Genomic DNA, 54,478 nt, shown 5'->3' on the forward strand with positions numbered 1-54,478 from the left:
GCGTTGGCACCCCGGGTTTTCCGAGACAAGGCGCGGTGCGCAGCCGGTAGTGGTTCTACCGGCAAGGGCCGCAACGCAGGATCGGGGAACCCGGGGTGCCAACCCCGAAGGGGCTCGGCCGCTTTTGCGCGCGTACGGCGTTGCGGCTCCCTTGTGCAGAATGCTGCACGGCGGTTGCCGCGCCTTGTTCGCACGCAAAAGCGACTCGAGCGCGAGCGTGTACATTGATCAGTGTTTCCCTGGGCTTGATGCGTTGGTACAACGGATGGTGTGCGGACCGGCTCCACTGGACGGGCCCGGAGGTGAGAGTTAGACTCAGTATAAAAATAGCCGGACACGGAATCGTGCCGGATTTCAGGGAATCGGGGGCACTCAGTAATGATTGAACGGATGCTGGAACAGCATGTTCGCTACGGGACGCTGACCCTGCGTCACCCGGATGGCACCGAGCAGCGTTTTGGCAGCGGCGAGCCGGAAGTGGTCATGCAGCTGCATGATGCCGGGGCCCTGAAGCGCATTGCGCGGGATCCCGGGTTCGAGCTGGGCGAGACCTACATGGAGGGGCTGTGGTCGCCCGGTCAGGAAGGGCTGCGGGCCTTTCTTGATATGACCATGCGCAATTTTGCGCCGATGTTCCAGAAGCGGGTCGGTTTCCTGACGCGTTCGCTGCGCGCCCTCGTGGAGCAGGGCAACCGGGTGGCGCGCAGCTACAAGAACATCTCTCACCATTACGACGTGGACGAATGGCTGTTCCGGCGGTTCCTGGACGAGGGGATGTTCTACAGCTGCGCCTATTTCGCCGAGCCGGGGATGACGCTGGAGGAGGCGCAGCAGGCCAAGTGCGAGGTCCTGCGCCAGAAACTGTGCCTGGAGCCGGGCATGCGCGTGCTGGACATCGGCTGCGGCTGGGGCGGGCTGGCGATGTATCTGGCCGAGCACGCGGATGTCCGGGTCGATGGCATCACCCTGTCGCGCGAGCAGCTGCGGGTAGCGCAGGACGAAGCGAAGCGCCGGGGTCTGGAGGACAAGGTGCGCTTCCTGTACCAGGACTATCGCGAGCACGACGATCAGTACGACCGGATCGTCAGTGTCGGCATGTTCGAACACGTGGGGCAGCCGAACTACGGCACCTTTTTCCAGCGGGTCAACGACCTGCTCAAGCCCGACGGGATCGCGGTGCTGCACACCATCGGTCGCCAGGAGCCACCGGGCACGGCCAACCCCTGGCTGAAGAAATACATCTTCCCCGGCGGTTACACCCCCGCCCTGTCCGAGGTGATGGAAGCGCTGGAGCCCACGCCGCTGTACACCACCGACATCGAATTCTGGCGGCTGCACTATGCCGAAACCCTGGCCGAATGGTACCGGCGCTTTCAGGCAGTCCGTGAAGAGGCGGCGGCCAGTTTCGACGAGCGCTTCTGCCGCATGTGGGAGTTCTATCTGGCCAGCTGCGAGGGCACTTTCCGCTGGTGGAAGCAGGTGGTGTTCCATATCCAGATGGCGCGTCGGCAGGATGCCGTTCCGCTCACCCGCGACTATCTCTGCGGGCGCGAAGACCCCGGGGTGCGTTCGGTGCCGCCGGCGGACGAGCTGATTTCTTCCGCGCGGTGAACCCCGGCCTCCGGCACGGGTCCAGTGTGGGTCCCCGCCGTTCTGACGGCGACGTGCGGGGCATTCGAGCTTTACACTGACCGGGGATTCCGGTGTTCGGGGAGTAGGGGTGTTCCGCCTTTTTCGTCAACGCAAGTCCGAGGCATCGGGGGCCCCCGAAACGCAGGAGTCGAATCAGGACCAGGTCCTGATCGAGGCTGCGGGACGCAGCCGCATCACCGAAGTGGCGACCAGTGCCCGCAAAGTCCCGTGGTCGCTGAACCTGCTGCAGCTTTTGTGGGCGGCCGGCCCCGTGACCTTCCTCGCGATGCAGGGCGGCTATTTCCTCGGGTTCGGCCATGCGGCTCCCACCCAGAACTTCGTCTTCTTCGCGGTCTACACCCTGCTGTTCGGGGTGATCGGCCTGATCGCGCGCTTTGTCGCCGATGCGACCCGCGGGCGGCGTCAGGAGCGCTCGCAGGTCCAGCTGCGCAATACCATCGATCTGCTGCCGGATCTGCTGTTCGCGACCCGTGACCTGGCCATGGGCGAGATGACGCCGGACATGCGGCGGCGCCAGTCGGCGGCGGTGCTGCTGCACGAGGTGGAGGTCTCCCCGGAGGCGGTGGCGGTCGCGGTGCGCGAAATGACCGGCGACCCGACGCTGGCCTCTACCGCCGAGCAGATCGAGATCTATCGGCGTCTGGGGCTGCATGCGCGGGTCGCGGACCTGGTGGAGGCCACCGCCGACGCGCGCATGGCCGCGCTGGAGCGGCTGCACGCCGAGGATTCGGATCTCGCCGAGCTGCTGCGTGACCGCCTGCGCGGGGTCGCGCCGACGCGCGAGGACGGCGTGCGCCGCATCGACCAGTTTCTCGAACGCCTGTTCTCCGCGGCGGATGCGGATGACCTTACGCGCTGCACCCTGGATGATGTCCAGGCGATCTTCGTGCTCGCCTTCGAGCTGGTCAACGGGCGCCAGATCAAGCGCCTGAGTTTCGAATGGTCGGGGCCCTGGCAGCTGGGCCGGGCGCTGGACCGGCTGGAATACCAGAGCAACCGCTTCCGCGTGGCCCAGGCCGGGGTGATCAGCCGTCTCCGCTCGCTGGGGATGCTGCTGGCGCAGAGCGAGACCAGTGGCATCACCCAGCAGCATCTGCGCGAACCCCTGCCGGTCATGGGACAGCAGGTGCTGGCCGGCCTGCGGACCATGCTGGAGGCGGAGCCGGACGTGAAGAGCCCCGACGGCCGTATCCTCGGTGCCGCGATGTCGCAGGTGGAAGAACTGCGTGAAGCCCGGGACCGCCTGATGCAGGCGCAGAGCCGTTACGCCAATGCGGTGGAACGCTGGGAAAACCTGCGCCGGCGCGAACGGGACCGCAAGGGTGCTCAGCGTTGGCAGAAGCGTTCGGCCCGGCGGATCCGGGTGTCGGAGGAGCTGATCGAACTGGACGATGATCAGAAGATCCGGCTGGCCGACGGTCTGTGCGAATATCTCGAGGAGCTGCAGATCCGGCGCGAGGGCGATTTCATCTTCTTCGGCAAGAAGCCGCTGGACGGCGATACCGCCAAGCGTATCGGCATCCAGCTGGCGCTGCTGCTCGACCCGCTGGTGGAGCTGAGCAACCCCAGTATCCAGCGGGCGATCTATTCCAGCCCCGCGGCCTATCTCGGCGGGCTGTACGTGGGCATGAGCGCCGACGCCAAGGCCGGGCTGGGCTCCGCCATGGTGCGCATGGTCCGTCAGGACCTCGGGCGCGCGGCGGAGTGGCTCGCGCTGCGCCTGACCCGGGTCTACCACCTGCCGCTGACCGACGGCATGCGCAGCTTTCTCGAGACCCACTACGGGGCCAACCCCGAGCGCCTGGCGATGCTGGCGCAGAACACCGGGGACGAGTCCCACCCGGTGGCCCTGCGTGCCGAGCGCTCGCCGGAATTCGACGCGATGGTCCAGGACAAGGAATGGGGCCGCCTGCTGCGTCGTGGCGCCCGCTATCGCCAGGCCGAGGAGGTGCGGCAGAACTGAACGCCGTGCGGTCGGCCGGAGAACGCGGGTGGAAAATCAGGGGGCCCTCATGTACCCTGCGCCCCGTTCCTCGGTGCCCTGGCGGTTTCGCCGCCGGGTTAAACGGGAAGTCCGGTGAGCGCCGCTTCGGCGCGAGTCCGGCGCTGCCCCCGCAACGGTGATCGAGCGCGGATCCATTCCGGAGTCCTTCGGCAGTGGATCCTCGAGGCTGGCGGCCGAATGCCACTGTGTCATGGACACGGGAAGGCGCCGCCCGCCGGGAATCTCCCGCTCGTCAGCCCGGAGACCGGCCGGGGAATGGTCGTGCGGCACGCGGAGGGCGTGCGAGACGGATGACCGTTCCCGCCACGGGTCCCCGTACCCGTTTCCCGCCGGGAATGCGTTCCTCGTCTTCATCCCTCGCGCCGGCGCGATCCCCGTGAACCAGCGGCGTGCGGGCGGCTCGCCGGGAGATCCGAAGACATGAAACGCAGTATCCTTTCCGCAGCCATCGTTGCAGCCGTGTCCCCGGCCGTGGCCGACGAAGCGCCGGGTACCAGCCCCGATTCCGCGACCCTGGAACCCGTTCAGGTCACCGCGACCCGTCTCAGCCAGACCGTCGACGAGGCCCTCGCCTCGGTGACCGTCATCGACCGCGAAGAGATCGAGCGCCTGCAGCCGCGCCAGTTCACCGATCTGGTGGAGGGACGCGCCGGGGTCTCGGTCTCCAGCGCCGGTCCGTTCGGCAAGCAGTCGAGCGTCCGTCTGCGCGGCACCGAATCCGATCACCACCTGATGCTGATCGACGGCGTGCGCATGGGGTCGGCCACCACCGGCGGTGCCAGCTGGCAGTTCCTGCCGCCCGAGGAGATCGACCGCGTGGAGATCGTGCGCGGGCCGCGCACCTCCATCTACGGCTCCGATGCCATCGGCGGGGTGACCCAGGTCTTCAGCCGCGCGGGCCGCGAAGGGCCGCCGCGGGTCAATGCCTTCCTCGGCGCCGGCAGCTTCAGCACCTGGGAGGCCGGGCTCGGCGTGGCCGGCGGCACCGGACGCACCGATTACAGCCTGTCCGTGAGCATGTATGACACCGAAGGCATCAATGTCCAGGATGACATGGGTGATGACGATCCCGACGGCTATGACAACACCTCGCTGGCCGGCAAGGTTGCTCACCGCCTCGACAACGGGATCGAACTCTTCGGCAATCTCCTCTATTCCGAAGGTAACACTGAAGTCGACGCTTTCAGTACGGATGAGACGGATTTTGTTCACGGGGCAGTGCAGGCCGGAGTCCGTTTCCCGGTCCTGGAGCAATGGGATACGGAGCTTGCCTATGCTCAAAGCCGTGACGAAAACGAAAATTTCGAAAACGGGGTTGCCGACTCCCGTTTCGACACCCGGCGGGATCAGCTGACCTGGCGTAACGATGTCCGCCTGGGTGAACGCACCGACCTGATCGCCGGGGTGGATGCCTACGAAGATCGGGTCGACAGTAACGAAGATTTTGATGAGGATTCGCGCTACAACGTAGGCGTCTATTCAGTCGTGCGCACCGAGCTCGGCAACCATGATCTGGAAGGCTCGCTGCGCTACGACGACAACGAGCAGTTCGGTGACAAGACCACCGGTCAGGTCGCCTGGGGCATGCAGGCTACCGACGCTCTGCGGCTGCGCGCCAGCTATGGCACCGCCTTCAAGGCGCCGACCTTCAATGACCTTTACTGGCCCGATGAGGGGTGGTTCCGAGGTAATCCGGACCTTGCCCCGGAAGAATCGGGAACATTTGAACTGGGCGGGAGGTATTCAGCCAGTCTTGCCTATGTGGATGTGGCGGTGTTCGAAACCAGGGTCGATGACCTTATTGTGAACCGCTGCGTGGCGAATTGTGATGATGGCAATCCGTTTAGTGATGTCTATGAGCCAGGCAACGTCGAAAACGCGCGGATTCAAGGAATGGAAATCGAAGGTGGGCATGACCTTGGCCCGTGGAATTCGCGGGTGTCGCTGACCCTGCTGGACGCCGAGGACCGGGACACGGGGAATGAGCTGGCGCGCCGGGCGCCGGTCTCGGCCCGCTTCGATCTGGATCGTCAAATTGGCGATTTCTCCGTGGGCGGTACGATCCTCGCCCGTAGCCGGACTTACGACGATGCCAGCAACGAAGAACGGCTTTCGGGCTACGGCACCATGAACCTGCGTGCGGCGTATGCCCTCGACCCCGAATGGACGGTCGAAGGTTCCCTGACCAACGTCTTCGACCGGGATTACGAGACCCAGGGTGGTTTCAATACCCCGGGCCGCGCTGCGTTCGTGAAACTGCGTTATCAGCAGCAGAGGTAAGGTCATGGGCAATCGACTGTCGAGGATCGCGACCCGCACGGGTGACGAGGGGCGTACCGGTCTGGGTGACGGCTCGCGCGTGGACAAGGACAGCCACCGGGTCGAGGCCTTTGGTGACGTGGACGAGCTGAACAGCGTGATCGGTCGGGTGCTGGTGCACGCGTTGCCCGAGGACGTGCGGGGTTCCCTCGCCCGGGTGCAGCATGAGCTGTTCGACCTGGGCGCGGAGCTGGCGGTGCCGGGGCATCAGGCGCTGCCGGAGGCGTCGGTGGAGCGCCTCGATGTCGAGCTCGAAGGCTTCAATGCCGAGCTGCCGCCGCTGGAGGAGTTCATCCTCCCGGGGGGCGGCCCGGCCACTGCGGATTGCCATATTGCCCGCACCGTATGCCGCCGCGCCGAGCGGCGGCTGGTCGCGGTCAATCACCACGAGGCCCTGCGGCCCAGCTCGCTGGCCTACCTCAACCGCCTGTCGGATCTGCTGTTCGTGCTGTGCCGGGTGCTGGCGCGCCACGAAAACGGTTCCGAGGTCCTGTGGCAGCCCGCCGCTCGGCGCGAGGCCTCCGGCGGCTGATTCTGCCCGCGGCGCCGTGACGGCGGATCCGCGAAGGCCCCGATCGACAACAGTGCCGCGACGCTGACGCGACCCGCGGCCGATCTCCTTTTCTTCACGCTCCGTCGGGACGCCTCGAGTGTCCCGGCGGCAGTGTGTGCACGTATCCGGGTGTTGAATGATGAGTACATGGAAAAAACGCTACCCCCTGTTGCTGGCGCTGCTGCTGCCGGGGGTTCCGGCGGCGGAGACGGAAGCGTCCCCGCATATCCTCGGCATCGTCTCGGATCGCTCCGCCGCCGAGGTCACGGCCGGGGCGCATCGTTTCCTCGAGGCCTTCCCCGAATCCGACGTGCGCCTGCGCACCCCGGAGCAGCTGGCCGACAAGGATGACTCCGAGGTCACCGCGTTGTGGGAGGACGCGGACGCCGTGCTGGTGGCGGCGGTGCTGGGCGACGAGGTCGGCCGGCTGACGCGGCTGCTGCGCGAGCGCGGTCCGGATGCCGAAGTGCCGCTGCTGGCGATCAACAGCGACCGGCAGCTGACGGCGCTGACCCGGTTGCGGGGCGAGCGCGTGCTGGCCGGCATGGAAGCGGACGAGCGGACCGAGCTGGCGGTCAATCCGGATGCCGACGAGGATCCGCGCGAACACCTGCGGGAGCAGCGGCAGGCGTTCCCCGAGCAGGCCGGCTGGCTCACCGGCCGGGCGTATTACCAGGGGCGTACGCCGGAGAGCATGGAGGGCCTGATGCGCTGGCTGGCCGCCGAGGCCGGCCACGACATCGACGTGCCGCAGCCCGATCCGCGCGAGACCATCCGCTTCTACCACGACGGCCGCGCGGTGGATGACGCCGCCGCAATGGATCTGGATGAACGCCCGGCGGTCGCCCTGCTGGACCTGGACACCGGCGACCGGCCGGGCGACCGTGCACTGCTGGATGCCGCCTGCGACGCGCTGGAATCGCGCGATCTGCAGTGCTTCGGCGTGCTGGCGCGCTGGGGCGGCGCCAGCCGGCAGGCGGTGGAGGACCTGGCGCAGTCGGCGGCACCCGCCGATCTCGCCGGCATCGTCTCCCTGCAGGACTTCGTGATCGGGGGCGGCGGTAACCGCGAGGCGGTTGCCGGGGCGCTGGGCGAGCTGGACGTGCCGGTGGTCAAGGGCCTGCGCCTGGCCTCGCGCAGTGAGGACGAATGGCGGGTCGCGCATGACGGCATCCCCTGGGACAGCATCCACTACCAGGTGGCCATGCCCGAACTGCAGGGCGTGAGCCAGCCCACGGTGCTGGCCGCCGCCGGCGAGCCCGAGATCGACGACCGCACCGGCGTGCGCCTGATGCTCTCCGAGCCGATCCGCGAACGGGTCGACGCGGTGGCCGAACGCATGGCCCGCTGGCAGCGCCTGCGCGAGCGCTCCAATGCCGACAAGCGTGTGGCCATCGTCTACTACAACCATCCGCCGGGGCGCCACAACATCGGCGCCGACAAGCTGGATGTCCCCGAGTCGCTGCTGGAGACCCTGGATCTGCTGCGCGACGCGGGCTACGACACCGGGGATCACCCGGAAGATGCCGAGGCCCTGCTGGACGACATCCAGGACCGCGGCGTCAACCTGCCCGAACATGCCGATGCGGCCGCCGACATCGCCGGCCGCGTGGCCAGCCTGGATGCGGAGACCTATCGGTCTTACTTCGAGACCCTGCCGGAGACCGTACAGGCCGAGCTGGTGCACGGTCCGGTGGGCTATCTGCACGAGCGGCTGCTCAAGGCCCGCGAGCTGGGCGCGACCGACGCCGCCGAGCGCGCGCTGGAGAACGGCATCGGCGACCTGCGCCACATGGTGCAGAACTACTCGCATGACGCGCAGCAGCGTGCGCAGTCACTGATCGACCAGCTGGAGCGCGAGTGGGAGGCGCTGCTGGACGGCGGCGGCGACCTGGCGCAGGCGGAATCCCTGCGCGACGCCCTCACGCGCACCGGCATCCCGGGCCTGAGCGGCTGGGGCGAACCCCCGGGCGAGGCCATGATCCACGACGGAGCGATGCATTTCCCCGGGATCGAGTACGGCAACGTGTTCATCGGCCCGCAGCCGCCGCGGGGCTGGGAGGTCAGCGAGCGGCTGCTGCACGCCAACACCACGTTCCCGCCCACCCATCAGTACGTGGGCTTTTACCACTGGCTGCGCGACCATTTCGAGGCGGATGCGCTGGTCTACATGGGGCGCCACTCCACCCGTGAATTCCTGCCGCGGCGCCGCGCCGGGCTGGCTCCGGACGACTATCCGGAACTCCTTGGCGGCCCGTTGCCGGTGCTGTATCCCTACATCGTCGATGGCGTGGGCGAGGGCATCCAGGCCAAGCGTCGCGCCCAGGGCGTGATCATCAGCCATCTGACGCCGGCGCTGGCGACCACCGAGCTCTACGACGACCTGCTGGAACTGCGCCAGCTGGTCGAAAGCTATGAGGCGAGCACCGATCCGAATTCGCCGACTCAGGCGCGGGCCGCGGAGACGCTGCTGGCCCGCATCGAGGAGCTTGGTCTGAGCGAGACCATCGAGGAGGCGATGGATGCCCACGACCACAGCCATGATCACGATCATGCGCATGATGGTGGTGACGACCACGGGCATGACCACGACCACGGACATGACCATGATCCGGCTCACGAGGGTGGTCTGGCGGACCTCGACGAGGAGTTGATGGTCCACGACATCGGTCACTGGGTGACCGACATGCAGGAGGAGCACATGCCCCTCGGACTGCATGTGCTGGCCCGCGACTGGGATGGCGAGGCCGTGGACACCATGCTCGATTCCATGGCCGGCGACGCGGAGCCGGACGCGGCGATGCGCGAAGACCTGGAGGGCTCGCCAGCCAATGAGGGAGCGAACCTGCTGGCCGGGCTCGAGGGCCGCTTCGTGCCGCCGAGCCGCGGCAACGATCCGGTGCGCACCCCGGATGTGCTGCCCACCGGGCGCAATTTCCACGCCCTCTCCTCCGATCTGGTGCCCACCCGCATCGCCTGGAGCCTGGGCCAGGATCTGGCCGCCGATGCCCGCGAGCAGGGCGACCCCGAAGCCGAAGGCAGCGAGGCCGTCGTGCTGTGGGCCTCCGACACCGTGCGCGACGAAGGCGTGATGGTGGCCTTCGGACTCGACATGCTGGGGGTGAAGCCCGAGTGGAACAGCCGCGGGATCGTCGAGGGCCTGAAGCTGATGGATCTCGACGAGGCCGATCGTGAGCGTCGCCGGGACGCCCTGTTCACCACCTCGGGCCTGTTCCGCGACCTCTACGAGGATCAGCTAGTCTGGCTGGACCAGGCCGCGCGCCTGGCCCTGGACGGCTCGTCGAAGGCCATCCGCGCCGAATATCCCCACCTGGACGAGGCACTGGACGAGGCCCTGAAACCCCTGGGCGAGGACCTGAGGGATCCGGGCCGGGAGCCGCTGGAGAGCAACGACGTGGCGAGCCAGTGGGTAGCTGATACCCGGGCGCTGAAATCCGATGGCGTGGAGGCGGTCGAGGCCGGCCGCCAGGCGGCGCTGCGGGTGTTCGGCACCGCGCCGGGGGCCTATGGCGCCGGGGTGAACCGTCTGGCCGACCGCTCCGGGGCCTGGGAGGATCGTGCCGAGCTGGCCGACGCCTATGCCCGGCGCATGGGGCATGCGTATGGCGCGGGGACCCGCGGCGAGCCCGCTCACGATGCCTTCGATGCGCGTCTGGAAGGCGTGGGCCGCACCTATCTGGGCCGGGCCAGTCATCTCTACGGCCTGCTGGACAACGACGACGGTTTCGACTTCCAGGGCGGTCTGTCGGCCGCGGTGGAACACGCCCGCGGCACCCCGCCGGACAATCGCATCCTGCAGCATGCCGACCCCGACAACCCGCGCGTGGAGAGCCTGCAGCGTGCGTTGATGACCGAGCTGCACGGGCAGAATCTGAACCCGCAGTGGATCGAGCCGCTGATGGATCACGGCTATGCCGGGGCGCGGACCTTCACCGCCGATTTCGTCAACAACCTGTGGGGCTGGCAGGTGACCAGTCCCCACGTGATCGGCTCCGAAGCCTGGGACCACGTGCACGACGTCTACCTGCAGGACCGGCACGACCTGGGGCTCGACGAGTTCCTGGAAGACGGCCACAAGGTGCACGTGAAGACGCACATGCAGGCCACGCTGCTGGTGGCCGCGAGCCGCGAGTTCTGGGACGCCGATCCCGAGGTCCTGCAGGCGCTGTCCGAGGACTTCGCCGAACTGGTGGCCGAGCACGGCCTGCCCGGCAGCGGTCATACGCGGCCGGATCACCCCGTGCTCGACGAAGTCGCCGAACGCCTGGACGACGCGGAACTGGCCGAGGCCTTCGACGCCGTGCGCGAGGCTGCGCAGATCGAACGCGAGCCCGCCGAGACCGACCCGGCGCGCATGGCCGAGATCCAGCCGCTGGAACAGCCGGATGCCCGCGAGATGCAGGAGGCCCCGGAGCCGGCCGAGGTCGAGCCCGCGGAGGCCGAGGATGGCCGCGAATCGGGCGAGGCACGCGCGATGCCGTGGATCCCCTGGCTGGTCTCCGGGGTGCTGTTCCTGCTGCTGCTCGGAGGCATCGTCGCCGGCCGCCGCCGTTAAGAAAGCGCTGAACAAAGATTGATGAGGTAACGCGAATGTCGTTCTCGATCACGATGGAACTGATGGACACGGTGGTGAGCTGGCTGCTGGAGCCGGTGATCATCGGCCTGCTGGTGCTGGTCGCGGTGGCCGTCTGGGAGCTGGGACAGGCCATCGGCGAGCGTACCGGCGGAGTGCGGCGCCTGGAGGCCAGCGGCAATGCCGAGCGGCTGGCGTTCCTGGCGCGGCGGCGCATCGACCGTGCCGACCTCCTGGCGCGTATCGGCCCGATGCTGGGGCTGATGGGGACGCTGATCCCGCTGGGACCGGGGCTGGCGGCCATGGGCCGGGGCGAACTCGACGTACTGGCGCAGGCGGTGACCGTGGCCTTCAACACCACGGTCCTGGGGCTGCTGATCGGTATCCTCGGCTTCCTGCTCGGCCGCCTGCGCCGGCGCTGGTATGACGGCGCGATGGAACGCATGGAGGCGGCATGAGGGTCCCGCACTACCGTGCCAGCCGGTTCGACGCCCCGGACGAGGAACCCATGGGGCCGCTGGCCAACCTTGCGGACATCATGCTGGTGTTCGCGGTCGGCCTGATCGTGGCCCTGGTGGCCGCCGACGACGGGCTGGAACAGCAGGAAGCCGGTGGCGTGGAGGTCGAGGCCGGCGAGGAGGTTCCCGAACTGCCCGACGGCGCCGGCGAGGCCGGCTCCGGCTTCGAATCCATGGGCCAGGTCTACCGCGACCCGGAGACCGGTCGCATGCTGTTGATCGAGGGTGGCGACTGAGTACACCCGAGCCGGCCGCCCGATGGCCGCAAACCCAATCGAGGAACAGGACCATGAGTGAACAGGACGAACGCGCGCGCCGCCACGCCGAGCGCATGGCGCGCAAGAAGGAAGTGGTGGACCGCAAGATCGCCGAGGCGCAGGAGGAACGCGGTGTGTTCCTGGTGCTGACCGGCAACGGCAAGGGCAAGAGCTCCTCCGGTTTCGGCATGGCAGCGCGCGCGCTGGGCCACGACATGCAGGTGGGCATCGTGCAGTTCATCAAGGGCCGTTTCGCCACCGGCGAGGAGGCCTTCTTCAAGCGCCAGGACAACGTGCAGTACCACGTGATGGGCGAGGGCTACACCTGGGAGACCCAGGACCGCGACAAGGACGGCGAGGCCGCGCGCGAGGCCTGGGCCCACGCCCGCGACATGCTGACCGATCAGGCCATCGACCTGGTGCTGCTGGACGAGCTGCACATCGCGCTGAAGTACGGCTATCTGGATGTCGACGAGGTGCTGCGGGACCTTACCGCGCGCCCCGAGATGCAGCACGTGATCACCACTGGCCGCGCGGCCCCGCAGGCCCTGATCGACGCCGCCGACACGGTGACCGAACTGCAGGTCGTCAAGCACGCCTTCCAGGCCGGCATCAAGGCGCAGAAGGGCATCGAACTGTGACACGGCGGACGCTGCGGGCAGCCATGGCGCTGCGCTACTATCAGGGGGACGACGGCCCGAACCGGAGACTCCAGCATGGGCAACCCGCAACCCGCACATATGGATGCCGACGCCTTTCTGGCGTGGGAGGCCGAACAGCCGGAGAAGCACGAGTTCGTGGCCGGCGAGGTCTTTCTGCGTGGATGCCCTGCCGTCGCGTTCGGGGACAGTCCGGATCGGCACGTGACCATCGCGGGGAATGTCTTCGCGGCGCTGCGCGAACACCTGCGCGGCGGACCCTGCCGGACCTTCATCGCGGACATGAAGCTGCGGGTGGAAGCGGCCGATGCCTTCTTCTATCCGGATGTGATGGTCACCTGCGGTCCGCAGGACCGGGGACGCGAGCAGTACAAGCAGGCCCCGCTGCTGGTGGTGGAGGTCCTGTCGCCGTCGACCGAGGCCTTCGACCGCGGGGCGAAGTTTGCCGCCTACCGCTCCCTGGCCTCGCTGCAGGAATACCTGATGATCGACCCGGCCAGTGGCGCGGTGGAGCTCTACCGGCGCGACCCGGAGGATCACTGGGTGCTGTACACGCACGATCCACGCGATTCCATGGAGGATACTGTGGAGTTGCGCAGCGTCGGCCTGACACTGGAAGGCGGCCGCATCTTCGAGGACGCGCCGCCGGAGTCCCCCGCGGGCGAGGCCTGACCGCGCGCGGTCTTTGGCCGGACGGGCGCCGGGCCCGGCAGGCGGCCGGCCTGCAGGTGGGGGTATCGGCATGAGTGCCCCGGTGAGCTGTCCGGCCGCGTTCGTCGCGGCGCCGGCCTCGGGTCAGGGCAAGACCACGGTCACCGCCGCGATCGCGCGTTACCACCGCAACCAGGGGCGCCGGGTGCGGGTGTTCAAGACCGGCCCGGATTTCCTCGATCCCATGATCCTGGAGCAGGCCTCCGGGCATCCGGTGGATCCGCTGCATCTGTGGATGGTGGGCGAGGCGGCCTGCCGGGCGAAGCTGCATGCCGCCGCGCAGGATGCGGACCTGATCCTGGTCGAGGGCTCCATGGGCCTGTTCGACGGCGACCCTTCGGGTGCCGATCTGGCGGTGGCCTTCGGCCTGCCGGTGCTGGCGCTGGTGGATGCCGGCGGCATGGCCCAGACCTTCGGCGCCATCGTGCACGGGCTGGCGACCTACCGCCCGGAGATGCCACTGGCCGGGGTGATCGCCAACCGCACCGGCAGCCCGGGGCACGGGCGCATGCTGCGCGATGCCACCCCGGACGGCGTGCATTTCTTTGGCGCGATCCAGCGCAACGAGGCCCTGAGCGTGCCCGACCGCCACCTCGGGCTGGTGCAGGCCGGCGAGGTCGCCGACCTGGACGCCCGTCTGGAGGCCGCCGCGCAGGCGATCGCCGAGGCCGGGGTGACCGAGCTGCCGGCCCCGGTGGCGTTCGCCCCCGAAGCGGACGCCGGTGCGGAGCCCGACTCGCACCCCGGGAGCGAGCGGGCCCCGCGGCTGGACGGGCTGCGCATCGGCATCGCCCGCGACGCGGCGTTCGCCTTCACCTATCCGGGCAACCTCGAGTTCCTGCGCACACAGGGCGCGCGGCTGGAGTTCTTCTCCCCGGTGGCCGGCGATCGCCTGCCCGAGGTGGATGCGGTGTGGCTGCCGGGCGGCTATCCCGAGCTGCACCTGGAGGCACTGGCGGCCAACACCGGCCTGAAGGCGGACCTGGCCGCGCATCACGGGGCCGGCCGGCCGATCCTGGCCGAGTGCGGCGGCTTCCTCTACCTGCTGGAAGAGCTGGCGGACCGCGACGGCCATGCCGCGCCCATGGCCGGTCTGCTGCCGGGGCATGCGCGTCTGGAGGACAAGCTGCAGGGCCTCGGGCTGCAGGCGGCGCCGCTGCCGGAGGGCGAGCTGCGCGGCCACACCTTCCACCACACCCGGGCCGAGGTCGGACTGGAACCCGTCGCGCACTGCACCCGTGCCCGCGGGGCGGGTTCCACCGGCGAGGCGGTCTACCGCGATGGCCGGCTGACTGCCACCTACCTGCACGCCTGGTTCCCCTCCAATCCGGAGGCGGCCGCGGCCCTGTTCGCGTCATGAGTCGGGCGTTCACGGACAGCACGCCGGCCGCCGCCGGCCGCGTGGATCTGGTGGGCGCCGGGCCGGGTGATCCCGGGCTGCTGACGCTGGACGCGGCCGCGGCGTTGCGCGACGCCGAGGTGTTGCTGCACGACCGCCTGATCCCCGAGGCGATCCTCGCGATGGCCAGTCCGCAGGCCGAACGCTGCTACGTGGGCAAGGCGCGCTCCAACCACAGCCTGCGCCAGGAGGAGCTGAACGCGCTGATGATCGAGCGCGCCCGCGAGGGGCGTTACGTGGTGCGGCTGAAGGGTGGGGACCCGTATGTCTTCGGCCGTGGTGGCGAGGAGGCGGCGGCGCTGGCGGCGGCCGGTATCCCGGTGCGGGTCATCCCCGGCATCAGCGCGGCTGGTGGCTGCGCGGCGTTCGCCGGCATCCCGCTGACCCACCGCGATCATGCCCATCGCTGCCAGTTCGTGACCGCGCACCGGCGCAACGGCAGTACCGAGCTGGACTGGGAGGCGCTGGCCGCCCCGCGACAGACAGTGGTGATCTACATGGGGCTGAACCCGCTGGCGGAGATCTGTGCCGGGCTGGTCGCCGCCGGCGCCCCGGCCACGCGGCCCGCCGCCATCATCGAGCACGGGACCCGGCCGGGGCAGCGCGTGGTCGCCGGCACCCTGGGGGATCTGCCCGGGCGCACCGCGGCGCTGGCGCTGGAGTCGCCCAGTCTGCTGATCGTGGGCGACGTGGTGGGCGAACGCGCCCGGCTGACCGGCGATGCTTCCGGGGCGCCCGCGATGGACCTCGGCGCGGTTGACGGGATCCATGGTTGAGCCCGTACCCGAGCCGGGCGCGCAACCCGGAGCGATGCGCGCGGAGAGCCGCGACGGCACCGCGCCGCTGCGCACCGGCCTGACCACCGGCACCAGCGCGACCGCGGCGGCCCTGGGGGCGGCGCGGCTGGCGCTGGGCGGCGGCGCCACCACGAGCCAGGAGGTGGTGCTGCCGCGTGGCCAGGTGGTCAGCCTGGCGCTGGCGTCGCTGGAGCGGGTTCCGGGCGGTGCCGAGGCGGCCGTCATCAAGGACGCCGGCGATGATCCCGATGCCACCCACGGCGCCTGGATCCGCGCGCGGGTGGAGCCGCGGCCGGACGCGGGGGTGACCTTCGTCGCCGGACCCGGGGTGGGCACGGTGACCCGCAGCGGCCTGGTGCTGCCGCCGGGAGAGCCGGCGATCAACCCGGTGCCGCGCCGGATGATCACCGACCACCTCGAACGCCTGGCCCGCGAGCTGGGCCATGCGGGCGGGTTCCGGGTCACGCTCGGCGTGGATGGCGGCGAGCGCATCGCCCGGCGCACCATGAATCCGCGCCTCGGCATCCTCGGCGGCATCTCCATCCTCGGCACCACCGGCATCGTGCGGCCCTTCTCCTGTTCCGCCTACATCGCCTCTATCCACCAGGCCATCGACGTGGCGCGGGCCAACGGCCTGCCGCAGGTCGCCTGCTGCACCGGCGGCACCAGCGAACGCACCGCGAGCGAGCGCTACGGGCTGGACGAGATGGGGCTGGTGGAGATGGGCGACTTCTTCGGCGCGGCGCTCAAATACCTGCGGCGCCAGCCGCTGCCGCGCGTCGCGCTGGTGGCGGGCTTCGCCAAGCTGGGCAAGTTCGCCGCCGGGCACCCGGATACCCACAGCCGCAGCAGCGCGATCGACCTGGATTTCATCGCCGCCACCGCCGAGGCCGCCGGGGCGGATGCCGCGCTGGCGCGGCGGATCCGCGGCTGCAACACCAGCATCGAGGCCCTCGCCGTCTGTCAGGAGGCCGGCGTGGCGCTGGGGGACCGCATCGCGGCGCTGGCCCTGGAACAGGCGCGCAGCTATCAGCTGCCCGACACCACGCTGGAGGTGGTCGCGGTGGATCGCCAGGGCCGGGTGGTGGGGACGGCCGGCGACCACGACCATGCCACGGAGGTGACGCGATGAGCGCCCCGGCCATCGCCATCGACGACCTCGCCAAGCGCTATCGCGGTGGCCGGGTCGGCCTGGACGGGGTCAGCCTGCACGTCGACCCGGGGGCGTTCTTCGGCCTGCTGGGGCCCAATGGCGCGGGCAAGACCACCCTGATCGGGCTGCTGACCTCGCTGCTGCGCCTGGAGCGCGGCACGGTGCGGATCTTCGGCCACGATGTCGCGCGCGAGCCGGTGGCGGCGCGGCGTCTGGTCGGTCTGGTGCCGCAGGAGGTCAATTTCAACAGCTTCGAGCCGGTGGGCGAGATCATCGAGACCCAGGGCGCCTACTACGGGCTGTCGCCGCGCCGGGCGCGCCGTCGCACCGACGAACTGTGCGAGCGTCTGGGGCTGGCCGACCGCCGCCGGCAGACCGCCTGGGGGCTGTCCGGGGGCTTCAAGCGGCGCCTGCTGCTGGCGCGCGCGCTGGTGCACCAGCCGCGCCTGCTGGTGCTGGACGAACCCACCGCCGGCGTCGATCTGGAGGCCCGCCACGACCTCTGGACCCTGCTGCGGGAACTGAACGCGGATGGCGTGACCATCCTGCTGACCACGCATTACCTGGAGGAGGCCGAGCGCCTGTGCCGCGAGCTCGCCATCATCGATGGCGGGCGCATCATCGCCCGCGGCGGTACCGGCGAGCTGCTGCGCGGGCTGCGCTTCCAGACCCTGGTGGTGGAACTGGCCGAGCCGCTGGCGCGGCCCGGGGAGCTCGCGCTGTCCGCCGGCACCCTGCGCCCGGTGGATGCGCACACCCTGGAGGTGGACGTGCCGCGCGGCACCGAGCTGAACCCGGTGTTCGCCGAACTGACCGCCGCCGGGGTACGTATCGCCGGGCTGCGCGAGAAGGGCAATCGGCTGGAGACCCGCTTTCTCGAACTGCTGCGCGAGCGCGGCGGGGAGGGCGCGGCATGAGCCCGCTGCACAACGCCGCCTTGTACTGGTACGCCTGGCGCGGGCTGGTGGTGAAGCAGGTGCGCCGCTTCCTGCGCGGCTGGGTGCAGAACCTGCTGCCGTCGCTGGTGACCGCGGTGCTGTTTCTCGCGGTGCTGGGACATCTGGTGGGGCGCGAGATCGGCACCCTGGGCGGCGTGCCCTATGCTGACTTCATCCTGCCGGGCCTGGTGATGCTGGCGGTGGTCACCAACGCCTACGGCAACAGCAGCCTCGCGCTGTTCGGCGCGCGCCTGCAGCGCCACATCGAGGAGATCCTGGTGGCGCCGATGCCGGCGTGGCTGGTGGTGGCCGGGTTTGCCACCGCCGGGGTACTGCGCGGGCTGCTGGCCGGGGCGCTGGTGCTGGCGGTGGCGCTGCCGTTCAGCGATCTGCAGCTGCACCACGCCGGGGCGGTGCTGGGGATCGCGCTGCTGACCGCGGTGCTGTTCTCGCTGGCGGGCCTGATCAACGGCCTGTACGCGCGCAGCTTCGACCACACCTCGGTGATCAGCACCTTCGTGCTGACCCCGCTGATCTATCTCGGCGGGCTGTTCTATCCGGTGGAGCGCCTGGCCGATCCCTGGCAGGGGGTCGCGCAGCTGAACCCGCTCTACTACGTGATCGAGGGCTTCCGCCACGGCCTGCTGGGGGTCAGCGCGGTCGCCTGGACCACGACCTTCGCGGTGCTGGCCGCCGCCTGTGTGCTGGTCGCCGGCGGGGCCTGGTATCTGCTGGCCCACAGCCGGAGGCTGCGTTCATGAACCGTCCGGCGGCGCCGCAGCCGCCGCGGGTGCGCGGGGCCTGCCCCGGGGTAGCGGCGCCGATGGCCACCGGGGACGGCTATCTGCTGCGCCTGCGCCACCCGATCGGGGGGCTGGAGACGGCCGCCGCGCGGGTGCTGGCGGACACCGCGCGGCGGCTGGGCAACGGCGAACTGGAACTGACCCTGCGTGGCAACCTGCAGCTGCGCGGCGTGGCGGCCGGCGACCTGGACGCGGCGCGCGCGGCCCTGGCCCCCACCGGACTGGTGGATGCGCAGGCGGAGCGCGAGGCCCGGCGCAACGTGCTGGCGGCGCCGGTGCCGGACCTCGATCCGGAGGCGGTGGACGTGCTGGCCCTGGCGCGCGCGGTGAGCGCCGCGATCGTCGACGAGCCCGCGCTGCGGGGTCTGCCGGCCAAGCTGGGCGTGGTGGTCGACGGTGGCGGGCGTGCCTCGCTGCGCGGGGTGCCGGCGGATCTGCGTCTGGACCCGCTCGCCGGCGCGGGGCCTCGTTTCCGCCTGGCGGCCGGCGGCACCGCGGCCACGGCGACCCCGCTCGGCGAGGTCTCGGCGCAGCATGCCCCGGCGGCGGTGGTGCGCACCCTGCGCGCGTTCCTCGAGCAGCGCGCCGTGCTGGATCCGCCGCCGGGGCGGCTGCGCGACGCGGTGGGTATGCCCGGGAGCGAGGCGCTGCGCCTGCCGGGTTCGGAGGGGGAGACGCCGGGTGCGGTCGCCCACGCCGACACGCCGGTGCGCGCCGGGGACTGGCTCGGGGTGGCGGCCGGCGGGGCCTGGCTGGGGGCGGTCTTCCCGTTCGGCGTGATCGACGCCGACCGGCTGGAGAGTCTGGCCGCGTGGCTGGAGCCGCACGGCGGCGGCCTGCGCCTGACGCCGTGGCGGGCGCTGCTGGTGACCGGCGTGGCCGCGGAGGCCGCCCCGGAGCTGCAGCAACTGCTGCGGGAACTGGGTGCGGTGACCGAGCCGGCCGACCGGCGCCTGGCGGCGGATGCCTGTGTCGGGCACCCGGGCTGCGCCTCGGCGCACATCGCCGCGCGCAGCGAGGCGGCCGCGCTGGTGCAGCGCATGCCGACCCTGGCCGCGAGCGGGATGCGGCTGCAGGTCTCCGCCTGCGACAAGCGCTGCGGGGCGCCGCCGCGGACGGAAGCCGGGGTGGTCGAGTGGATCGCGCGGCCGGACGGCCATGCCGTGGTGCTGCGCTTGCGGCCCGGTGCGGTCCTTGAATGGAGCGGGCTGGCCCCGGCGCAGGCGCGCGCCCGGATCGCGGCGCTGGAGCGGGCGTTCGCCCGTCAACGCAATGCTGGAGAGGAGTTGCAGACCATGCTGGAACGGATCGGGCCCGAGGCCTGGAATGCCGCGGTGGACGCGGCGCTGTGCGAGGAGGACGAACGTGACGGAGACTGAGGCCTGGCGCTACGAGCGCGACGGGAAGGCGATCTATGCGGAGTCGTTCGCGATCATCCGCGCCGAGGCGGACCTGGAGCGCTTCCCGGCGGATCTGGTGGCGGCGGTGGAACGCATGATCCACAGCTGCGGCATGCCCGATCTGGCGCAGGACATCCGCTTCTCGCCGGGTGCCGGCAGCGCGCTCCGTCAGGCGCTGGAGGCCGGGGCCCCGGTGCTGTGCGACAGCGAGATGGTGGCCCACGGCATCACCCGCGCGCGCCTGCCGGCGGACAACCCGGTGCGCTGCACCCTGCGCGATCCGCGCGTGCCGGAACTGGCGCGCGAACTGGACAACACCCGCAGCGCGGCGGCGATGGAGCTGTGGCGTCCCGAGCTGGCCGGCGCCGTGGTGGCCATCGGCAATGCGCCCACCGCGCTGTTCCGTCTGCTGGAGATGCTGCGCGACGGCGCGCCGCGCCCGGCGGCGGTGATCGGCATCCCGGTGGGGTTCGTCGGCGCGGTGGAGAGCAAGCAGGCGCTGGCGGACAACCCGTTCGGGCTGGAATACCTGACCGTGGCCGGGCGCCGCGGCGGCAGCGCGATCACTGCCGGGGCGGTCAACGGCCTGGGGAGGGAGCCGGCATGAGTGCGGCGGAGACGAGCGGGCCCGGAACGATCGAACCCGGAACGATCGAACCCGGGGTGCTCTGCGGGGTCGGCACCGGCCCCGGGGACCCCGAACTGATGACCTTCCGCGCCGCGCGGCGCATCGCCGAGGCGCCGGTGGTGGCGTATTTCTGCAAGCGCGGGACCACCGGGCAGGCGCGGCGCATCGCGGATGCGCATATCGGCCCCGGGCAGATCGAGGAGGCGCTGGAGTATCCGGTGACCAACGAGATCGCCCACCAGGAGGAGAGCTACCGCAGCCGCATCGAAGTGTTCTTCGACCAGTGTGCCGAACGCCTGGCGGCGCATCTGGAGGCCGGCCGTTCGGTCTGCGTGCTCAACGAGGGCGATCCGTATTTCTACGGTTCGTTCATGCACGTGCATCTGCGCCTGCGCGAGCGCTTCCGCAGCGAGGTGGTGCCCGGGGTGATCTCGCCGATCGCCGCGGCGGCGCAACTGCCGGCGCCGCTGGTGATGCGCGACGACACCCTGAGCGTGGTGCCGGGGACGCTGCCGGAGACGGAACTGGAGGCGGCGCTCGCGCCCGCGCAGGCCGCGGTGATCATGAAGCTCGGCAAGCAGCTGCCGAAGATCCGCCGCGTGCTGGAGCGCCTGGGGCTGACCGCGCGCGCCTGGTACATCGAACGCGCGAGCTTTGACGAGGAACGCGTGCGGCCGCTGGCCGAGGCGCTCGGGGAGACGCCCGGGGAGGCGCCGTATTTCTCCCTGATCGTGATCCATGGCGAGGGGGTGCGGCGATGAGCGGGCGTCTGAGCGTGGTCGGGGTCGGGCCGGCCGGCCCCGAATGGATCACGCCGGAGGTGACCGCGCTGCTCGCGGATGCCACCGATCTGGTCGGCTACGGGCCGTACCTGGAGCGCGTGGCCGGGGCCCATCACCGCGTGCATGCCTCCGACAACCGCGAGGAACTGGCGCGCGCGGCGCATGCGCTGGACATGGCCGCCGAGGGGCGCGACGTGGCGGTGGTCTCCGGGGGAGATCCCGGGGTGTTCGCGATGGCCGCGGCGGTGTTCGAGGCCCTGGAGGGCGCGCAGCCGGGCCGCTGGGATGCGGTGGCGGTGGAGGTGCTGCCCGGGGTGTCGGCGATGCAGGCGGCCGCGGCGCGGCTGGGGGCGCCGCTGGGCAACGACTTCTGCGCGATCTCGCTGTCGGACAACCTCAAGCCGTGGTCGCTGATCCGGCGCCGGGTGCGGCTGGCGGCCGAGGCCGACTTCGCCATGGCCTTCTACAACCCGATCTCGCGCGCGCGACCGTGGCAGCTGGGCGCGGCGCTGGACATCGTGCGCGAGGTCCAGGGCCCGGACACCCTGGTGGTGCTGGCCACCGCGGTGGGCCGCGGCGAGCGGGAGGAGCTGCGGGTTTCCACCCTCGGCGAGGTGGATCCGGCGGCGGCCAACATGAGCACGCTGGTGATCGTCGGTGCCGCCTCCACCCGGGTGCTGGAGCGCCGCTCCGGCCGGCGCCATGTGTACACCCCGCGCTATGTCGAGTCGGCGGAGTCGCAGTGAACGCGCGGGAGGCCTTCCAGCCACTCCAGGGCCGCCTGCGGGGCGTGGAAGCGGGGCACCCCGGGGGCGTCCGGCGGCCGGTCCACCATCACCACCGGGATGCCGCGTTCGCGCGCGGCCTGCAGCTTGGGGGCGGTGGCCTCGCCGCCGCTGTCCTTGGTGACCAGCACGTCGATGGCGTGGGTCTCCAGCAGCCGGTGCTCGTCGGCCAGGCTGAACGGGCCGCGGGCCCGCAGCCAGGTGACCCGGGGCAGCGCCGGCGGCGGTTCCGGCGGGTCGATGGTGCGGATCACGTAGTCCAGCTCGGGCGTGGCCGCGAAGGCCTCCAGGTGCTGGCGCCCGGTGGTGATGAGCACGCGCCGGCCGAGGCCGGGGAGCGCGCGGGCGGCGGCCTCCAGGTCGGGCACGCGCAGCCAGTGATCCCCGGGGCCGGCCTGCCACGGCGGCCGGGTCAGCCGGGCCAGGGGTACGCCGGCGTGGCGCGTGGCGGCGACGGCATTGGCCGACATCTGCCGCGCGAACGGGTGGGTGGCGTCCACCACGGCGTCGATGGCGTGGTCGCGCAGCCAGGCGGCGAGGCCCTCGGCGCCGCCGAAGCCGCCCGTGCGCCGCGGCAGTCGCGAGGGTGCGGGCCTGCGCGTGCGTCCGGCCAGCGACACGGTGGCGTGCAGCCGCGGGTGGCCGTCCAGCAGCGGTTCCAGCGCCGCAGCCTCGGTAGTGCCGCCCAGCAGCAGGATCTGCCGCGGGCGCGTCGCCCCGGGGCCGGTATCGGTGGATGAACGGGAGCTCATGAGGATGACCAGTCTAGCCACGAACGAGGAGCGAGCGCCATGGCTGAACATCGTCGGCGTGGGTGCAGAGGGGCTCGCGGGGCTGGCCCCGGATGCCCGCATGGCGCTGGACACGGCGGCGACGGTGATCGGCGGCGCCAGGCATCTGGAGATGCTGCCGGAGCGGCCGGGGCAGGAGCGGCTGGTGTGGCCGTCGCCGCTGGAGACCGCGCTGGACTGGATCGAGGCGCGCGCCGGGCAGCCGCTGTGCGTGCTCGCCAGCGGCGACCCCTTCTGGTTCGGGGTGGGCGCGACCCTGATGCGGCGTTTTCCGGTCGCGCAGACCTGTGTCTGGCCGGCGCCCTCGGCGTTCAGCCTGGCCGCCGCGCGCATGGGCTGGCCGCTGCAGCAGACCCGCTGCCTGTCGGTGCACGGCCGGCCGATGGAGGCGCTGCGGCCCTGGCTGCATGACGGCGCGCGACTGCTGATCCTGAGCCGCGACGGGGATACCCCGGCGGAACTGGCGCACTGGCTGACCGGGCTCGGCTTCGGCGATTCCACCCTGACCGTATTGCAGTCGCTGGGCGCGGACCGCGAGGCGGTCGTCCGCGCGCGCGCCGGGGCCTGGCCGGAGGTCGCGATCGAGGCGCTGAACACCGTGGCGCTGGAATGCCGGGCCGATCCGGCGGCGCAGGTGCTGGCCGCCAGTGCCGGCCGGCCGGAGGCGCAGTTCGAGCAGGACGGACAGATCACCAAGCGCGAGGTGCGGGCGGTGGCGCTGGCCCTGCTGGCGCCCGGACGCGGCGAGCGGCTGTGGGACGTGGGCGCGGGCTCCGGTGCCATCGGCATCGAGTGGATGCTGGCGGATCCGGCCAACACCGCCGTGGCCATCGAGCCGCGCGCGGAGCGCCTGGAACGCATCGCGCGCAACGCGAGCACGCTGGGGGTGCCGGCGCTGCGGTGCATCCACGGGCGGGCGCCGGGGGCACTGGAGGACCTGCCGCCACCCGATGCGATCTTCATCGGTGGCGGGCTGACCACGCCGGGGCTGGTCGAGCACTGCATCGGCCAACTGCGCCCGGGCGGGCGGCTGGTCGCCAGCAGCGTGACCGTGGAAGGGGACGCGGTGCTGGCGGCGGCGCACGAGCGCCACGGCGGCGAGCTCACGCGTATCAACGTCAGCCGCGCGGAGCCGCTGGGCGGCATGGCCGGCTGGCAGCCGTTGCGGCCGGTGACCCTGTGGTCGCTGCGCCGGAGCTGAGGGAAACGCCGAGCGGGGCGCATGTCCGGGTGACCCCCGGCGTCGGCTTCGCCTCGGCCTGCACGGCCGGCGAGCTGGAGGCACTGGTCCGCGAGGTGCTGGCCGAGGCGCACGCCGGGTTGCGGGCGGGGGGCGGCGAGGCGATCGAGATCCGGCAGTTGGCGGCCCCGGGGCACAAGGGCGACAGCCCGGTGCTGTGGACGGCCGCGCGCGACCTGGAGCTGGAGCCGGTGTTCGCGTCGGCGGCCGCGCTGGCCGCGCGCAACGCGGCCCTGTCCACGGACTCGGCGCGCTCGCGTGCCGTCGCCGGGGTCGGTTCGGTGGCGGAGGCGGCGGCGCTGGCGGTGGCCGGCGACGGGGCGCGCCTGCTGCTGCCGCGGCGGCTCTCCGCGCGGGCGAGCTGCGCGGTCGCGGTGCGCATGGTGAACGGGACGGACGAGCTTTTCGAGGAGGGGTGATGACGGTTCATTTTGTCGGAGCGGGGCCGGGTGCGGCCGATCTGCTGACCTTGCGCGGGCGCGATCGCATCGCGGCCTGCCCGGTGTGCCTGTATGCCGGTTCGCTGGTGCCGGAGGCGGTGCTGGAACATGCCCCGGAGGGGGCGCGCGTGGTCAACACCGCGCCACTGACGCTGGACGCGATCATGGAGGAGATCGAACGGGCCCACGCGGCGGGCCAGGACGTGGCGCGCCTGCACTCCGGCGATCTTTCGGTCTACAGCGCGCTGGGCGAGCAGATCCGTCGGCTGGAGGCGGCCGGGATCGAGTACAGCATCACGCCCGGCGTGCCGGCATTCTCCGCCGCCGCCGCGACCCTGGGGCGGGAACTGACGGTGCCGGAGGTGGCGCAGTCGGTGGTGCTGACGCGCACGCCGGGACGGGCGTCCTCCATGCCGGAGCGCGAACGGCTGGCGAGCTTTGCCGCCACCGGGGCGACCCTCGCGATCCACCTGTCGCTACACAATATCGAGACCGTGGTCGAGGACCTGCGGCCGCACTATGGCTGCGACTGCCCGGTGGCGGTCGTGTTTCGCGCCAGCTGGCCGGACGAGACCGTGGTGCGCGGTTCGCTGGGAAATATCGCGGAACGGGCGCAGGCCCTGACCACGCGGCGCTCGGCGCTGATCCTGGTGGGCCCGGCGCTGGACCCGGGCGATTTCCGCGACAGTGCGCTGTACGACCCGGCGCATGTGCGCCGTTACCGCGGCATGGACGGGGACTGAGCGGCGGTGCCGCCGATCTTCCGCAGGCAGGAATGACTCCGGTGGAAGTTGTGGGGCACGGGCCTTTTCGCCTGCAAGCAGGCTCCTACATCGTCGCGAACTTGTAGGAGCCTGCTTGCAGGCGAAGGCGGGGCGCTCCTGGTCAGGATAACGGAAAGGGACCGCCGGGCGGCGGCCCCGGTTTCCGCGTTTTCCCGCGTGGTTCAGCGGCGGCGGAAGTTGTCGTGGCAGGCGAGGCACTGGTGGCGCACGCCGTTCAGGGCCTCGGTGGCGCGTAGCTTAAAGTCCTCGTCCTCCAGGTCGTTGGCCGACTCCACCTTGCGCTGCAGCTCGGTGGTCGCCTCGCGGTAGGCCGCCTTGTACTCGGCGAACACCGGGTCCTCCCAGGCCGCGGGCAGGGCCCCGGGTTCGCCGTCGGGCGCCGGTGTCTCGCGGGCGAACCAGGTGTCGATGTCGTCGGCCCCGCTCGCGAGTTCGTCGGCCAGCTCGGGCAGACGTTCGGCGAACGGTGCGTCGTAGCGCAGGATCTGCTCGATGCTGCGGTAGGTGGCCGAGGTCCCCTGCATGCTCTGCTGCCGAAAGCGTTGGAAGGCCTCGGTGGCGTCCACACCGGCCGGATCGTCCAGGGTCTCCGCGTAGTCTTCGCCCCAGGGGCCCGGCATCGGCACGCTGATCTCGTCTTCCGCGCCGGCGGTACCGGTCGCTGCGAGCAGCAGGGCCAGCGACAGGCCGGCCGTCAGCGGCCGGCGCGTGGATGGCATCCGTTTCATGGCGATTCTCCCTGTTTGTTCAGAAGCGGAACTGGTGCTGCAGGTGCAGCTGCCAGTTCGAGGTGTCGGTGTCGCGGTCCAGCCACATGAGCTGGGTCTTCTGCCGCTGCCCCCGGTGGTACCAGTTGAGGCCGGCGCCCCATTCGCGCTGCCAGCGCTCGTCCCCGTCCAGGTCGTCGCCGGCGTCGTGGCGCAGTACCGCGTGGCGGGCGGCGAGCTCGAGGCCCTCCAGCGGCAGCGCCTGCGCCAGTTCCAGCTCGGCCCCCAGGTCGTGGTAGCTCGCGGTGCGGTCGGGGGATACATCGCGGCGGAAGGCCGCCAGCGACAGCGAGGTATGGCCGAACTTGACCACCGCGTCGGCGGTGGCGGTGACCCAGTCGGCGCGCTGCCGGTCCACCGTGTCTTCCTGCCCGCGGCTCCAGTCGCGCAGGTGGTTGCGGCTGGCGGCCTGCAGGCCGGCGCCCAGGGCTACGGTTCGCTCCACGGCCCGGCCCACCGTGGTGTTGTCGCGCGGGACCGATCCCACCGGAGCCCAGGCGACGCGGGCGCTGAACAGGTGCCCGGAGGTGGAGGGCCGGTCGTCGCGCTGATCGAGACGGCCGCGGCCATCGAATATCCCGACCGCCCAGGCGCGGTCGTCGCCCGCGCCACCCAGCAGGGCGAGCCCGGTATCGCGTCCGGCCGGGATCTCGAACTGGTTGCCGGCGATGCTCAGTTCGGTGAACAGGCGGTTGGGGCCGCCGATGTCCCGCGCCAGACCGAAGGGCACGGTGAACTGGCCCACCCGCAGGCCCAGGTGTTCGCCCGGGCCGTACTCCAGCCAGACGTCACGCATGGACAGCTCGCCGCTGCTGAAATCCGACTGCAGGCGAAAGCTCAGTTCTGGGTGGAACAGGGTGCCCGAGGTGTCCAGCCAGGCGCGGCGGAAATCGAACTCGCTGCTGGAGCCGTCCGGATCATACTCGTAGCTGTAGCGGCCCTGGATCAGCGGCTCCAGGGTGACCTGCAGGCCGTCTTCCGCGTCGCCGATTTCGAAACCGGCCTGCGCCGGCGCAATGCCCGCGGCCGTCACCAGGCACAGGGTGGCCAGGGCCGGGACGGCAGGCCGCCCCGGCTGAGGTTGGGTGCTTTTCATTGTTGTGTTGCTCCCCTGGACGTGCGACCCCGCACGCCGTGGATGAAACGACGCCGGCAGTCGGGCAAGGGAGCAGGGGGGAAGGGGGCGGACACACCGGCCCCGTCCCGCTCGGCCGCCCGCCGCGGCGTCGGGTTTCCTCCAGGCCGGTCTCCGGACTCGCGAAGGGGATGCAGGACATCCCGGGCGGATCGCCTTCCCGCGGGCATCCCGTGGATGCGCCGCAGTGGCACTGGATCCGCCTGTCTTCGCCTACCGTTGCGGGGGCAGTGCCGGCATTGCGAACGTCGATTCACGCACCGGCTTCCCGATTATCCCCGGCGTCGTGGGCCGGGGCACCTGAAGGCGGGCGGACTGTAACCGCGTCCCGTCACGCGGGCAAGGGCGGAGCCGGGTTGATCTGTATCAAGGTTATGCAGGATTACACCGCCGGCCGGCCTGTGACGGGGGATGTTTCTTTTAGACTGAGTCCATGTGGTGACGGTTTGCAGCCGGGCCGCATCCAGACCAATAAAAAGGAGCGAACCATGCAGAAGAAGCGCATTTTCCGGGGGCTGCTCGTCTCGGCCTGTACGGCCGTGGCACTGGGCCTCTCCGCCCCGACGTTCGCCGGCGATTACGATCAATACCGCGACATGTTCGAGCCGCTGCCGGCCCTGCCGCCGATCCCGGCCGACAATTCCCTGACCGACGAGAAGGTGGAGCTGGGCAAGTTCCTGTTCTTCGAGCCGCGCATCTCCAGCTCGGGCGTGATCTCCTGCGCCACCTGCCACAACCCCGCGCTGGGCTGGGCCGATCGCATCCCGCGTGCCGTTGGGCATGCCGGCCAGGTGGGCGAACGCAACAGTCCGACGGTGCTGAACTCCGGGTTCTTCGAGGCCCAGTTCTGGGATGGCCGCGAGGATGACCTGGAAGGTCAGGCCCTGGGTCCGATCCAGGATGCGGTGGAGATGGCCATGCCGCTGGAAGAGGCGATCGCGCGCCTGGAGGACTTCCCCGAGTACATCGAGATGTTCGATGCGGCGTACCCGGATTATGACGGCGACAACGTCGTGAACACCGATCACGTGGCCAAGGCCCTGGCCTCGTTCCAGCGTACCCTGAATACGCCGAACTCCGATCTGGACCGCTGGCTGGTGGGTGACGAGGACGCGATGAGCGAGCAGCAGAAGCGCGGCATGGCCCTGTTCGCGGATAACGGCTGCGTGGCCTGCCATCGCGGCCCGGCGCTGACGGACTCGAATTTCCACCAGATCCAGGTGCCGGGTTCCGAGGACAAGGGGCGCTATCTGGTGACCGGGGAGGAACGCGACAAGTACGCCTTCAAGACCCCGACGCTGCGCAACGTGGCCCTGACCTACCCCTACATGAACAATGGCGAGACCGAGACCCTGAAGGAAGCCATTGAAATCATGGGTCAGGAGATGCTGGACACCGACTTCACGGAAGACGAGCTGGAAGACATCGAGGCGTTCATGCACGCCCTGACCGGCGAGATGCCGGACGTCACCATCCCGGCCCTGCCGTGATCCATCGGGGGCTCGGCGGCTGAACGCTGATGCCCCCTTCGTTGAGGCTTTCGAGGCCCCCTCCATGTCCTGGAGGGGGCCTTTTTGATGGGTGCCGCTATTCCACCGTGATGGTGATTTTTTCGGAAACCACCGGCGGATCGAAGCTGATGTGGCGATAGTCCATGAAAAGCAGCTGCAGGGTATGGGTGCCGGGCTCCAGTTCTACCTCACCTTCGGTCTGACCACCTCCGAAGTGGTGTTTGTGGTCCGTGAAGGGCAGGGAGGCATCCAGGTCCACTTCGTCCAGAGGCTTGTTTACGAGCAGGTGGTGGTGCCCGGTGTTGTCGGCGTCGACGCCGGCCGGGGCTATCCCCATGCCGCGCAGTCCCATGCGTACATGTACCGGGCCCTCGACGGTGTCACCATCCTGCGGGCTGATGAAGTAGACCTCGGTCCCCTCGGCGGGTGCCGGGCGATCGGCGAGCGCCGATACGGGCAGGACAAGCGCGGCGGCAAGGGCCACGGACGAGGCCATGAAGATCCGGTTTCTGATCATCGGAGAATCTCCTTTTCCGGGTGAAGGGCGCAGGGACCGGGTCTCGGGGTCCCTGAAGGAAGTGTAGACGGTCCGGGGCGGGGTCAAGGGCGCGGTCGTCTGCTACCCTGTGTGGCCCTGTTGACTACCGGAAGCGAGTGTTCGCGCATGGCCTTTCGTACCCGTTTTGCCCCCAGTCCGACCGGCTACCTGCACATCGGCGGTGCCCGCACCGCGTTGTTTTCCTGGCTGTATGCCCGCCACCATGGTGGCGAGTTCGTACTGCGTATCGAGGACACCGATCTCGAGCGCAGTACCGCCGAGTCGGTGAATGCCATCCTGGAGGGCATGAACTGGCTGGGCCTGACCTACGACAAGGGTCCGTTCTACCAGACCGACCATTTCGACCGGTATCGCGAAGTCATCGATCAGCTGCTGGCCTCCGGCCACGCCTATCGCTGCTATTGCACGAAGGAAGAGCTGGATGTGATGCGCGAGGAGCAGAAGGCGCGCAAGGAGAAGCCGCGCTACGACGGCCGCTGTCGCGCCCGAACCGAGCCGCGCGAGGGCGTGGATCCGGTGATCCGTTTCCGCACCCCGGACGAGGGCGCCACCATCGTTGATGACATGGTGCGCGGCAAGGTGGCGTTCCAGAACAGCGAACTGGATGACCTGATCATCGCCCGCTCCGACGGTTCGCCGACCTACAACCTCACGGTGGTGGTGGACGACATGGACATGGGCATCAGCCATGTGGTGCGTGGCGATGACCATCTCAACAACACCCCGCGCCAGATCAACATCCTCAAGGCCCTGGGTGTGGAACCGCCGCGTTACGGCCATCTGCCGATGATCATGGGCCCGGACGGCGCGAAGCTGTCCAAGCGCCACGGGGCGGTGTCGGTGATGCAGTTCCGCGAGGAGGGCTACCTGCCCGAGGCGCTGCTGAACTATCTGGTGCGGCTGGGCTGGGCCCACGGGGACCAGGAGATCTTCTCGCTGGACGAGCTGGTGCGCCTGTTCGATATCGAGGACGTCAATCAGTCCGCCTCGGCCATCAACCCCGACAAGCTGCTGTGGCTGAATCAGCACTACATCAAGACCCTGGACCCCGACCATGTGGCGCTGGAGCTGGGCTGGCACCTGGGCCAGCTGGGCGTGGATCCCGCCGAGGGGCCGGAACTGCGGCAGGTGGTGCTGGCGCAGCGGGAACGGGCGCGTACGCTGCGCGAGATGGCCGAGAACAGCGTGTATTTCTATCGCGACTTCGACGAATACGATCCGAAGGCCGAGCGCAAGCAGCTGACGCCGGAGGCCCGCGAGGTACTGCAAACCCTGCACGACGGCTTCAGTGCCCTGGGCGCCTGGGACAAGGAGGCGCTGCACGAGGTGGTGCAGCACACCGCCGAGCGGCTGGAACTCAAGCTCGGCAAGGTCGCCCAGCCATTGCGTGTGGCGCTGACGGGCGGTACTGTATCGCCACCGATCGACGACACGCTGGTGCTGATCGGACGCGAGCGCTCGCTGGAACGGATCGAGCGGGCCATCGCAAAGATTTCCGCACAAGCGGGTTGACACGAATAAGGGGTGTGGCTACATTACGCACCTCGCCGGTTACGGGGCCATAGCTCAGCTGGGAGAGCGCCTGCATGGCATGCAGGAGGTCGGCGGTTCGATCCCGCCTGGCTCCACCATTACGGCGAATGGCAGGATCAGCGATGCATCGTTTTGGAATGATCTCCATCTACGTTGGGCTGGTTTTGTCGATTGTGGGATTGTTCGGCGGTTTCGGGTTGATGTTTGCCGGTGAGCAGACATGGTCCAAGCCACTGGTCGCAATGGTCCCGCTGGGGTTCCTGCTGGTTTTCAACGGTGTGGTGACAACCATCCTGCATCGTCCGAAAGGCAGCCGCGGAAGTGAAAGGCCGCAAGGACCTCCTGACTAGTTTGCAGCATGACGTTGCCTCTGCGTCCCCATCGTCTAGAGGCCTAGGACACTGCCCTTTCACGGCAGCGACCGGGGTTCGAATCCCCGTGGGGACGCCATATTCCAAGGGCCCGGATCCAGACGCACTGGATCCGGGCCTTTTTCGTTCTGGTCCGGAATCAGCCGCCGAAGATCTTTTTCTTCCAGCGCGACAGCCAGCCCCCTTCCAGGATCGGTCGGACATAGGGGACATAGTCGAGGTCATCGCGCTTGATGTGGTTCATCAGCCACAGGCCCAGATCCGAGCGGATCTTGCGCGCCACGCCGAACGTGTCGTGCCCCTGTTCCAGTTCTCCGCGCAGTTTCTCGATGCGCGCGGTAAAGGCCTCGTGCACCTTGCGGTGGGCATCCAGGGCCGGGTAACCGGCCTTCTCCATCAGGCCCTCTTCGAACACCAGGTGGGACGAGGTGTAGTCGAGAAGGCCGTCCACCACCTCGCGCACCTCCTTTTCGTTCTCGGTGGCGATCGCATGTTCGGTCTGCTGCAGGTATTCGAAGATCCGCTTGTGCTGTTCGTCGATCACATCCAGGCCGAGTTCCAGATTGGAGCTCCAGTTGAGGCTGGTCATGGGGAACACCCTTTCCGATAGTGGAGATATAACCCTCTACCATGTAACAGAACGAGCCGGGTTGCGCATCGCAGAGGGGATCCAGACCGCTTCTTTGTTGATCCGTGTCAATTGAAGGGGCGGCGGATGGGAAGGGCGAAAAAAAGAAGCCCGGCCGGAAGCCGGGCTCAAAGTACTGAAACAACCGTGTGACGGAGGGAGTCGGTTGTCTCGGTGTACCGGTCGGGGACCGGGTCAACACCATGCAGTGGCCACATCGTGACCGGGGTTACGGAAACACCCGTGGAGGGTTTTTCGTCACCACTCGTCAGCTGTGACGGGATAACCGGAGAGAGGTTCCGGTTGCGGGTGCGACATGCGATACAGTTCACGGTTTCTCCGACAGTGAATCAATACGGAACGAGGACATGCGCGGACTGGAACAGATCCCCTGGCTTTACGATGGCTTCATGGTGCTGGCCGATGCGCTGGGCCTGCGTCGCTGGCGGATGCGCCTGGTATCCGGGGCCCGGGGACGGATCCTGGAAGTCGGTTGCGGAACCGGGCGCAATTTGCCGCTGTATCCGCAGACGGCGGAAGTCATTGGCGTGGAGCCGGACTTCCTCGCGCTACGGAGTGCGCGGCGTCGCGCTCCCGGGGTGCCGCTGGTGGTGGCCCGCGCCGAGGCCCTGCCGTTCGTCGAGGGGCAGTTCGACGCGGTGGTATCCGGGCTGGTGTTCTGTTCGGTGCAGGATCCGCCCGCCGCCCTGAACGAGGTGCGGCGGGTCCTTGGCGCGGAGGGCGAGCTGCGGATGCTGGAGCATGTGCGCCACACGCGTCCGTTGCTGGCGCGGATGCAGGACCATGTGCAGCCGGCCTGGACCTGTGTGGCCGGTGGCTGTCATCCCAACCGGGATACCGAAGCCGCTGTGTCCGCCGCCGGTTTTGCGATCGATCCGCAGGACCGGGTGGCCCGGGGCGTGATGCGGCGCTTCACCGCGCGTCCCGCCGGATCCGGAAAAAAGGCTCAGGAGAACCCTCAAGTCTGAGCGGTAGCCGCCGCTAACGTCGGTGCAGGCGTCCTGTCCATTCGCAAACGCCTGTCAACGCCAGGGAGGTACCCATGGATGTCAACGCAGCGGTATCCCAGGCCGTGCAGATGCAGCAGGCGAGCCTGATGCAGCAGAAGGATGTCGCGGTAATGAATCGTGCCATGGAGGCCGAGGAAGCCGCGGTGGCTCAGCTGATCGACGGCATGCCCGACGTTTCGGGCAGTGCCGGGGTGGAAGCAGCGGCCGGTGCGGCCGCAGCGCTGCCCGACAATGTCGGGACGCTGGTCAATACCACGGCCTGAGGCAGGGCCGGAGATCGCTGGTCTCCGGCCTTTTTTTGTGGGGGCCCGGGCGGTTACTGCCGCTGTGCCTCGAATTCGATGATCAGTTCCACCGTGTCGCCCACGATGTTGCGGATCAGTCCGTAATCCATGCCGAAGTCGCTGCGCTGGAATTCGCCCCGCATCGAGGCGCCCAGTACGTAGGGGCGGGAGAAGATGCCGCCCAGCGGAAACGGGTAGCGTCCGACCTTGTTGATGGTGACGTCCAGGGTGATCGGCCGGGTTTCGCCCAGCAGTTCCAGATCCCCGGTCAGCTGCCCGCTGCTCTCCCCGGTGGGTTCGTAGTCGGTGGCGGTGAAGCGCATTTCCGGATGGTTTTCCACGTCGAGGAAGTCATCGCTGCGCAGGTGGTCGTCGCGTTCCTGGTGGTTGGTGAACACGCTGTCGGTCTGCACCACGAAGTGCCCCTCTCCAAGCTCGCCCGTGTCGGGATCGAACATGAAGGATCCCTCGGCCTCGAGGAACATGCCCAGGACCCGGGCGAACTCGGCATGATCGACGAGGAAGCCCACCGCGAAATGTTCGGTGTCGATCTCCCACTCGTCCATCGCCAGGCTGGTTCCGGGCAGCACCGATGCCAGGCTCAGCAGGGCCGTCGCGGCCAGGGTGCGGAATCGGTGGCTCATGGGGTTTCCTCCGGGGTCTGGGGATGTGAACCGGGTCTGTTCCGATACAGATAGACGATATCCGCGGCGAATGAAACCGTGAGCATGGCCAGCGCCAGGACCGCCGCGGCGACGGCCGCCGCCGCTGGAACGGCAGGGGCGAGGGCGATCAGCAGGGCCGGGGTCTGCAGCACGCATACCGCCTGGCGCCGCCGGCTGGGCGGCAGCTCCGCGCGCAGCCAGGGCAGTCCGCGCCCGGCCAGCACGAACAGATAGCGCATGGCCCCGATCGCCAGCACCCAGACGCCCGCGGGTCCGGGCTGCCACGCGAGCACGGACAGCGCGAGGATGAGTGCCGCGTCCAGCTCCATGTCGAAACGCGCGCCGAAGGCCGACGTGGTGCCGCTGCGCCGTGCCACGGCTCCGTCGAGCCCATCCAGTAACAGCACCAGCAGGGCGAGGACGACGACCCAGGCCAGTCCGGCATCGGGCAGGGGGAACGCGGGCATCGGTGCGAGGAGCGCGAGCCCGCCCACCGGGGCCGCGAGGGCCGCGCGTATCAGGGTTACGCGGTTGCCGGGCCCGGGGACCGCGCGCAGGCCGCCGGCGTGCCCGGCACCGGTCACCAGCAGCCCCCACAGCAGCGCCCACAGCAGGGCGGTCGCGGGCAGCAGAGCGGGGCCGACCGGGGTCAGGCTCGTAATGAGGGTCGCAACACCCAGCGCCAGCAGTCCGCCGAGAACCAGATCGGTGGAGCGGAGCGGCCTGTGCAGGGCGGTGGGGGCGGGCATGGACGGGCTTTCCTCGGCTACACTGCAGGCTTCATTCACCGGGAGGATGGCGCAGTGTCCCTCTGGTCGCGAAAGCCCGCATGAACCGCGCACGAGCCTTCTGGATCACCGCGCCCGGCGAGGGCGAGATCCGCGATGCGCAATTGCCGCCGCCGGCCTCCGGGGAGTGCCGGGTGCGGGCCCGCTATGGCGCGATATCGCGCGGCACCGAGTCGCTGGTGTTCCGCGGGCGGGTGCCGCCGGATCAGTACACCGCGATGCGGGCACCGCTGCAGGAAGGGGACTTCCCTGCGCCGGTGAAATACGGCTACATCAGCGCAGGCGTGGTCGAGTCCGGCAAGCGTGCCGGCGAACGGGTGTTCTGTCTGCACCCGCACCAGGACCGTTACAACGCGCCGGATTCCATGCTGGTGCCGATCCCGGACGCGGTCCCGGACGCGCGCGCGGTACTGGCGGCGAACATGGAAACGGCCGTGAACATCGTGTGGGACGCCGGAGCGGGTCCCGGCGACCGGGTGGCGGTGATCGGTGCGGGGGTGGTCGGGTTCCTGTGCGCCTGGCTGATCCGTGCAATCCCGGGCACGCAGGTGGATCTGATCGACCCCGAGCCCGCGCGGGCGGAACCGGCGCGGGCGCTGGGGCTGACGCTGCATACGCCGGCGGATGCCCGCGAGGCGCTGCCTCCCGCGTCGCGCGATGCGGCGATCCATTGCAGCGGTCAGGGTGACGGGCTGGTGCAGTCGCTGGAGCTGGCGGGCACCGAGGCCCGGGTGGTGGAGGCCAGCTGGTATGGCGATGCGCCGGTGAGTCTGCCGCTGGGCGCCGGGTTCCATTCGCGGCGTCTGGAGCTGCGCAGCAGCCAGGTGGGCCGTATCCCGCCGGCACGCGCCGCGCGCTGGGACTACCACCGGCGTCTGGCGCTGGCGCTGGAGCTGCTCGCCGATCCGGTGCTGGAGGTCCTGATCAGCGGCGAGGATCGTTTCGAGGACCTGCCGCGGGTGATGCCGCGGGTAGCCGGGCCCGAGGCCGCCACGACACTGTGCCATCGCATCCGTTATCCCGATCCCGACCCCGTGTGGGTCTGAACGAGTCCGACCGAATTGCCAAGGAGAGACTCCCGCATGTACAGCCTGAACGTCCGCGATCACTTCATGATTGCCCACAGCTTCGCCGGTGAGGTGTTCGGTCCCGCGCAGAACCTGCACGGCGCCACCTACGTGGTGGACGTGACCTTCCGCCGGGCCGAGCTGGATGACGACGGTCTGGTGGTCGACATCGGCCGGGCCGGCGAGGTGCTGCGCAGCATCCTCGCGGAACTGAACTACCAGAACCTGGACGACCGACCCGAGTTCGAGGGGCAGAACACCACAACCGAATTCCTCGCCCGGGCGATTCACGGACGCATCGCCACCGCCATCCACGAGGAGCGTCTGGGCGCTTCCGCACGGGGCCTGGACGCGGTCTGCGTGACCCTGCACGAATCCCACGTGGCCTGGGCCGCCTACGAGGCGGCTCCTTGAGCGAGGCCGCCGATCTGCGCCTGCTGGTTCCCGGGGCGCTGGATCAGCCCACCGGTGGCTACCGGTTCGATGCGCGCATGCTGGCGGGCCTGCGCGAGCGCGGCTGGCAGACGGCAGTCGACGAGCTTCAGGGCGACTTCCCCGGACCCTCCGCGGACGCTGCGGCGGCGCTGGATGCGGCCCTGGCGGCGGCCCCCGATGGCCAGCGGGTGCTGGTCGACGGCCTCGCGGGCGGCGCCTTCCCCGAGGTGCTCGAGCGCCACGCGCAGCGGCTGCGTCTGCTCGCGCTGGTGCATCACCCGCTCGGGCTGGAGACCGGCCTGGAACCCGCGCGCAGCCGCGAGCTCCTCGTGCTGGAGCGGGCCGGGTTGCGAAGCAGTCGCGGGATCGTCACCACCAGCGCGTATACCGCCGACGTGCTGGCCGGATGGGGAATCGAGCGTCCGCGTCTGCGGGTGGTCCCGCCCGGTGTGGAACGTCAGGCGGCGGCATCGGGACCCGGTCCCGGGGAGCCGCCGTGCCTGCTGGCGGTGGGGTCCCTGATCCCGCGCAAGGGGCAGCACCACCTGATCGCCGCGCTGGCCGGACTGACGGATCGCGCCTGGCACCTGGTCCTGGCCGGGCCGGCGGATCGCGACCCGGGATTCGTGCGTCGCCTGCGCCAGCAGATCGAGGATCACGGTCTGCGGGACCGGGTCACCGTCACCGGAACCTGCGACGAGGCCGATCTCGATGCCTGGTTCGATGGCGCCTCGCTGTTCGTCCTGCCCAGCGAATACGAGGGGTTCGGCATGGTGTATACCGAGGCCATGGCGCGCGGCCTGCCGGTGATCGCCACCACCGGTGGTGCGATCCCGTACACCGTGCCGGCCGCCGCGGGTGCCCGCCTGCCGCCGGGCGACGTCCCGGCGTTGCGCGCCGCGCTGACGGATTATCTGGAGCGCCCGGAAGCCTGGCTTGCCGCCGGGGCCGCCGGCCGACGGGCCGCGCGGCAGATGCCCGACTGGCCACAGGCGGTCGTCGCGATGGATCGGGCGCTGCGCGAGCTGACACCATGAGCGAGCACTTCGATCGCGAGTGGCTGGGCCTGCGCGAGCCCGTGGATCATGCGGCGCGCCCGGCGTCCCTGGCCGACGCGCTCGCGGAGTGGGTGGTGCGGGTTCGGGGAGCGAACGAGGCACCGCTGCGGGTGCTGGATCTGGGCGCCGGCACCGGTTCGAACCTGCGCTGGCTCGCTCCGCGGCTGCCGGACCTGCAGCTCTGGACCCTGGTGGATCATGATGCCTCCCTGCTGGACGCGGCCCGCCGCGACGCCGGCGGCGAACGCGTGGAACACCTGCGGGTCGAGGACTTCGCTGCCGCGCCTCCGGCCTTGCCGGGCGCGGCGCCCGACCCGTTGCTGGTGACCGGCGCGGCGCTGCTGGATCTGGTCTCGGCCCGGTGGCTGGATGCACTGGTCGCTGCCTGTGCCGCGCGCGGGGCCGCGGTACTGTTCGCGCTGAGCTACGACGGCCGGATCGAATGGTCGCAGCCGGACCCGGAGGACGCGGACCTGCTGGCGGCGGTCAATCGTCACCAGGGCACCGACAAGGGTTTCGGGCCGGCGCTGGGTCCGGGGGCGGCGATGCACCTGGAGCGGGCGCTGGAGCGTCATGGTTATCGCGTGGAGGCGGCCGCCTCACCGTGGGAGCTGGATGCGGCCACGCCGGCGCTGGTGCGGGCCCTGATCGACGGCTGGGCCGCAGCGGCGGCTGCCATGGAGCCGACACGGGCCGGGGACTTTCGGGCCTGGGCCGCGCGGCGCCGGGATGCAGTGATCGGCGACGGCTGCCGCCTGCGCGTCGGGCATCGGGACGTACTGGGGCTGCCCCCGGCCCCGGGACGGGGCTCGGGGGTGGCTGCCGGGTGACGCCGCTCAGAAATTCTCGGTGGAGGTGAACAGGCCGACGCGCAGGTCACTGGCCTCGTAGATCGTGCGGCCGTCCACCTGCACAGTGCCGTCGCCGATCCCCAGCACCAGCTTGCGCGAGATCACCCGCTTCATCTCCACATGGTAGGTGACCCGCTCCGCGGTGGGGAGCACCTGGCCGGTGAACTTCACCTCGCCCACGCCCAGCGCGCGCCCGCGCCCCGGGTTGCCCAGCCATGCCAGATAGAACCCCACCAGCTGCCACATCGCGTCCAGCCCGAGGCAGCCGGGCATCACCGGATCGCCCGGAAAGTGGCAGGCGAAGAACCACTGATCGGGGTGGATGTCCAGCTCGGCCACCATCTCGCCCTTGCCGAACTGCCCGCCGTCGCTGTTGATCTCCGTGACCCGGTCCATCATCAGCATGTTGGGCACCGGCAACTGAGCATTGCCCGGGCCGAACATGTTGCCGTAGCCGCAGGCCAGGAGTTCATCGCGATCGTACTGATTCTTCTGCATTGAAAGATGCTCGGGGGAAAAGCCCGGTATTGGACCGAAACCGGCGGGCAAAAGCAATTCCCGCCGCGCTGTACGGCAGCGGGAAAAAGCCGGTTCAGGCGTCGGCCGGGTAGCGCAGCAACTCCGCGAGGGTAAAGAAACGGTCCCCGCGCAGATAGCCGGCCTGGACTTCCGGGACCAGAGCGCCGGGGCGCCCCCGGGCGTCGCGTTCGGCCACCCACTCGGCGGGCAGGGTGTCCAGGATGTGGGCGCTGGCCAGGCGCCCGTCCTCCAGCTGACTGGCATGGACCTGGCCGTTCCCTCGGTGGCGGAAGGCCGGAATCCAGCCCGCGGTGAAGCCGGTGTCCAGCCATTCCGGCTCCTCGCGGGTGGTCACCGACGGGCCGGACAGGAGATCGAGATCAAGCATCGCGGATCCTCCGAAGATTTAATCGGGGTATCGGCGTGGCCCCGCGGAACTTGAGGCCGGAACGATCGCCCTGCGTCGGTGGTGCGGGCGGCGAGCCGGGTACGGGTCGTGCATAATCGGGTTCATCATACAGACCGCGAAACCGTTCCCGGGGACGCCGGCCTTCCGGTCGCTTCGGGTGCGGACCGAAAGGGGGAAGAGTGGCGGTTACCGTCCTGCTGTGGAGCCTGGCGATCGTGATCGCCATCGGCGTGCTGGATCTTGCGCGACAACCGCTGCGGCGTTTTCTCGTGGCGCTGGCGGGTGCGGTCGCACGGGGGGTATGCGCCCTGCGCCGCCAGGTCCTGCATCTGCGGGATGCGGTGCGCGACTGGCATGGCGGGCATCTGGAACGCCTGGAGGCCGAACGCATCCATTCCGCGGTAGAGGCACTGGAGCGGCGTTACGGGGAGATGGTCGGGCACGACCTGGCCCAGCTCCCGGCCCTGCGCCAGCAGGCGCGCGACACGCTGCGCGTGCTGGACGAGGCCTATCAGCGCGACGAGCAGCGGCTGATCCAGGAGCCCGAATGGGTCGAACGGCTGGAGGCCCTGGCGCGCGGTCCTGCCAGTGATACGCCGGAAAGCCGGCGCCTGGCGCAGGACATGGAGGACACCGTACTGCGCATCGCCCGCTCCGGGCTGGAGGAGCAGCGGCGTTCGGCCAGCGCGCTGCTGTCGGCCCGGCGACGCGCGGACAGCCCTTTGCGCGAGATGGTCGGCAATCTGGAGCGGGTACAGGAACGCCTGGCCCGGCTGGAGCGCCAGGGCGAGCGCCTGGACCGGGCGCTGGGCCGTTGCGAGGAGGTCGACCGTCCGGTCCGGCGCGCCCTCCCGGCGCATGCCCAGGCGGCGACCCAGTGGCTGATGGGCGCGGCCGGCCTGGCCCTGGCCGCGCTGGCCGTGGTGGTCCATCAGCATGTCTTCGGCCCGGCTCTGGCCGGCATGTTCCCGGAGACCGCCAACGCACCGGGCGCGATGGCACCCGGGTCGGAATGGATGCTGTACCTGCTGCTGGGGACCGCCGCCCTGGCCGGATGGATCCTGGCCGAGACCCGCGGCGTGACCCGGGTCCTGCCGCATGCGCTGATGGAGGGCGGCGGCTGGGCGCCGCGGGTGCTGGCCGGACTGTCCATCGCGGTGCTGGTCCTGGTGGCGGCGGTATCGGCGTTCACCGGGTTCCATCTTGACTGGCTCATCTACCAGCATGAACTGGTCACTCTGCTGCTGGAAGGCGAGGAACGCGCCCTGCCAGCCGGCATCCGTCATGCCGAACAGCTGGTCGGCGCGGCGCTGGGACTGCTGATCCCGCTGCTGCTGGCGCTGGTGCCGGTGTGGGTGGTGGGCTTTCTGCAGGCGACCCGCATCCTCGCCGGGGGGGTGCTGAGTGCCGGGCTCGGCGTGCTCGCGGGCATCCTGTACCTGGCGGCGGTAGGGGCCTGTCAACTGCGGCGTCTGCTGCCGGCGACCTTCGAACTGATCATCTTCGTGCCGGCCGCCATCCGGCGCTGGCTGGCCGCGCGCCGCAACGGGGCGTGAACCGTGTCACCGGAAGCCGGAGGGATGCGTGCACATTCGCCAGCGCCTGCCTAGGGAAACACTGATCAATGTACACGCTCGCGCTCGAGTCGCTTTTGCGTGCGAACAAGGCGCGGTGACTGCCGTGCAGTTACTCTGCACAAGGGAACCGCAACGCCGTGCGCGCGCAAAAGCGGCCGAGCCCCTGTGTTCAATGGCTTGTGGGGGTTGGCACCCCGGGTTCCCCGATCCTGCGTTGCGCCGCTTGCGGGTAGAACCACTACCCGCTGCACGACGCGCCTTGTCTCGGAAAACCCGGGGTGCCAACGCGAGCGTGTACATTGGTCAGTGTTTCCCTAGAATGATCCCTCTTCCGAAACATCGCCGCGCCCCGCTCGGGTGCGGCCAATGACGAGGCAAGGCATGGTGCGCAGGTTGCAGATCCGAAACGGGCTGGTGGTGCTGTCGCTGGCGGGGGCCCTGATGGTCGCAGGCACTGCGCCGGCTGCGGCGCAGACGCGATACGTCTCGGACAGTCTGGAGACGGCCGTTTACAGCAGTCCCCAGGGCGGACGGATCGTCAGTTCGGTGGATGCCGGTGACCAGGTACAGGTGCTGGAGGACGACGGCGGCTACAGCCGTATCCGTCTGCCCAGTGGCAACGAGGCATGGATCCTGACCCGCTACCTGCAGGACGAGCCGCATGCGCGCGAACGCCTCGCCGAGGTGGAAGAGGAGCTGGCCGAGATCCGTTCCGGCGCCGACGACCAGGAAGGCCGCATCGCCGAACTGCTGGACGAGCGCAATGAACTGCAGCGCGAGGTCGAAGAACAGTCCGAACGCATGGCCGGCATGCAGGAAGAGCTCGAGGAGCTGCGCGACATTGCCGAACGGCCGCAGGAAATCCAGCGGCGCAACGAGCGCCTGGAAGAGGAACTCCTGGAGACCCGCGAAGCCGCCGAGGACTACCGGCGTCAGGTCGAAGTGATGCGCGCCGACAGCGACCGCCGCTGGTTCATGACCGGGGCCGCCGTGGCCGTGGGCAGCGCGATCCTGGGGATCATCCTCACACGCCTGCCGACCCGCCGTCGGCGCAGTGACTGGCTGAACTGACCCTCCGGCCGGGGGCGGGGTCTGTTGCGCTGTCGGGGCTGACCCGGTAGCCTTCCCGCTCCCGTGACGGGCGCCCGGCGGGCGCTCCCCGATCCCCTTTCAGGACCCCCGTCTGGATGCTGTTCGCGATTCTTTCAATCTTCGTGGTGGCGGCGCTGGCGCCCGTGGTGCATCGGGCGACCGGGCGCCACAGCGGCTGGGTGCTGGCCCTGTTGCCGGCGGCCCTGTTCGTCTACTTCGCGAGTTTCCTGCCCGCCGTCGCGGCGGGTGAGAGCGTGCGCCTGGCCTGGCAGTGGATGCCCGGGCTGGATGTCCAGTTCTCCTTCCTGATCGACGGCCTGTCGCTGATGTTCGCGCTGCTGATCGCGGGCATCGGCGTGTTCGTGGTCAGCTACGCCGGGCGCTACCTCGAGGCGCACCGCGACCTCGGGCGCTTCTACGTGCTGATCCTGTCGTTCATGGGCTCCATGCTGGGGCTGGTGCTGGCCGACAACATCATCCTGATGTTCATCTTCTGGGAGCTGACCAGCATCACCTCCTACCTGCTGATCGGCTACAACCACGAGGATCTCAAGGCGCGCAAGGCCGCGCTGCAGGGCCTAATCGTAACGGTGGGTGGCGGTCTGGCGCTGCTGGCCGGTCTGGTGCTGCTGGGCGTTGCCTCCGGGTCCTGGGAGCTCTCGGAGATCCTGGCCGGCGAGGATTCGCTGCACGAGCATGCGCTGTACCTGCCGCTGGTGATCCTGATCCTGCTGGGCACCTTCACCAAGTCGGCCCAGTTCCCGTTCCATTTCTGGCTGCCCAACGCGATGGCCGCGCCCACGCCGGTCTCGGCCTATCTGCACTCGGCCACCATGGTGAAAGCGGGCGTGTATCTGATGGCGCGCCTGAACCCGGAGCTGGGCGGCACCGAGCTGTGGACCTGGACGCTGGGCCTGTTCGGCGCGGTGACCATGTTCACCGGCGCCTGGATGGCCATCCAGAGCACCGAGATCAAGAAGCTGCTGGCCTATTCCACGGTGATGGCGCTGGGTACGCTGACCATGCTGATCGGCATCGGCACGCCGTATGCCGCGATGGCCGGCGCGACCTTCCTGCTGGCGCATTCGCTGTACAAGGGCGCGCTGTTCATGCTCGCCGGTTCCATCGACCACGGCACCGGCGAGAAGGAAATCCCGAACATGGGCGGGCTGCGCCGCGCGATGCCACTGACCGCGGCGTTCTCGGTGATCGCCGCGCTGTCGCTGGCCGGGCTGCCGCCGCTGTTCGGCTTCGTCGGCAAGGAACTGATGCTGGAGGCGGCCCTGGGCGCCCCCGACGCGCTGGCCGTGGTCCTGCCGTTGCTGGCGCTGGCCTCGGCCATCCTGGTGGTGGCGGTGGCGGCGATCGTCGGGCTGCGGCCGTTCTTCGGTGCGCGTCGGGAATACAAGCGCACGCCGCATGAATCGCCGGGTGCGATGCTGGCCGGGCCGGCGGTACTGTCCGTGCTGGGGCTGGTCCTCGGTCTGTTCCCGGCGCTGGCGCAGCCGCTGGTGGCGGCCACCGCGATGTCCATCCACGGGGCCGATACCGGGATGGAGCTCAAGCTGTGGCACGGCATCAATCTGCCGCTGGGCATGTCGCTGCTGAGCCTGGCCGCGGGTCTGGTGATCTATCGCTTCTGGGATTCGGTGCGTGCCGGCATCGGACGCATCATGGTGCCGGCCGGGCGCATCGCGCCGGAGCGCGGCTACGAGCGCTTCATGGACGGACTGGTGTGGTTCTCGTCGTTCCAGACGCGGGTGCTGCAGAACGGCTACCTGCGCACCTACGTGATGGTCACCATGCTGACCACGGTCGCGCTGGTGGTGGGCACGTTTGCGGCCCTGGGCGGCTTCGAGATCTCGGTGCGCTTCGACGACATCCTGATCCACGAGTGGGTGATCGTCGCCCTGGTCGCACTGGCCGCCATTTTCGTGGCCACCACCAGTTCGCGGCTGGCCGCGGTGGCTTCGCTGGGCATCGTGGGCTTCGGCGTCGCGCTGATCTACGTGTTCTTCAGCGCGCCGGATCTGGGGATCACCCAGGTCCTGGTCGAGACCCTGACCGTGATCCTGCTGGTGCTGGTGCTGTTCCGCCTGCCGGGCTTCCTGAAGTTCTCCAATCCGCTCACGCGGGTGCGTGACGTGATCGCCTCGCTGGCGGTAGGCGTGACCATGACCGCGGTGCTGATGGCCACCCTGGGCGTGCAGTACTTCCCGGCGATCTCCGAATACCACATCGCCGAGTCCGAGCCGTCGGCCTACGGGCGCAACATCGTCAACGTGATCCTGGTCGACTTCCGTGCCCTGGACACCCTGGGCGAGCTGTTCGTGCTCGCGCTGGCCGCGGTGGGCGTGTACGCGATGATCAAGTTCCGTGCGGAGGACCGCAAGTCATGATGGCCGGCTCGCTCATCCTGCAGACGGGGACGCGGCTGCTGCTGCCACTGCTGCTGCTGTTCTCGGTGTTCCTGCTGCTGCGCGGCCATGACGAGCCGGGCGGCGGGTTCATCGCCGGTCTGGTGGCGGCGATGGCCTTCGCGCTGTACATGTTTGCCTTCGATGTCTACAAGGCGCGCGCCATCCTGCGCATCGACCCGCGCAACATGCTGGGCATCGGTCTGCTGCTGGCGACCCTGTCGGGCGTACCCGCGCTGCTGCAGGGGCGCGCCTACCTGACCTCGCTGTGGTGGGACGTGGAGGTCCCGCTGTTCGGCGAGCTCAAGCTCTCCACCCCGCTGGTGTTCGACATCGGCGTGTACCTCGTGGTGATCGGCACCGTGCTGACCATCGTCCTGGCCCTGGCGGAGGCGGAAGAATGACTGCGGAACCCCTGCTCGCGATCCTGGTGGGCGTACTGTTCGCCACGGCCACCTACCTGATGCTGCGGCGCAGCCTGGTCAAGCTGGTGATCGGCCTGATCCTGCTGTCCAACGCCGCCAACCTGCTGATTTTCGCCACCTCGGGCCTGACCCGGGGCGCGCCGCCGCTGATCCCGGAGGGCATGCTCACGCCCGACGGCGCGGTGGCCGACCCGCTGCCGCAGGCCCTGATCCTCACCGCGATCGTCATCAGCTTTGGCGTGCTCGCCTTTGCGGTGGTGCTGATCCATCGCGCCTACGAGGTGGTGGGCGCGGATGACCTGGACGAAATGAAGGATACGGACACGTGAGGCTCGAGGTCGCCCTTCCGGTCATCATCCCCCTGTTTTTCGGGAGCCTCGCGCTGGCCTTCTGGCAGTGGCGCGGGGTGCAGCGCGCGGTGGGCGTGCTGGGTGGCGTCGCCCTGACCGCCGCCGGCATCTGGCTGCTGGTGGCGGTGTGGAACGACGGCGTGCTGGCCATGCACATGGGGAGCTGGCAGGCGCCGTTCGGCATCGTGCTGGCGGCCGACCTGCTGAGTGCGACCATGGTCCTGCTGACCGGCGTGATGGGGCTGATCGTCGCGCTGTATTCGCTGGTCTCGATGACCCCGGATCACGAGCGCTTCGGCTACCACCCGCTGCTGCAGCTGCTGCTCGCCGGGGTCGCCGGGGCCTTCCTCACCGGGGACATCTTCAACCTGTACGTGTGGATCGAGGTCCTGCTGGTCGCGTCGTTCGCGCTGCTGATCCTGGGCGGCGAGCGCGCGCAGATGGAGGGGGCGATCAAGTACGTCACCCTCAACCTGGTGTCGTCGCTGATCCTGCTGGCCGCGGTGGGTCTGACCTACGGCCTGTTCGGCACCCTGAACATGGCGGAGCTGGCGGCCTACATGGGCGAGGCCGAGAACACCGGTCTGGTGACCGTGGTGGGCGTGCTGTTCATGGTCGCCTTCGCGATCAAGGCCGCGGCATTCCCGCTGTTCTTCTGGCTGCCGGCCTCCTACCACACCCCGCCGGTGGCGATCTCGGCGATCTTCGCCGCGCTGCTGACCAAGGTCGGGGTGTACGCGCTGATCCGCTTCTTCACCCTGATGTTCACCGAGGCCCCGGAGGTCACCCAGAACATCCTGCTGTGGGGCTCCGGCTTCACCATGCTGGTGGGCGTGCTGGGCGCGGCGGCGCAGTTCGAGTTCCGCCGCATCCTGGCCTTCCACAGCGTCAGCCAGATCGGCTACATCATCATGGGCCTGGCCCTGCATACCCCGCTGGCGCTGGCCGGTTCGCTGCTGTTCATCCTCCATCACAGCATCGTCAAGACCAACCTGTTCCTGATCAGCGGGATCTCCTATTTCGCCCGTGGCACGCACGAGCTGAAGGATCTTGGCGGGCTGTATCGCACGCACCCCGGACTGTCGGTGCTGTTCCTGGTCTCGGCGCTGTCGCTGGCCGGGCTGCCGCCGCTCTCCGGGTTTCTGGTCAAGCTGATGCTGGTGCGCGCGGGTCTGGAGATCGAGGCCTACTGGATCGTGGCGATCGCGCTGATCACCGGCCTGCTGACGTTCTACTCCATGGTCAAGATCTGGGCCGAAGCGTTCTGGAAGGCCGACCCGCGCGGCGAGCAGGCCCCGGCCAACGGGCCGGCGTGGCCCGAGCGCGGGGGGCTGTGGCTGCTGTATGCGCCGGTGGCCGCCCTGGCCGGGCTGGCGGTGCTGATGGGCGTGGCGGCCGAGCCGTTCCTGCAGCTGGCCATGGCCGCCGGTGAGCAGATGCTGGACGTGGATGCCTATGTCGAGGCGATTCTGGGGGGCGACGCGCAATGAACCTGCTCGCACTCAACCTCCTGCTGGCCCTGGCCTGGATGATGCTCACGGGCAGCTTCACCGCGACCAGCCTGCTGTCCGGTCTGGTGTTCAGCTACATGGCCCTGTGGGTCGCGTTCAACCGCAAGGCGGATCACAGCAGCTTCTTCTGGAAGGTGCCGAAGGTGATCTCCTTCATCGCGTTCTTCATCTATGATCTGATCAAGGCCAACCTGGTGGTGGCCTGGGACGTCCTGACGCCCACCCATTTGATGAAGCCCGGTGTGATCGCGTTCCCGCTGCGGGCCCATACCGATGCGCAGATCACCGTGCTGGCCAACCTGATCTCGGTGACCCCGGGCACGCTGAGTCTGGATGTCTCCACCGATCGCAAGGTGCTGTATATCCATGCGATGTACCTGCAGGACGAGGACAAGCTGCGGCAGGAACTGCGGGACATGGAAAGCCGCGTGATGGAGTTGATCGACTGATGCCGATTCTCGACTGGGCCGTGAACGCGACCTTCGTGATCCTCAGCCTGGCGCTGGTGATCATCTTCATACGCCTGATCAAGGGCCCCAGCCTGCCGGACCGGGTCGTGGCGCTGGAACTGATCGCCTCGCTGACGGTGGGGTTCATCGCCACGCATGCGGTGGCGACCGGCATGGCCAACTTCCTCGACGTGGCCGTGGTGCTGGCGCTGACCGCGTTCCTCGCCGCGGTGGGCTTCGCGCGGTATCTGGAGAAGGGAGGTTACCGCAGTGATGATTGAGTGGATCACCGCCTTCCTTTTGTTGCTGGGCTCGCTGCTGATGCTGCTGGCGGCGCTGGGCGCGCTGCGCATGCCCGACCTGCTGACCCGTATGCATGCGACCACCAAGGCCGGCGCGCTCGGTGGCGGCACCATGGTGGTGGCGGCCGCGGTGTTCTTCGATGACGGCGCCGTCACCGCCCGCGCGCTGGCGATCGTGGTGTTCATCATCCTGACTGCCCCGGTGGCCGCGCACCTGATCGGCCGCGCCGGCTATTTCGTCGGCATCCCGCTGTGGGAGGGGACCCTCAAGGACGAACTGAAGGATCGCTACGATCCCGAGACCCACACCCTCGCTTCGGAGGACAAGCCGGAGGACAGGAAATCCTCCGCCCCCGCCGAAGAGCGCGACCGCGACTGACCGATTCCCGGGGCTCCGGTCACGGCCGGTGCATCCCGCACCCCCGCGTCGCGCGCACAAAAAAGCCGGGGCCCGCAGGCCCCGGCAAGTTCACGCTTCACGTACGAAGGGGTGTCCGGAGAGACGCCCGGGATCAGGCCGCGTGGGTCTCCTTCGCCTCGCGCGCGGCTTTCGCTTCTTCGGGATCGTAGGCCGCCCCGGACCACAGCATTTCGTAGGCGATTTCCTCGTTGCCGTTCTCGCACAGCTCCAGCACTTCCTGGAACAGGGGCTGGAAGGTCTCGCTGCGATGGGAGGCCTCATGTTCCTCCATCGTGCGCCAGAAGGTGATGATCAGCGCTTCCTTGTCCTTCATCGGGCTTTCCACGGCCTGGCCGATGGTGGAGCCCTCGTTGGAGACCGCACCGGAGTTCAGGGCCACGAAGCCCCCGACGAAGCCGGTGTCCGAGTGATAGGTCTTCACGTTCTCGCACAGCACGGCCACGCGTTCCTGCAGGTCGTCGATGCTGTATTCCGGCTTCAGGATGACCCGGTTGATGGTCACCACGCCGTCCGGCGGAAAGTTCTGGATCAGATTGCTCATAACGACCTCCTCAGTTTGCGGAAGATGCCCTCGGGCATTGTCGCTTCATTCAGCGAATCAGCATGTGCTGAATGAATTGTTGACCAATCTACTCAGGAAATGGCTGTACGCAACAAAGGCACACGGGCCGAAGGGCCTGGGAAGGGCGGGGTTGTGTCGGGTGGCCGGCCCAGTATATCGTGCATTCCAACGAATATTGGAATGTAGAGTGTCCCGCGATGGACAAGCGCGAACTGAAGGACGTGCTGTACGAGCAGGTGGCGCGAATCACGCGCGCCGCGGCCAGCCCCAAGCGCCTGGAGCTGATCGAGGTGCTGGTGCAGGGCGAGAAGACCGTCGAGCAGCTGGCGGCGGACACCGACATCAGCGTCAAGCTGGTCAGTGCCCACCTCAAGGCCCTGCGCGAGGCCCGGCTGGTGACCGCACGGCGCGCCGGACGCCATGTCCATTACCGTCTGGTCGACCGGCATGTGGCGGATTTCTGGGTGATGCTGCGTTCGCTGGCGGAGGAGCGCCTGCTGGAGCTGCAGGCGGCCACCCGCGAGCTGACCGAGCGCGCCGACGAGCTGGCTCCGGTCGCCGGCCACGAGCTGCTGGAACAGGCACGGCGTGGCGAGGTGGTGGTGCTGGACGTGCGCCCCGGGGTCGAGTACGCGGCCGGGCATCTGCCGTGTGCGCGCTCCATCCCGCTGGAGGAACTGGACGAACGCCTGCAGGAGCTGCCGCGTGACCGCCCGGTTGTGGCCTACTGCCGCGGCCCCTACTGCCTGATGGCGAAGGAAGCGGTGGCGCTGCTGGGCGAGCACGGGATCGCCGCGCAGCGGATCGAGGAGGGCGTGGCCGAATGGCGCCACGCGGGCCTGCCGCTGGCCGACGAGCGGGACTGACGCGGCCGGGGCCCCGGCCGCGAGATAACGCATTTCCAGAGGAAACCGGAACATGGACAAGCACAAGGCCGCCGAGGCCTACGATCACATCACGCACGGGATCCGCGAGAACCTCGGGCAGTTCAGCCAGCAGCTGATCCAGGTGTTTTTCGTCGGCCTGACCATCGGGATGATGCGCACGGTCATCCCGGCGCTGGCGGAGGACGAGTTCGGCGTGGCCGAGGGCTCGTTCATGCTGCTGACGGCCTTCGTGGTGGCCTTCGGGATCGTGAAGGGCGCGCTCAATTTCGTTGCCGGCCGGCTGTCCGAGCGCATGGGCCGCAAGAATGTCCTGCTGCTGGGCTGGCTGTCCGCCATCCCGATCCCGTTCATGATCCTGTACGCCCCGACCTGGGGCTGGATCGTCGCCGCCACGGTGCTGCTGGGCGTGAACCAGGGTCTGGCCTGGTCGATGACGCAGACCGCCAAGATGGACATCACCCGGGCGAACGAGCGCGGCTTCACCATGGGCATGAACGAGTTCTCCGGCTATGTCGGCGTGGCCGTGGCCGGCATCGTCACCGGGTACATGGCGTCTGCCCTTGGCCCGCGCGTCGGCCTGCTGGTCTTTGGCCTGGTGGTGATCGCGCTGGCGATCGTGATGACCTTCCTGCTGGTGCGCGAGACCATTGACTGGGCGAAGGCCGAGGGGGCCCGCCATGCGGCCGGTCGCAACGACGGGCCGGTGGCGCGCTATCCGCAGAACATCCCCGACGCCCCCACGACCTGGCAGGTGTTCACCCTGATGTCCTGGCGCGACCGGCGCATGGCGGCGTTCAGTCAGGCCGGGCTGGTGGAGAAGTTCGTGGACGCGCTGGTGTGGGTCTTCTATCCGGTGTTCCTGTACCAGCAGGGCCTCGGTCTGGCGGCGATCGGCTGGATCGTCGGCATCTACGGCTTCGTCTGGGGCGGCTCGCAGTTCTTCACCGGCCGTCTGTCCGACCATATCGGTCGCATGAAACCCATCGTCTGGGGCATGTGGATCTGTGGCGCCGGGGTTGGGCTGACCCTGCTCGGTACCGGGGTCATCTGGTGGTCGTTCGCCGCGGTGGTCACCGGCTTCGGCATGGCCCTGCTGTACCCCAACCTGAGTGCGGCGGTCGCGGACATCGCGCATCCCAACTGGCGCGGATCGGCGATCGGGACCTACCGCTTCTGGCGCGACCTGGGCTACGGCATCGGCGCGCTGGGGCTGGGCATCGTCGCGCATCTGGGCGGCTCGGTGGAATGGGGCTTCTGGTTCGTGGTGATCGCGATGTTCCTGTCCGGGGCCCTGGTCTGGTGGTGGGGCGAGGAGACCCATCCGCGCCTGAACCCGGCCGACCCGAAGTAGGTCACCGCCGGGTCCGCGGCGGGCCGCACCGACCCACGGCCGGAGCCCGGCCCGTGCCGTTACGCCGGGCCGGGTTTTCCGTCACGGGATCGGGGCGTTGGCGCGGGGCGACCGCGGTCCGTACACTGCCCGCACATGACGGAATCCAACCCCCTGACCCGGCTGCGCGAGATCATGGCGCGACTGCGCGACCCCGAGCACGGCTGTGCCTGGGACCGTGCGCAGACCGCCGCGAGCATCGTCCCGCATACCCTCGAAGAGGCCTATGAGCTGGCCGACGCCGTCGCGCGTGACGCCGGCGACGCGGCCTCCACCGCCGAGCTGCGGGAAGAACTCGGGGACCTGCTGTTTCAGGTGGTCTTCCAGGCGCGCATCGCCGAGGAAGCCGGGCGCTTCGATCTGGATGACGTCGCCTGCGGGATCGCCGACAAGCTGGTGCGGCGCCATCCGCACGTGTTTGCCGGCCACGCCTTCGGTGACGATGCCGAACGCGAGGCGGCCTGGGAGGCCGACAAGGCCGCCTCCCGCGAGCAGCGGGGCCATGCCAGCTCGATGGACGACATCCCGCTGGCGCTGCCGGCGCTGGCCCGCGCGGTCAAGACCCAGCGGCGGGCCGCGCGTGACGGCTTCGACTGGGACGACGCCGGGCCGGTGGTCGACAAGATCCATGAGGAGATGGCCGAGGTGAACGAGGCCGTGGCCGCCGGCGCCGATCCGGACGCGGTGGCCGAAGAGGTCGGCGACGTGCTGTTCGCGGTGTCCAACTGGGCGCGTCATCTGGGCGTGGATCCGGAGGGCGCGCTGCGCGGCAGTACCCGCAAGTTCGAGGCCCGCTACCGGCGCATGGAGGCCCTGGCCGAAGGCCGGGGCCAGTCGTTGTCCGCGCTCGATTTCGCCGAGCAGGAGGCGCTGTACCAGCAGGCCCGTCGCCAGCTGCGTGGCGACCCCGAATCAACCCCCGAATAACTCCGAACAACCCCGAACGGCCGGGCACCCGTCCCGTCCCGAGAAAAGGAACCCGTATGGAACACGGCCTGGATTCGCTGCCCGATCACTTCATGCCCGCGCGCATCGAGCGCATCGAGCAGGTGACCCCGCTGATCCGCAGTTTTACCCTGGCGGCGGACCCGCAGCGCTTCGTCTCGCGTGCCGGTCAGTGGCTGGACCTGGTGATCCCGCAGGGCGATGCCAAGCCCTTCGTCGGCGGCTATTCGGTGGTCTCCGCGCCGCACGATGACGGCCGCCTGGAGCTGGCCATCAAGTACGCCGATCACCATGCGGCCACCCATCATCTGCACACCGCGGCGCGCGAGGGCGACACCGTCTACATCACGCCGGGGCAGGGGGATTTCTGCTTCGAACACGGCATGGCCGACAACGTGGTCTTGCTGGGGGCCGGCATCGGGGTGACCCCGCTGTTCAGCATCCTGCGCTATGTGCACCAGTCGGCCCCCGATGTGAATGCGCACCTGGTCTACAGCGTGGCGCGTCAGGACGAGGTGCTGTTCCCCGAGGAGCTGGAGCGCCTGGCGCAGGCCGACAACATCGACGTGACCCTGACCGTGACCCGCGAGGCGGAGGACTGGCTGGGGCACACCGGGCGGATCTCGCATTCGTTGCTGGAGTCGCTGGAGCTGCCGCGCGACGCGCTGTTCTATTTCTGCGGTTCGCGCGAGTTCATCGAGGACATGGCCACGCTGCTCGGCGAATGGGGCATTCCCGAGGCGCAGCTCAAATACGAGAAGTGGTGGTAGGGCGTCAGGCGTCGCTGTCGAGACGCAGCGACAGGTCCACCGCCCGCAGGTGCTTGGTCAGCGCCCCCACCGAGATGTAGTCCACCCCCGAGTCGGCGACTTCCAGCAGGGTCGCGGCGGAGACCCCGCCGGAGGCCTCGGAGATCGCGTGTCCGCGGATGCGCCGCACCGCTTCGGCGCGATCCGCGGGTGCCAGCTCGTCCAGCATGATCACGTCGGCCCCGGCGGCCAGCGCCTGGTCGACCTCGTCGAGGTTTTCGGTCTCCACCTCCACCCAGCGCCCGGCGCCCAGCGTGCGCGCCTGCTGCACCGCGGCGGCGATGGAGCCGCAGGCGGCGATGTGGTTCTCCTTGATCAGCACCGCGTCCCACAGGCCCAGGCGGTGGTTGTGGCCGCCGCCGATGCGCACCGCGTACTTCTGCGCGTGGCGCAGGCCGGGCAGGGTCTTGCGGGTGTCGAGGATGCGCGCATGGTGGTCCTGCAGGCGCGCCACCCAGCGGGCGGTCTCGGTGGCGGTGCCGGACAGGGTCTGCAGCAGGTTGAGGGCGGCGCGCTCGCCGGCCAGCAGCGCGCGGGCCGGGCCCTCGATGCGGGCGATCCGGGTCTCGGCCGCGCAGGCCTCGCCCTCGGCGACCGCCCATTCGATGCGCAGGTTCGGGTCCAGCCGGGCGAGCACGCGTTCCGCCCAGGGCTGGCCGCAGAGGACGGCATCCTCGCGCAGCCACAGCGAGGCGCGCGCATGCCGCCCGGCCGGGACCAGCGCCGCGGTCACGTCGGCGGCCATGCCGCCGGGCCCGAGGTCCTCCTCCAGCGCGGCGGCCACCTCGCGCTCCAGCGCGGCGGGGTCGGGTTCGGCGGGGCCGCGGACGAACGGGTCGCGGGGCTTTTCAAGGTGCAGGGTCATTGCGGGTCTTCCGTTGCCGGGTGGCTGCGGACCACTGTCAGATCGACGTGGCCATGCGCCAGGCGGGCGGATACCGCGTCTCCGCGGTTCACGTCGGCGGCGTCCCGCAGCAGTCCGCCGTCCTCGGTGGACAGGATGGCATAGCCGCGGCGCAGTACCGCGGTGGGATCCAGCGCGTGCAGCTGGCGCCGGCTCGCCTCGAACTGGCGCCGGCGTGCATCCAGCTGGCGCTGCGTCGCGCTGCGCAGGCGCTGATCCAGACGGTGCAGGCGTTCGCGCCGGGCCGCCAGATCGCGGTCCGGGCGTACCTGCTGCAGCCGCTGGCGCAGGTGCTCCAGGCGCAGGCGGGCGTGGTTCAGCCGCGCCCCGGGAGAGGCCCCGGCGAGGCGCAGGCGGGCGCGCTGCAGGCGCTGTTCGGCGCGTTCCAGACGCAGCCGCCCGGCGCGTTGCAGGCGTTCGCGCTGCTCGTCGAGGCACTGGAGGTTGCGCTCCAGGATCTGGCGCGGATGGCGCCGCTGCAGGCGGCCGGCGAGCCCTTCCAGGCGTGCGCGATCCTCGTGGATGCGACGCGCCAGGCGCTGTTCCAGGCGTGCGCGCAGTTGGTTGAGCTGCTGGCGCAGGGCGGGGCCGTCGGGGCTGACCGCCTCGGCCGCCGCGGTGGGGGTGGATGCGCGCAGGTCGGCGACGAAATCGGCGATGGTGACGTCGCTTTCGTGGCCCACGCCGGTCACCACGGGGATCGGACAGTCCGCGATCGCGCGCGCCACGCTCTCCTCGTTGAAGGCCTGCAGGTCCTCCAGCGAACCGCCGCCGCGTGCCAGCAGGAGCACGTCCACCGCGCGTTCCTCGCCGGCACGCTGCAGGGCGGCGACGATCTGTTCGGCCGCCGCGGCGCCCTGGACCGCAACGGGATACAGCGTGACCGGCAGCAGCAGCGGAAACCGGCGCGCCAGCGTGCGTTCGATGTCGTGGCGGACATCGCCCTGGGCCGAGGTGATAACGCCCAGGCGATGGGTCCGCGCCGGCAGCGGCCGCTTGCGCGCGGGGTCGAACAGGCCCTCGGCCTCGAGCTGCTTCTTCAGCTGCTGGAAGGCGGCCAGGAGCCGGCCCTCGCCGGCGGGTTCGAGCCGCTCGACCACGATCTGGAACTGCCCGCGGGCGGGGTAGATGCCCGCGCGTCCGCCCACCTGCACCGCATCGCCGTCCGCGAAGGGCGCTGCGCGCCGGGCGTTGCCGCGGAACAGCACGCAGTTGACGCTGGCGTTCTCGTCCTTCAACGAGAAATACTGGTGGCCCGACGGGTAGCGGCGCAGGTTGGAGACCTCGCCCTCGACCCGCACCGATCCCAGTCCGTCGCGCAGCAGTCCGTCCGCGCACTGGTTCAGCTGGGCCACGGTCAGGACCGCGGCGGTGTCGCTCATTCGCCGCCTCCGAACACGCGTTCCAGCAGTTCGGTGCCGCGTCCGACCGGGTCGGCCCGCAGCGCCGCCTCTTCCTTTGCCAGGGTGTCGAACAGACCGGACATCGCGTAGCCCAGTACGTGGTCCACCGGATCGAAGGCGATGTCGGCGACGAACGGGATGTCCTCGACCTCGGCCAGCAGGTCGTTGTAGGCGCTGATGGCACCGGATTCGCGCAGGGCCTCGTCGATGACC

The 54,478-nt window shown here is 69.6% G+C and carries 56 protein-coding genes, 2 tRNA genes and 2 riboswitches (1 of these 60 cut by a window edge); of the genes, 45 read left to right on the top strand and 13 right to left on the bottom strand.

Annotated features, from left to right (window positions below):
- Window positions 1–378: 378 nt before the first annotated feature.
- The 18 genes from F787_RS0106990 to cobJ all read left to right on the top strand — a co-directional run bounded on the left by F787_RS0106990 (window position 379) and on the right by cobJ (window position 21,915).
- A complete protein-coding gene (locus F787_RS0106990; protein ID WP_028491739.1) occupies window positions 379–1,611 on the top strand; it encodes a class I SAM-dependent methyltransferase in 1,233 nt (410 codons plus the stop codon).
- Between the two features lie 109 nt (window positions 1,612–1,720).
- Window positions 1,721–3,616 carry a hypothetical protein gene (locus F787_RS0106995; RefSeq protein WP_028491740.1) on the top strand — a complete coding sequence of 632 codons (1,896 nt, stop codon included), beginning with the start codon at window positions 1,721–1,723 and terminating at the stop codon, window positions 3,614–3,616.
- 69 nt (window positions 3,617–3,685) lie between these two features.
- A riboswitch (cobalamin riboswitch) is annotated at window positions 3,686–3,915 on the top strand.
- 163 nt (window positions 3,916–4,078) lie between these two features.
- Window positions 4,079–5,938, top strand: a complete 1,860-nt coding sequence (locus F787_RS0107000) for a TonB-dependent receptor domain-containing protein (protein WP_028491741.1) — start codon at window positions 4,079–4,081, stop codon at window positions 5,936–5,938.
- A 4-nt stretch (window positions 5,939–5,942) separates the two neighbouring features.
- On the top strand, window positions 5,943–6,509 hold the full coding sequence (locus F787_RS0107005; RefSeq protein WP_028491742.1) for a cob(I)yrinic acid a,c-diamide adenosyltransferase: 567 nt from the start codon (window positions 5,943–5,945) through the stop codon (window positions 6,507–6,509).
- A 160-nt stretch (window positions 6,510–6,669) separates the two neighbouring features.
- Window positions 6,670–11,106: a cobaltochelatase subunit CobN gene (locus tag F787_RS0107010; RefSeq protein ID WP_042805766.1), complete on the top strand. Its 4,437-nt coding sequence runs from the start codon at window positions 6,670–6,672 to the stop codon at window positions 11,104–11,106.
- Between the two features lie 35 nt (window positions 11,107–11,141).
- Window positions 11,142–11,582, top strand: coding sequence for a MotA/TolQ/ExbB proton channel family protein (locus F787_RS0107015; protein ID WP_019569714.1), 441 nt, complete (start codon window positions 11,142–11,144; stop codon window positions 11,580–11,582).
- On the top strand, window positions 11,579–11,878 hold the full coding sequence (locus tag F787_RS0107020; RefSeq protein ID WP_018946961.1) for a DUF2149 domain-containing protein: 300 nt from the start codon (window positions 11,579–11,581) through the stop codon (window positions 11,876–11,878). The genes F787_RS0107015 and F787_RS0107020 overlap by 4 nt, the downstream gene beginning before the upstream one ends.
- A gap of 53 nt (window positions 11,879–11,931) precedes the next feature.
- Entirely contained in the window at window positions 11,932–12,540 is a 609-nt protein-coding gene (gene cobO / locus F787_RS0107025; RefSeq protein ID WP_028491744.1) for a cob(I)yrinic acid a,c-diamide adenosyltransferase, read from the top strand.
- A 75-nt stretch (window positions 12,541–12,615) separates the two neighbouring features.
- Complete coding sequence (locus F787_RS0107030) at window positions 12,616–13,230, top strand: Uma2 family endonuclease (RefSeq protein WP_028491745.1); 615 nt, start codon at window positions 12,616–12,618, stop codon at window positions 13,228–13,230.
- A 70-nt stretch (window positions 13,231–13,300) separates the two neighbouring features.
- Window positions 13,301–14,629: a cobyrinate a,c-diamide synthase gene (locus F787_RS0107035; protein WP_028491746.1), complete on the top strand. Its 1,329-nt coding sequence runs from the start codon at window positions 13,301–13,303 to the stop codon at window positions 14,627–14,629.
- Window positions 14,626–15,444 (top strand): uroporphyrinogen-III C-methyltransferase, encoded by an 819-nt coding sequence (cobA, locus tag F787_RS0107040; protein WP_028491747.1) that lies wholly within the window; start codon window positions 14,626–14,628, stop codon window positions 15,442–15,444. Before F787_RS0107035 ends, cobA begins: the two co-directional genes overlap by 4 nt.
- A 34-nt stretch (window positions 15,445–15,478) precedes the next feature.
- The gene (locus tag F787_RS0107045; RefSeq protein WP_028491748.1) at window positions 15,479–16,597 is read left to right on the top strand and encodes a cobalt-precorrin-5B (C(1))-methyltransferase; all 1,119 of its coding nucleotides are present in this window, start codon (window positions 15,479–15,481) and stop codon (window positions 16,595–16,597) included.
- Window positions 16,594–17,535, top strand: a complete 942-nt coding sequence (locus F787_RS0107050; protein ID WP_028491749.1) for an ABC transporter ATP-binding protein — start codon at window positions 16,594–16,596, stop codon at window positions 17,533–17,535. Before F787_RS0107045 ends, F787_RS0107050 begins: the two co-directional genes overlap by 4 nt.
- Entirely contained in the window at window positions 17,532–18,317 is a 786-nt protein-coding gene (locus F787_RS0107055) for an ABC transporter permease (protein WP_042805755.1), read from the top strand. The genes F787_RS0107050 and F787_RS0107055 overlap by 4 nt, the downstream gene beginning before the upstream one ends.
- Window positions 18,314–19,738, top strand: coding sequence for a precorrin-3B synthase (gene cobG / locus F787_RS0107060; protein WP_028491751.1), 1,425 nt, complete (start codon window positions 18,314–18,316; stop codon window positions 19,736–19,738). The genes F787_RS0107055 and cobG overlap by 4 nt, the downstream gene beginning before the upstream one ends.
- Complete coding sequence (locus F787_RS0107065; RefSeq protein ID WP_028491752.1) at window positions 19,725–20,366, top strand: precorrin-8X methylmutase; 642 nt, start codon at window positions 19,725–19,727, stop codon at window positions 20,364–20,366. Before cobG ends, F787_RS0107065 begins: the two co-directional genes overlap by 14 nt.
- The gene (locus F787_RS0107070; protein WP_042805757.1) at window positions 20,363–21,148 is read left to right on the top strand and encodes a precorrin-2 C(20)-methyltransferase; all 786 of its coding nucleotides are present in this window, start codon (window positions 20,363–20,365) and stop codon (window positions 21,146–21,148) included. Before F787_RS0107065 ends, F787_RS0107070 begins: the two co-directional genes overlap by 4 nt.
- Complete coding sequence (cobJ, locus tag F787_RS0107075) at window positions 21,145–21,915, top strand: precorrin-3B C(17)-methyltransferase (RefSeq protein ID WP_028491754.1); 771 nt, start codon at window positions 21,145–21,147, stop codon at window positions 21,913–21,915. The genes F787_RS0107070 and cobJ overlap by 4 nt, the downstream gene beginning before the upstream one ends.
- Here the strand turns inward: cobJ and F787_RS0107080 are convergent.
- Window positions 21,888–22,706: a cobalt-precorrin-6A reductase gene (locus F787_RS0107080; protein ID WP_028491755.1), complete on the bottom strand. Its 819-nt coding sequence runs from the start codon at window positions 22,704–22,706 to the stop codon at window positions 21,888–21,890. The two genes, cobJ and F787_RS0107080, sit on opposite strands and share 28 nt — an antisense overlap.
- Before the next feature lie 4 nt (window positions 22,707–22,710).
- Here F787_RS0107080 and F787_RS0107085 point away from each other — a divergent pair, with 4 nt between their 5' ends.
- From F787_RS0107085 to cobM, 3 genes are read left to right on the top strand one after another with little or no spacing between them, the layout of a single operon-like run.
- Window positions 22,711–23,946, top strand: a complete 1,236-nt coding sequence (locus tag F787_RS0107085) for a bifunctional cobalt-precorrin-7 (C(5))-methyltransferase/cobalt-precorrin-6B (C(15))-methyltransferase (protein ID WP_028491756.1) — start codon at window positions 22,711–22,713, stop codon at window positions 23,944–23,946.
- A 29-nt stretch (window positions 23,947–23,975) separates the two neighbouring features.
- The gene (locus F787_RS0107090) at window positions 23,976–24,404 is read left to right on the top strand and encodes a cobalamin biosynthesis protein (protein WP_028491757.1); all 429 of its coding nucleotides are present in this window, start codon (window positions 23,976–23,978) and stop codon (window positions 24,402–24,404) included.
- Entirely contained in the window at window positions 24,404–25,168 is a 765-nt protein-coding gene (cobM, locus tag F787_RS0107095; protein WP_028491758.1) for a precorrin-4 C(11)-methyltransferase, read from the top strand. Before F787_RS0107090 ends, cobM begins: the two co-directional genes overlap by 1 nt.
- A gap of 203 nt (window positions 25,169–25,371) precedes the next feature.
- On the opposite strand, the gene F787_RS0107100 is transcribed toward cobM, so the two are convergent.
- Window positions 25,372–25,938: a cytochrome c gene (locus F787_RS0107100; protein ID WP_028491759.1), complete on the bottom strand. Its 567-nt coding sequence runs from the start codon at window positions 25,936–25,938 to the stop codon at window positions 25,372–25,374.
- A gap of 19 nt (window positions 25,939–25,957) precedes the next feature.
- The gene (locus F787_RS0107105) at window positions 25,958–27,073 is read right to left on the bottom strand and encodes a porin (RefSeq protein ID WP_028491760.1); all 1,116 of its coding nucleotides are present in this window, start codon (window positions 27,071–27,073) and stop codon (window positions 25,958–25,960) included.
- A gap of 126 nt (window positions 27,074–27,199) precedes the next feature.
- Window positions 27,200–27,431, bottom strand: a riboswitch (cobalamin riboswitch).
- Window positions 27,432–27,600: 169 nt separating this feature from the next.
- Here F787_RS0107105 and F787_RS0107110 point away from each other — a divergent pair.
- The gene (locus tag F787_RS0107110; protein WP_028491761.1) at window positions 27,601–28,602 is read left to right on the top strand and encodes a cytochrome-c peroxidase; all 1,002 of its coding nucleotides are present in this window, start codon (window positions 27,601–27,603) and stop codon (window positions 28,600–28,602) included.
- 97 nt (window positions 28,603–28,699) lie between these two features.
- Here F787_RS0107110 and F787_RS0107115 read toward each other — a convergent pair whose 3' ends face one another.
- Entirely contained in the window at window positions 28,700–29,119 is a 420-nt protein-coding gene (locus tag F787_RS0107115; RefSeq protein ID WP_051246078.1) for a DUF4399 domain-containing protein, read from the bottom strand.
- A gap of 168 nt (window positions 29,120–29,287) precedes the next feature.
- Here F787_RS0107115 and gltX point away from each other — a divergent pair, with 168 nt between their 5' ends.
- From gltX to F787_RS0107135, 4 genes are all read left to right on the top strand, one after another.
- Window positions 29,288–30,694 (top strand): glutamate--tRNA ligase, encoded by a 1,407-nt coding sequence (gltX, locus tag F787_RS0107120; RefSeq protein ID WP_028491763.1) that lies wholly within the window; start codon window positions 29,288–29,290, stop codon window positions 30,692–30,694.
- Between the two features lie 43 nt (window positions 30,695–30,737).
- Window positions 30,738–30,813: transfer RNA gene (locus tag F787_RS0107125), tRNA-Ala, on the top strand.
- 24 nt (window positions 30,814–30,837) lie between these two features.
- The gene (locus tag F787_RS0107130) at window positions 30,838–31,065 is read left to right on the top strand and encodes a hypothetical protein (protein ID WP_024329038.1); all 228 of its coding nucleotides are present in this window, start codon (window positions 30,838–30,840) and stop codon (window positions 31,063–31,065) included.
- A gap of 24 nt (window positions 31,066–31,089) precedes the next feature.
- A tRNA-Glu gene (locus F787_RS0107135) sits at window positions 31,090–31,165 on the top strand.
- Window positions 31,166–31,225: 60 nt separating this feature from the next.
- On the opposite strand, the gene F787_RS0107140 is transcribed toward F787_RS0107135, so the two are convergent.
- Window positions 31,226–31,675: a bacteriohemerythrin gene (locus F787_RS0107140; RefSeq protein WP_028491764.1), complete on the bottom strand. Its 450-nt coding sequence runs from the start codon at window positions 31,673–31,675 to the stop codon at window positions 31,226–31,228.
- A gap of 407 nt (window positions 31,676–32,082) precedes the next feature.
- Here F787_RS0107140 and F787_RS0107145 point away from each other — a divergent pair, with 407 nt between their 5' ends.
- Window positions 32,083–32,703, top strand: a complete 621-nt coding sequence (locus F787_RS0107145; protein WP_028491765.1) for a class I SAM-dependent methyltransferase — start codon at window positions 32,083–32,085, stop codon at window positions 32,701–32,703.
- Window positions 32,704–32,777: 74 nt separating this feature from the next.
- Window positions 32,778–33,008, top strand: coding sequence for a putative motility protein (locus F787_RS0107150; protein ID WP_018870200.1), 231 nt, complete (start codon window positions 32,778–32,780; stop codon window positions 33,006–33,008).
- Window positions 33,009–33,061: 53 nt separating this feature from the next.
- Here F787_RS0107150 and F787_RS0107155 read toward each other — a convergent pair whose 3' ends face one another.
- The gene (locus tag F787_RS0107155) at window positions 33,062–33,673 is read right to left on the bottom strand and encodes a YceI family protein (RefSeq protein ID WP_028491766.1); all 612 of its coding nucleotides are present in this window, start codon (window positions 33,671–33,673) and stop codon (window positions 33,062–33,064) included.
- Window positions 33,670–34,443 carry a CDP-alcohol phosphatidyltransferase family protein gene (locus F787_RS0107160; RefSeq protein ID WP_028491767.1) on the bottom strand — a complete coding sequence of 258 codons (774 nt, stop codon included), beginning with the start codon at window positions 34,441–34,443 and terminating at the stop codon, window positions 33,670–33,672. Before F787_RS0107160 ends, F787_RS0107155 begins: the two co-directional genes overlap by 4 nt.
- A gap of 80 nt (window positions 34,444–34,523) precedes the next feature.
- Here F787_RS0107160 and F787_RS0107165 point away from each other — a divergent pair, with 80 nt between their 5' ends.
- From F787_RS0107165 to F787_RS0107180, 4 genes are read left to right on the top strand one after another with little or no spacing between them, the layout of a single operon-like run.
- Window positions 34,524–35,528, top strand: a complete 1,005-nt coding sequence (locus F787_RS0107165; RefSeq protein ID WP_028491768.1) for a zinc-binding alcohol dehydrogenase — start codon at window positions 34,524–34,526, stop codon at window positions 35,526–35,528.
- A 36-nt stretch (window positions 35,529–35,564) separates the two neighbouring features.
- Window positions 35,565–35,963 (top strand): 6-carboxytetrahydropterin synthase, encoded by a 399-nt coding sequence (locus F787_RS0107170; protein WP_018870196.1) that lies wholly within the window; start codon window positions 35,565–35,567, stop codon window positions 35,961–35,963.
- The gene (locus F787_RS0107175) at window positions 35,960–37,021 is read left to right on the top strand and encodes a glycosyltransferase family 4 protein (RefSeq protein ID WP_028491769.1); all 1,062 of its coding nucleotides are present in this window, start codon (window positions 35,960–35,962) and stop codon (window positions 37,019–37,021) included. The genes F787_RS0107170 and F787_RS0107175 overlap by 4 nt, the downstream gene beginning before the upstream one ends.
- Window positions 37,018–37,872: a trans-aconitate 2-methyltransferase gene (locus F787_RS0107180; RefSeq protein ID WP_028491770.1), complete on the top strand. Its 855-nt coding sequence runs from the start codon at window positions 37,018–37,020 to the stop codon at window positions 37,870–37,872. Before F787_RS0107175 ends, F787_RS0107180 begins: the two co-directional genes overlap by 4 nt.
- A 6-nt stretch (window positions 37,873–37,878) precedes the next feature.
- On the opposite strand, the gene fabA is transcribed toward F787_RS0107180, so the two are convergent.
- The gene (gene fabA / locus F787_RS0107185) at window positions 37,879–38,391 is read right to left on the bottom strand and encodes a 3-hydroxyacyl-[acyl-carrier-protein] dehydratase FabA (protein ID WP_018870193.1); all 513 of its coding nucleotides are present in this window, start codon (window positions 38,389–38,391) and stop codon (window positions 37,879–37,881) included.
- 94 nt (window positions 38,392–38,485) lie between these two features.
- Window positions 38,486–38,800: a hypothetical protein gene (locus F787_RS0107190; protein WP_018870192.1), complete on the bottom strand. Its 315-nt coding sequence runs from the start codon at window positions 38,798–38,800 to the stop codon at window positions 38,486–38,488.
- Between the two features lie 200 nt (window positions 38,801–39,000).
- On the opposite strand from F787_RS0107190, the gene F787_RS0107195 reads away from it, so the two are divergent.
- From F787_RS0107195 to mnhG, 9 genes are all read left to right on the top strand, one after another.
- Complete coding sequence (locus tag F787_RS0107195; RefSeq protein ID WP_042805762.1) at window positions 39,001–40,377, top strand: hypothetical protein; 1,377 nt, start codon at window positions 39,001–39,003, stop codon at window positions 40,375–40,377.
- 402 nt (window positions 40,378–40,779) lie between these two features.
- Window positions 40,780–41,469, top strand: coding sequence for a TIGR04211 family SH3 domain-containing protein (locus F787_RS0107200; protein WP_019569740.1), 690 nt, complete (start codon window positions 40,780–40,782; stop codon window positions 41,467–41,469).
- Window positions 41,470–41,585: 116 nt separating this feature from the next.
- Window positions 41,586–43,889 (top strand): putative monovalent cation/H+ antiporter subunit A, encoded by a 2,304-nt coding sequence (locus tag F787_RS0107205; protein WP_028491772.1) that lies wholly within the window; start codon window positions 41,586–41,588, stop codon window positions 43,887–43,889.
- Window positions 43,886–44,311 carry a Na+/H+ antiporter subunit B gene (locus F787_RS0107210; RefSeq protein WP_018870188.1) on the top strand — a complete coding sequence of 142 codons (426 nt, stop codon included), beginning with the start codon at window positions 43,886–43,888 and terminating at the stop codon, window positions 44,309–44,311. Before F787_RS0107205 ends, F787_RS0107210 begins: the two co-directional genes overlap by 4 nt.
- Window positions 44,308–44,661, top strand: coding sequence for a Na+/H+ antiporter subunit C (locus tag F787_RS0107215; protein ID WP_018870187.1), 354 nt, complete (start codon window positions 44,308–44,310; stop codon window positions 44,659–44,661). The genes F787_RS0107210 and F787_RS0107215 overlap by 4 nt, the downstream gene beginning before the upstream one ends.
- Window positions 44,658–46,172, top strand: a complete 1,515-nt coding sequence (locus tag F787_RS0107220) for a Na+/H+ antiporter subunit D (protein WP_028491773.1) — start codon at window positions 44,658–44,660, stop codon at window positions 46,170–46,172. Before F787_RS0107215 ends, F787_RS0107220 begins: the two co-directional genes overlap by 4 nt.
- Complete coding sequence (locus F787_RS0107225; protein WP_018870185.1) at window positions 46,169–46,642, top strand: Na+/H+ antiporter subunit E; 474 nt, start codon at window positions 46,169–46,171, stop codon at window positions 46,640–46,642. Before F787_RS0107220 ends, F787_RS0107225 begins: the two co-directional genes overlap by 4 nt.
- Window positions 46,642–46,923, top strand: coding sequence for a monovalent cation/H+ antiporter complex subunit F (locus F787_RS0107230; protein ID WP_018870184.1), 282 nt, complete (start codon window positions 46,642–46,644; stop codon window positions 46,921–46,923). Before F787_RS0107225 ends, F787_RS0107230 begins: the two co-directional genes overlap by 1 nt.
- Complete coding sequence (gene mnhG / locus F787_RS0107235; protein WP_018870183.1) at window positions 46,916–47,323, top strand: monovalent cation/H(+) antiporter subunit G; 408 nt, start codon at window positions 46,916–46,918, stop codon at window positions 47,321–47,323. The genes F787_RS0107230 and mnhG overlap by 8 nt, the downstream gene beginning before the upstream one ends.
- Before the next feature lie 133 nt (window positions 47,324–47,456).
- On the opposite strand, the gene F787_RS0107240 is transcribed toward mnhG, so the two are convergent.
- A complete protein-coding gene (locus tag F787_RS0107240) occupies window positions 47,457–47,906 on the bottom strand; it encodes a hypothetical protein (protein WP_018870182.1) in 450 nt (149 codons plus the stop codon).
- 218 nt (window positions 47,907–48,124) lie between these two features.
- Here F787_RS0107240 and F787_RS0107245 point away from each other — a divergent pair, with 218 nt between their 5' ends.
- The 4 genes from F787_RS0107245 to F787_RS0107260 all read left to right on the top strand — a co-directional run bounded on the left by F787_RS0107245 (window position 48,125) and on the right by F787_RS0107260 (window position 51,919).
- Entirely contained in the window at window positions 48,125–48,793 is a 669-nt protein-coding gene (locus F787_RS0107245) for a metalloregulator ArsR/SmtB family transcription factor (RefSeq protein WP_018870181.1), read from the top strand.
- A gap of 52 nt (window positions 48,794–48,845) precedes the next feature.
- Entirely contained in the window at window positions 48,846–50,165 is a 1,320-nt protein-coding gene (locus F787_RS0107250) for an MFS transporter (protein WP_018870180.1), read from the top strand.
- Between the two features lie 135 nt (window positions 50,166–50,300).
- Entirely contained in the window at window positions 50,301–51,131 is an 831-nt protein-coding gene (mazG, locus tag F787_RS0107255) for a nucleoside triphosphate pyrophosphohydrolase (RefSeq protein ID WP_028491774.1), read from the top strand.
- 56 nt (window positions 51,132–51,187) lie between these two features.
- Window positions 51,188–51,919 carry a ferredoxin--NADP reductase gene (locus F787_RS0107260; RefSeq protein WP_018870178.1) on the top strand — a complete coding sequence of 244 codons (732 nt, stop codon included), beginning with the start codon at window positions 51,188–51,190 and terminating at the stop codon, window positions 51,917–51,919.
- Window positions 51,920–51,923: 4 nt separating this feature from the next.
- On the opposite strand, the gene nadC is transcribed toward F787_RS0107260, so the two are convergent.
- The 3 genes in view from nadC to F787_RS0107275 are tightly spaced (each overlapping or abutting the next) and all read right to left on the bottom strand, a layout consistent with a single transcriptional unit that may run on beyond the window.
- Complete coding sequence (gene nadC, locus F787_RS0107265) at window positions 51,924–52,823, bottom strand: carboxylating nicotinate-nucleotide diphosphorylase (protein WP_028491775.1); 900 nt, start codon at window positions 52,821–52,823, stop codon at window positions 51,924–51,926.
- Window positions 52,820–54,244, bottom strand: a complete 1,425-nt coding sequence (xseA, locus tag F787_RS0107270; protein WP_028491776.1) for an exodeoxyribonuclease VII large subunit — start codon at window positions 54,242–54,244, stop codon at window positions 52,820–52,822. The genes nadC and xseA overlap by 4 nt, the downstream gene beginning before the upstream one ends.
- A protein-coding gene (locus tag F787_RS0107275) for a DUF4197 domain-containing protein (protein ID WP_028491777.1) crosses the window boundary here: on the bottom strand, window positions 54,241–54,478 show its 3' end. It continues 527 nt past the right edge of the window; 238 of the gene's 765 nt are visible here — the last part of the coding sequence; the start codon falls outside the window, past its right edge; the stop codon is at window positions 54,241–54,243. Before F787_RS0107275 ends, xseA begins: the two co-directional genes overlap by 4 nt.

The sequence above is a fragment of the Thioalkalivibrio sp. ALE19 genome (assembly GCF_000428605.1).
GTDB lineage: Bacteria > Pseudomonadota > Gammaproteobacteria > Ectothiorhodospirales > Ectothiorhodospiraceae > Thioalkalivibrio.

Bases quoted from the DNA above. Each gene is read 5' to 3' on its own strand.
- F787_RS0107145 (WP_028491765.1), top strand. From the start codon at position 32,083: ATGCGCGGACTGGAACAGATCCCCTGGCTTTACGATGGCTTCATGGTG.
- F787_RS0107130 (WP_024329038.1), top strand. From the start codon at position 30,838: ATGCATCGTTTTGGAATGATCTCCATCTACGTTGGGCTGGTTTTGTCG.
- F787_RS0107020 (WP_018946961.1), top strand. From the start codon at position 11,579: ATGAGGGTCCCGCACTACCGTGCCAGCCGGTTCGACGCCCCGGACGAG.
- F787_RS0107210 (WP_018870188.1), top strand. From the start codon at position 43,886: ATGATGGCCGGCTCGCTCATCCTGCAGACGGGGACGCGGCTGCTGCTG.
- cobA (WP_028491747.1), top strand. From the start codon at position 14,626: ATGAGTCGGGCGTTCACGGACAGCACGCCGGCCGCCGCCGGCCGCGTG.
- F787_RS0107245 (WP_018870181.1), top strand. From the start codon at position 48,125: ATGGACAAGCGCGAACTGAAGGACGTGCTGTACGAGCAGGTGGCGCGA.
- mazG (WP_028491774.1), top strand. From the start codon at position 50,301: ATGACGGAATCCAACCCCCTGACCCGGCTGCGCGAGATCATGGCGCGA.
- F787_RS0107260 (WP_018870178.1), top strand. From the start codon at position 51,188: ATGGAACACGGCCTGGATTCGCTGCCCGATCACTTCATGCCCGCGCGC.
- F787_RS0107110 (WP_028491761.1), top strand. From the start codon at position 27,601: ATGCAGAAGAAGCGCATTTTCCGGGGGCTGCTCGTCTCGGCCTGTACG.
- F787_RS0107030 (WP_028491745.1), top strand. From the start codon at position 12,616: ATGGGCAACCCGCAACCCGCACATATGGATGCCGACGCCTTTCTGGCG.
- F787_RS0107105 (WP_028491760.1), bottom strand. From the start codon at position 27,073: ATGAAAAGCACCCAACCTCAGCCGGGGCGGCCTGCCGTCCCGGCCCTG.
- F787_RS0107160 (WP_028491767.1), bottom strand. From the start codon at position 34,443: ATGCCCGCCCCCACCGCCCTGCACAGGCCGCTCCGCTCCACCGATCTG.
- mnhG (WP_018870183.1), top strand. From the start codon at position 46,916: ATGATTGAGTGGATCACCGCCTTCCTTTTGTTGCTGGGCTCGCTGCTG.
- F787_RS0107190 (WP_018870192.1), bottom strand. From the start codon at position 38,800: ATGCTTGATCTCGATCTCCTGTCCGGCCCGTCGGTGACCACCCGCGAG.
- F787_RS0107215 (WP_018870187.1), top strand. From the start codon at position 44,308: ATGACTGCGGAACCCCTGCTCGCGATCCTGGTGGGCGTACTGTTCGCC.
- F787_RS0107000 (WP_028491741.1), top strand. From the start codon at position 4,079: ATGAAACGCAGTATCCTTTCCGCAGCCATCGTTGCAGCCGTGTCCCCG.
- F787_RS0106990 (WP_028491739.1), top strand. From the start codon at position 379: ATGATTGAACGGATGCTGGAACAGCATGTTCGCTACGGGACGCTGACC.
- F787_RS0107070 (WP_042805757.1), top strand. From the start codon at position 20,363: ATGAGTGCGGCGGAGACGAGCGGGCCCGGAACGATCGAACCCGGAACG.
- cobG (WP_028491751.1), top strand. From the start codon at position 18,314: ATGAACCGTCCGGCGGCGCCGCAGCCGCCGCGGGTGCGCGGGGCCTGC.
- F787_RS0107230 (WP_018870184.1), top strand. From the start codon at position 46,642: ATGCCGATTCTCGACTGGGCCGTGAACGCGACCTTCGTGATCCTCAGC.
- cobO (WP_028491744.1), top strand. From the start codon at position 11,932: ATGAGTGAACAGGACGAACGCGCGCGCCGCCACGCCGAGCGCATGGCG.
- F787_RS0107100 (WP_028491759.1), bottom strand. From the start codon at position 25,938: ATGAAACGGATGCCATCCACGCGCCGGCCGCTGACGGCCGGCCTGTCG.
- gltX (WP_028491763.1), top strand. From the start codon at position 29,288: ATGGCCTTTCGTACCCGTTTTGCCCCCAGTCCGACCGGCTACCTGCAC.
- F787_RS0107045 (WP_028491748.1), top strand. From the start codon at position 15,479: ATGCGCGCGGAGAGCCGCGACGGCACCGCGCCGCTGCGCACCGGCCTG.
- F787_RS0107010 (WP_042805766.1), top strand. From the start codon at position 6,670: ATGAGTACATGGAAAAAACGCTACCCCCTGTTGCTGGCGCTGCTGCTG.
- F787_RS0107055 (WP_042805755.1), top strand. From the start codon at position 17,532: ATGAGCCCGCTGCACAACGCCGCCTTGTACTGGTACGCCTGGCGCGGG.
- F787_RS0107085 (WP_028491756.1), top strand. From the start codon at position 22,711: ATGACCAGTCTAGCCACGAACGAGGAGCGAGCGCCATGGCTGAACATC.
- F787_RS0107205 (WP_028491772.1), top strand. From the start codon at position 41,586: ATGCTGTTCGCGATTCTTTCAATCTTCGTGGTGGCGGCGCTGGCGCCC.
- F787_RS0107225 (WP_018870185.1), top strand. From the start codon at position 46,169: ATGAACCTGCTCGCACTCAACCTCCTGCTGGCCCTGGCCTGGATGATG.
- xseA (WP_028491776.1), bottom strand. From the start codon at position 54,244: ATGAGCGACACCGCCGCGGTCCTGACCGTGGCCCAGCTGAACCAGTGC.
- F787_RS0107050 (WP_028491749.1), top strand. From the start codon at position 16,594: ATGAGCGCCCCGGCCATCGCCATCGACGACCTCGCCAAGCGCTATCGC.
- F787_RS0107035 (WP_028491746.1), top strand. From the start codon at position 13,301: ATGAGTGCCCCGGTGAGCTGTCCGGCCGCGTTCGTCGCGGCGCCGGCC.
- F787_RS0107165 (WP_028491768.1), top strand. From the start codon at position 34,524: ATGAACCGCGCACGAGCCTTCTGGATCACCGCGCCCGGCGAGGGCGAG.
- F787_RS0107250 (WP_018870180.1), top strand. From the start codon at position 48,846: ATGGACAAGCACAAGGCCGCCGAGGCCTACGATCACATCACGCACGGG.
- F787_RS0107170 (WP_018870196.1), top strand. From the start codon at position 35,565: ATGTACAGCCTGAACGTCCGCGATCACTTCATGATTGCCCACAGCTTC.
- fabA (WP_018870193.1), bottom strand. From the start codon at position 38,391: ATGCAGAAGAATCAGTACGATCGCGATGAACTCCTGGCCTGCGGCTAC.
- cobM (WP_028491758.1), top strand. From the start codon at position 24,404: ATGACGGTTCATTTTGTCGGAGCGGGGCCGGGTGCGGCCGATCTGCTG.
- F787_RS0107200 (WP_019569740.1), top strand. From the start codon at position 40,780: ATGGTGCGCAGGTTGCAGATCCGAAACGGGCTGGTGGTGCTGTCGCTG.
- F787_RS0107140 (WP_028491764.1), bottom strand. From the start codon at position 31,675: ATGACCAGCCTCAACTGGAGCTCCAATCTGGAACTCGGCCTGGATGTG.
- F787_RS0107080 (WP_028491755.1), bottom strand. From the start codon at position 22,706: ATGAGCTCCCGTTCATCCACCGATACCGGCCCCGGGGCGACGCGCCCG.
- F787_RS0107240 (WP_018870182.1), bottom strand. From the start codon at position 47,906: ATGAGCAATCTGATCCAGAACTTTCCGCCGGACGGCGTGGTGACCATC.
- F787_RS0107155 (WP_028491766.1), bottom strand. From the start codon at position 33,673: ATGAGCCACCGATTCCGCACCCTGGCCGCGACGGCCCTGCTGAGCCTG.
- F787_RS0107180 (WP_028491770.1), top strand. From the start codon at position 37,018: ATGAGCGAGCACTTCGATCGCGAGTGGCTGGGCCTGCGCGAGCCCGTG.
- F787_RS0107015 (WP_019569714.1), top strand. From the start codon at position 11,142: ATGTCGTTCTCGATCACGATGGAACTGATGGACACGGTGGTGAGCTGG.
- cobJ (WP_028491754.1), top strand. From the start codon at position 21,145: ATGAGCGGGCGTCTGAGCGTGGTCGGGGTCGGGCCGGCCGGCCCCGAA.
- nadC (WP_028491775.1), bottom strand. From the start codon at position 52,823: ATGACCCTGCACCTTGAAAAGCCCCGCGACCCGTTCGTCCGCGGCCCC.
- F787_RS0107005 (WP_028491742.1), top strand. From the start codon at position 5,943: ATGGGCAATCGACTGTCGAGGATCGCGACCCGCACGGGTGACGAGGGG.
- F787_RS0107150 (WP_018870200.1), top strand. From the start codon at position 32,778: ATGGATGTCAACGCAGCGGTATCCCAGGCCGTGCAGATGCAGCAGGCG.
- F787_RS0107115 (WP_051246078.1), bottom strand. From the start codon at position 29,119: ATGGCCTCGTCCGTGGCCCTTGCCGCCGCGCTTGTCCTGCCCGTATCG.